General features: G+C 73.4%; 43 protein-coding genes, 1 pseudogene and 1 riboswitch. Of the genes and pseudogenes, 22 read left to right on the top strand and 22 right to left on the bottom strand.

The window, feature by feature from the left end; genetic code table 11:
- A partial coding sequence (locus VGP36_06335) for an MMPL family transporter (protein ID HEV7654341.1) occupies positions 1-917 on the bottom strand: 917 nt, incomplete at its 3' end.
- 195 nt (positions 918-1112) lie between these two features.
- On the opposite strand from VGP36_06335, the gene lipB reads away from it, so the two are divergent.
- Positions 1113-1736, top strand: a complete 624-nt coding sequence (lipB, locus tag VGP36_06340; protein ID HEV7654342.1) for a lipoyl(octanoyl) transferase LipB — start codon at positions 1113-1115, stop codon at positions 1734-1736.
- Here the strand turns inward: lipB and VGP36_06345 are convergent.
- The gene (locus VGP36_06345; GenBank protein HEV7654343.1) at positions 1733-2650 is read right to left on the bottom strand and encodes an LLM class F420-dependent oxidoreductase; all 918 of its coding nucleotides are present in this window, start codon (positions 2648-2650) and stop codon (positions 1733-1735) included. The genes lipB and VGP36_06345 overlap by 4 nt on opposite strands.
- 74 nt (positions 2651-2724) lie before the next feature.
- On the opposite strand from VGP36_06345, the pseudogene lipA reads away from it, so the two are divergent.
- Both lipA and VGP36_06355 read left to right on the top strand, forming a co-directional pair.
- A pseudogene (lipA, locus tag VGP36_06350) lies at positions 2725-3609 on the top strand (lipoyl synthase).
- Positions 3610-3648: 39 nt separating this feature from the next.
- Positions 3649-4410 carry a DUF4191 domain-containing protein gene (locus VGP36_06355; protein HEV7654344.1) on the top strand — a complete coding sequence of 254 codons (762 nt, stop codon included), beginning with the start codon at positions 3649-3651 and terminating at the stop codon, positions 4408-4410.
- On the opposite strand, the gene VGP36_06360 is transcribed toward VGP36_06355, so the two are convergent.
- Complete coding sequence (locus tag VGP36_06360) at positions 4407-4787, bottom strand: RDD family protein (protein ID HEV7654345.1); 381 nt, start codon at positions 4785-4787, stop codon at positions 4407-4409. The genes VGP36_06355 and VGP36_06360 overlap by 4 nt on opposite strands.
- Before the next feature lie 141 nt (positions 4788-4928).
- On the opposite strand from VGP36_06360, the gene glnA (VGP36_06365) reads away from it, so the two are divergent.
- The 3 genes from glnA (VGP36_06365) (at position 4929) to VGP36_06375 (ending at position 7526) form a co-directional block, all read left to right on the top strand.
- Positions 4929-6353, top strand: a complete 1425-nt coding sequence (glnA, locus tag VGP36_06365) for a type I glutamate--ammonia ligase (protein ID HEV7654346.1) — start codon at positions 4929-4931, stop codon at positions 6351-6353.
- 148 nt (positions 6354-6501) lie between these two features.
- Complete coding sequence (locus tag VGP36_06370; GenBank protein HEV7654347.1) at positions 6502-6951, top strand: pyridoxamine 5'-phosphate oxidase family protein; 450 nt, start codon at positions 6502-6504, stop codon at positions 6949-6951.
- Positions 6952-7040: 89 nt separating this feature from the next.
- Entirely contained in the window at positions 7041-7526 is a 486-nt protein-coding gene (locus VGP36_06375) for an AAA family ATPase (GenBank protein ID HEV7654348.1), read from the top strand.
- A 279-nt stretch (positions 7527-7805) separates the two neighbouring features.
- Here the strand turns inward: VGP36_06375 and VGP36_06380 are convergent, their stop codons facing one another.
- On the bottom strand, positions 7806-8651 hold the full coding sequence (locus VGP36_06380) for a Gfo/Idh/MocA family oxidoreductase (GenBank protein HEV7654349.1): 846 nt from the start codon (positions 8649-8651) through the stop codon (positions 7806-7808).
- 89 nt (positions 8652-8740) lie between these two features.
- Between VGP36_06380 and VGP36_06385 the strand changes: the two genes are divergently transcribed.
- Positions 8741-9172, top strand: a complete 432-nt coding sequence (locus tag VGP36_06385) for a GNAT family N-acetyltransferase (protein HEV7654350.1) — start codon at positions 8741-8743, stop codon at positions 9170-9172.
- Between the two features lie 64 nt (positions 9173-9236).
- On the opposite strand, the gene VGP36_06390 is transcribed toward VGP36_06385, so the two are convergent.
- From VGP36_06390 to VGP36_06415, 6 genes are all read right to left on the bottom strand, one after another.
- On the bottom strand, positions 9237-9944 hold the full coding sequence (locus VGP36_06390; protein ID HEV7654351.1) for a transglycosylase family protein: 708 nt from the start codon (positions 9942-9944) through the stop codon (positions 9237-9239).
- A 4-nt stretch (positions 9945-9948) separates the two neighbouring features.
- Positions 9949-10091, bottom strand: a riboswitch (cyclic di-AMP (ydaO/yuaA leader).
- A 210-nt stretch (positions 10092-10301) separates the two neighbouring features.
- The gene (locus VGP36_06395; protein ID HEV7654352.1) at positions 10302-10751 is read right to left on the bottom strand and encodes a hypothetical protein; all 450 of its coding nucleotides are present in this window, start codon (positions 10749-10751) and stop codon (positions 10302-10304) included.
- Between the two features lie 36 nt (positions 10752-10787).
- Positions 10788-11924, bottom strand: a complete 1137-nt coding sequence (locus VGP36_06400; protein ID HEV7654353.1) for a CapA family protein — start codon at positions 11922-11924, stop codon at positions 10788-10790.
- 128 nt (positions 11925-12052) lie between these two features.
- Positions 12053-15013, bottom strand: a complete 2961-nt coding sequence (locus VGP36_06405; GenBank protein HEV7654354.1) for a bifunctional [glutamine synthetase] adenylyltransferase/[glutamine synthetase]-adenylyl-L-tyrosine phosphorylase — start codon at positions 15011-15013, stop codon at positions 12053-12055.
- A 42-nt stretch (positions 15014-15055) separates the two neighbouring features.
- A complete protein-coding gene (locus VGP36_06410; protein ID HEV7654355.1) occupies positions 15056-15808 on the bottom strand; it encodes a type 1 glutamine amidotransferase in 753 nt (250 codons plus the stop codon).
- Positions 15809-15994: 186 nt separating this feature from the next.
- On the bottom strand, positions 15995-17641 hold the full coding sequence (locus tag VGP36_06415; GenBank protein HEV7654356.1) for an amidase: 1647 nt from the start codon (positions 17639-17641) through the stop codon (positions 15995-15997).
- Between the two features lie 258 nt (positions 17642-17899).
- On the opposite strand from VGP36_06415, the gene VGP36_06420 reads away from it, so the two are divergent.
- Complete coding sequence (locus VGP36_06420; GenBank protein HEV7654357.1) at positions 17900-19405, top strand: glycosyltransferase family 39 protein; 1506 nt, start codon at positions 17900-17902, stop codon at positions 19403-19405.
- Between the two features lie 12 nt (positions 19406-19417).
- On the opposite strand, the gene glnA (VGP36_06425) is transcribed toward VGP36_06420, so the two are convergent.
- Both glnA (VGP36_06425) and VGP36_06430 read right to left on the bottom strand, forming a co-directional pair.
- The gene (gene glnA, locus VGP36_06425) at positions 19418-20773 is read right to left on the bottom strand and encodes a type I glutamate--ammonia ligase (GenBank protein ID HEV7654358.1); all 1356 of its coding nucleotides are present in this window, start codon (positions 20771-20773) and stop codon (positions 19418-19420) included.
- A gap of 132 nt (positions 20774-20905) precedes the next feature.
- Positions 20906-22123 (bottom strand): Ig-like domain-containing protein, encoded by a 1218-nt coding sequence (locus VGP36_06430; GenBank protein ID HEV7654359.1) that lies wholly within the window; start codon positions 22121-22123, stop codon positions 20906-20908.
- Between the two features lie 345 nt (positions 22124-22468).
- Between VGP36_06430 and VGP36_06435 the strand changes: the two genes are divergently transcribed.
- From VGP36_06435 to VGP36_06460, 6 genes are all read left to right on the top strand, one after another.
- Positions 22469-23440 carry an alpha/beta hydrolase-fold protein gene (locus tag VGP36_06435; GenBank protein ID HEV7654360.1) on the top strand — a complete coding sequence of 324 codons (972 nt, stop codon included), beginning with the start codon at positions 22469-22471 and terminating at the stop codon, positions 23438-23440.
- Positions 23441-23508: 68 nt separating this feature from the next.
- The gene (locus VGP36_06440) at positions 23509-24255 is read left to right on the top strand and encodes an alpha/beta hydrolase-fold protein (protein HEV7654361.1); all 747 of its coding nucleotides are present in this window, start codon (positions 23509-23511) and stop codon (positions 24253-24255) included.
- Positions 24256-24269: 14 nt separating this feature from the next.
- A complete protein-coding gene (locus VGP36_06445) occupies positions 24270-25511 on the top strand; it encodes a hypothetical protein (GenBank protein HEV7654362.1) in 1242 nt (413 codons plus the stop codon).
- A 125-nt stretch (positions 25512-25636) separates the two neighbouring features.
- Positions 25637-25945: a DUF6247 family protein gene (locus VGP36_06450; protein ID HEV7654363.1), complete on the top strand. Its 309-nt coding sequence runs from the start codon at positions 25637-25639 to the stop codon at positions 25943-25945.
- Positions 25946-25957: 12 nt separating this feature from the next.
- The gene (locus VGP36_06455; GenBank protein ID HEV7654364.1) at positions 25958-26221 is read left to right on the top strand and encodes a hypothetical protein; all 264 of its coding nucleotides are present in this window, start codon (positions 25958-25960) and stop codon (positions 26219-26221) included.
- Positions 26222-26400: 179 nt separating this feature from the next.
- Positions 26401-29712: a glucodextranase DOMON-like domain-containing protein gene (locus tag VGP36_06460; protein HEV7654365.1), complete on the top strand. Its 3312-nt coding sequence runs from the start codon at positions 26401-26403 to the stop codon at positions 29710-29712.
- A gap of 198 nt (positions 29713-29910) precedes the next feature.
- On the opposite strand, the gene VGP36_06465 is transcribed toward VGP36_06460, so the two are convergent.
- A complete protein-coding gene (locus tag VGP36_06465; GenBank protein HEV7654366.1) occupies positions 29911-31089 on the bottom strand; it encodes a hypothetical protein in 1179 nt (392 codons plus the stop codon).
- Positions 31090-31360: 271 nt separating this feature from the next.
- Between VGP36_06465 and VGP36_06470 the strand changes: the two genes are divergently transcribed.
- Positions 31361-32632: an MFS transporter gene (locus tag VGP36_06470; GenBank protein HEV7654367.1), complete on the top strand. Its 1272-nt coding sequence runs from the start codon at positions 31361-31363 to the stop codon at positions 32630-32632.
- 48 nt (positions 32633-32680) lie between these two features.
- Positions 32681-34468, top strand: a complete 1788-nt coding sequence (locus VGP36_06475) for an NAD+ synthase (protein ID HEV7654368.1) — start codon at positions 32681-32683, stop codon at positions 34466-34468.
- Between the two features lie 157 nt (positions 34469-34625).
- On the opposite strand, the gene VGP36_06480 is transcribed toward VGP36_06475, so the two are convergent.
- The gene (locus VGP36_06480) at positions 34626-35261 is read right to left on the bottom strand and encodes a hypothetical protein (GenBank protein ID HEV7654369.1); all 636 of its coding nucleotides are present in this window, start codon (positions 35259-35261) and stop codon (positions 34626-34628) included.
- 85 nt (positions 35262-35346) lie between these two features.
- On the opposite strand from VGP36_06480, the gene panB reads away from it, so the two are divergent.
- Positions 35347-36177 carry a 3-methyl-2-oxobutanoate hydroxymethyltransferase gene (gene panB, locus VGP36_06485; GenBank protein HEV7654370.1) on the top strand — a complete coding sequence of 277 codons (831 nt, stop codon included), beginning with the start codon at positions 35347-35349 and terminating at the stop codon, positions 36175-36177.
- Here panB and VGP36_06490 read toward each other — a convergent pair.
- Together VGP36_06490 and VGP36_06495 are read right to left on the bottom strand one after the other, a co-directional pair.
- Positions 36174-37250 (bottom strand): ImmA/IrrE family metallo-endopeptidase, encoded by a 1077-nt coding sequence (locus VGP36_06490; GenBank protein ID HEV7654371.1) that lies wholly within the window; start codon positions 37248-37250, stop codon positions 36174-36176. The two genes, panB and VGP36_06490, sit on opposite strands and share 4 nt — an antisense overlap.
- A gap of 4 nt (positions 37251-37254) precedes the next feature.
- Positions 37255-37881, bottom strand: coding sequence for a hypothetical protein (locus tag VGP36_06495; protein ID HEV7654372.1), 627 nt, complete (start codon positions 37879-37881; stop codon positions 37255-37257).
- Positions 37882-37944: 63 nt separating this feature from the next.
- On the opposite strand from VGP36_06495, the gene VGP36_06500 reads away from it, so the two are divergent.
- From VGP36_06500 to VGP36_06510, 3 genes are all read left to right on the top strand, one after another.
- The gene (locus VGP36_06500; GenBank protein ID HEV7654373.1) at positions 37945-38697 is read left to right on the top strand and encodes an SDR family oxidoreductase; all 753 of its coding nucleotides are present in this window, start codon (positions 37945-37947) and stop codon (positions 38695-38697) included.
- Between the two features lie 118 nt (positions 38698-38815).
- On the top strand, positions 38816-39442 hold the full coding sequence (locus tag VGP36_06505; GenBank protein HEV7654374.1) for a VOC family protein: 627 nt from the start codon (positions 38816-38818) through the stop codon (positions 39440-39442).
- 174 nt (positions 39443-39616) lie between these two features.
- Positions 39617-40801, top strand: a complete 1185-nt coding sequence (locus VGP36_06510) for an epoxide hydrolase (GenBank protein HEV7654375.1) — start codon at positions 39617-39619, stop codon at positions 40799-40801.
- A 390-nt stretch (positions 40802-41191) separates the two neighbouring features.
- On the opposite strand, the gene VGP36_06515 is transcribed toward VGP36_06510, so the two are convergent.
- Genes VGP36_06515 through VGP36_06535 form a run of 5 tightly spaced genes read right to left on the bottom strand, consistent with a single transcriptional unit; the run spans position 41192 to position 45878 of the window.
- Positions 41192-42208 (bottom strand): tat pathway signal sequence, encoded by a 1017-nt coding sequence (locus VGP36_06515; GenBank protein ID HEV7654376.1) that lies wholly within the window; start codon positions 42206-42208, stop codon positions 41192-41194.
- A gap of 32 nt (positions 42209-42240) precedes the next feature.
- Positions 42241-43014: a helical backbone metal receptor gene (locus VGP36_06520; protein HEV7654377.1), complete on the bottom strand. Its 774-nt coding sequence runs from the start codon at positions 43012-43014 to the stop codon at positions 42241-42243.
- Positions 43007-43681 (bottom strand): NADPH-dependent F420 reductase, encoded by a 675-nt coding sequence (gene npdG / locus VGP36_06525; GenBank protein HEV7654378.1) that lies wholly within the window; start codon positions 43679-43681, stop codon positions 43007-43009. Before npdG ends, VGP36_06520 begins: the two co-directional genes overlap by 8 nt.
- A gap of 33 nt (positions 43682-43714) precedes the next feature.
- On the bottom strand, positions 43715-45127 hold the full coding sequence (locus tag VGP36_06530) for an RNB domain-containing ribonuclease (protein HEV7654379.1): 1413 nt from the start codon (positions 45125-45127) through the stop codon (positions 43715-43717).
- A 13-nt stretch (positions 45128-45140) separates the two neighbouring features.
- Positions 45141-45878, bottom strand: a complete 738-nt coding sequence (locus tag VGP36_06535; protein HEV7654380.1) for a maleylpyruvate isomerase family mycothiol-dependent enzyme — start codon at positions 45876-45878, stop codon at positions 45141-45143.
- Between the two features lie 101 nt (positions 45879-45979).
- Here VGP36_06535 and VGP36_06540 point away from each other — a divergent pair, with 101 nt between their 5' ends.
- Complete coding sequence (locus VGP36_06540; GenBank protein HEV7654381.1) at positions 45980-46327, top strand: helix-turn-helix transcriptional regulator; 348 nt, start codon at positions 45980-45982, stop codon at positions 46325-46327.
- A gap of 50 nt (positions 46328-46377) precedes the next feature.
- Positions 46378-46788 carry a VOC family protein gene (locus tag VGP36_06545; GenBank protein ID HEV7654382.1) on the top strand — a complete coding sequence of 137 codons (411 nt, stop codon included), beginning with the start codon at positions 46378-46380 and terminating at the stop codon, positions 46786-46788.
- 3 nt (positions 46789-46791) lie between these two features.
- On the opposite strand, the gene VGP36_06550 is transcribed toward VGP36_06545, so the two are convergent.
- Positions 46792-47388 carry an HD domain-containing protein gene (locus tag VGP36_06550; GenBank protein ID HEV7654383.1) on the bottom strand — a complete coding sequence of 199 codons (597 nt, stop codon included), beginning with the start codon at positions 47386-47388 and terminating at the stop codon, positions 46792-46794.
- Positions 47389-47475 lie beyond the last annotated feature (87 nt).

A 47475-nucleotide genomic window follows, 5' to 3' on the forward strand; every position in this document is an offset into this window, starting at 1 on the left:
CCGAGCGCGGCGACCGGCCCGAGGCTCTTGTTCGAGGACAGGTCCGAGACCAGCAGGCAGAGCAGGCCGAGGATGACCGTGACGCCGGAGGCGAGGACGGCCGGCCCGGCACCGCGCAGGGCCGCCCCCATCGCCTCGTACCTGTTCTCGTGCCGGCGCAGTTCCTCCCGGAACCGGGAGATGATCAGCAGCGCGTAGTCCGTCCCGGCACCGAAGACGAGCACGGTGAGGATGCCCTGGCTCTGCCCGTTGAGCGTGAGCACGCCGCCGTCGGTCAGCCAGTAGACCAGCCCGGCCGCCAGCGAGTACGCCGCGCCGACCGACAGGATCGGAAAGAACCACAGCACCGGGCTGCGGTAGACCAGCAGCAGGATCACGATCACCACGACGCCGGTGACCAGCAGCAGCGTCGAGTCGATCCCGCCGAAGGCGGCGATGAAGTCGGCCAGCGTGCCGCCCGGCCCGGTCACGTACGCGGAGATCCCGCCGCGGTCCTGGACCTTGCCCCGGACCGCGTCGACCGCGTCGGTCAGCTCCTGGCCGTCGGTGCCGGCGATCTGCACGATCGCCTGCACCGCGGTGCCGTCCCGGGCGGTGATCGGGTCGCTGACCGAGACCACCCGCGGCACGGTCTTGACCTCGGCCAGCTCCTGCCTGATCGAGCTCAGGTCGCCGTCGGTGATGCGGGACTTCCCCTCCCAGACCAGGATCGCGGGCGTCGTGTCCTGGCTGACGAACTGCTCCTGCAGGTCGTTGACCTCGGTCGACTCCGCCGTCTTGGGCAGGAACGCGGCGTTGTCGTTGGTCTCGACGTCGCCGAGCTTCCCGGAGAACGGCCCGGCCACGAAGATCACGATCAGCCAGAGCAGCAGGAGACCGGCGCCGATCCAGCGGCGCCGGGCGCGGGCGGGCGGCATGCGGATCTCCTCCTCCGGGCGGATCCCCCGGAGCGTAGGGCAGTGACCCCTCGGGGGCGGCCCCCGCAACCCCGGGCGCGCGGTGCGGGACCCGGCCCGACCTCTTCCACCGAGCCCGGCCGGAGGCGGAGGACCTCATCACGCCCACTACCCGGAGCGATTCAGGCGTCTCAGGGCCGGGCGTAGGCTCGTTTCGTGGACGTGATCAGGGCCGGTTCGGTGCCGTACGGGCAGGCGCTGGAGCAGCAGCGGACGCTGCACGAGGACGTCGTCGCGGGCGACCGCCCGGACACCGTGCTGCTGCTGGAGCACCCGTCGGTCTACACCGCCGGCAGGCGCACCGAGGACTGGGAGCGCCCCGCCGACGGGACGCCGGTGATCGACGTCGACCGCGGCGGCCGGATCACCTGGCACGGTCCCGGCCAGCTCGTCGGCTACCCGATCGTCAAGCTGGCCGACCCCGTCGACGTGGTCGCGTACGTGCGCCGGCTGGAGCGGGTGCTGATCGGCATCTGCGCCGGCCTCGGAGTGCCGGCGACCCAGGTCGAGGGCCGGTCCGGAGTCTGGCTGCCGGCCGACCGGCAGCAGCCCGAACGCAAGATCGCCTCGATCGGGATCCGTGTCTCCCGCGGCGTCACCATGCACGGCTTCTCGCTCAACTGCGATCCGAGCATGGCCGCCTACCAGCAGATCACCGCGTGCGGCATCCCGGGCGTCGGCGCCACCTCGCTGGCGATCGAGCTGGGCCGGCCGGTGCCGGTCGAGGAGGTCCTCGACCCGGTCGAGGCCGCCCTGCGCAAGGACGGCCTGACCGGCTAGACCTGCGGCGCCACCCCGGCCGCGAGCAGCTCGACCTGGTCGAGGTCGTCCAGGTCCAGCAGCTGCGCGTAGACCCGCGTCGCCCCGGCCGCGCCGAACGCCCCCAGCCGGTCGACGACCTCGGACACCGTGCCGCCGACGGCGTCGGCCCGCAGTTTGTCCGGGTCCCGCCCGATCGCTCCGGCCCGGCGCCGGAACTCGGCCTCGTCCTTGCCGACGCAGACCGTCTGCGCGGCGGAGAAGATCATCGGTGTGGTCCGCCCGGCCGCCGTACCCGCGTCCCGGACCAGCTCGAACAGCTCGCCGACCTCGGCCGCGGACCGGAACGGGACGTTGAACTCGGCCGCGTACCGCGCGGCCAGCACCGGGGTCCGCTTCTGGCCGGCCCCGCCGATGATCACCGGCAGCGGCGACTGGACCGGCTTCGGCAGCGCGGGGGAGTCGGTCAGCGTGTAGTGCGTCCCCTCGTACGAGAACGGGCCGGTCGCCGACCACAGCCCGGTCAGGATCGCGAGCTGCTCCTCCAGCCGGTCGAAGCGCTCCCCCAGCGCCGGGAACGGGATCCCGTACGCCGTGTGCTCCTTCTCGTACCAGCCGGTGCCGAGGCCGAGCTCGACCCGGCCGCCGCTCATCGCGTCCACCTGGGCGACCGTGATCGCCAGCGGGCCCGGCAGCCGGAACGTCGCCGCGGTGACCATCGTCCCGAGCCGGATCCGCGAGGTCTCCCGGGCCAGGCCGGCCAGCGTCACCCAGGCGTCGGTCGGCCCGGGCAGCCCGTCGCCGTCGCCCATGACGCGGTAGTGGTCGCTGCGGAACCACGCGTCGAAGCCGGCGTCCTCGGCCGCCCGGGCCATCCGCAGCTGCTGGTCGTAGCTCGCCCCTTGCTGGGGTTCGGTGAAGATGCGCAGGTCCACGGGCCGGAAGGCTACCCGGGACGGCGCGGCGTAACCTGTCCGGAGTGACCACGCTGCAGCCCGAGGGACGCCGGATGCTCCGGCTGGAGGTCCGCAACTCCGAGACCCCCATCGAGCGGAAGCCGCCGTGGATCAAGACGCGCGCGAAGATGGGCCCGGAGTACACGGAGCTGAAGAACCTGGTCCGCCGGGAGGGGCTGCACACGGTCTGCGAGGAGGCCGGCTGCCCCAACATCTACGAGTGCTGGGAGGACCGCGAGGCCACCTTCCTCATCGGCGGCGAGCAGTGCACCCGGCGGTGTGACTTCTGCCAGATCGACACCGGCAAGCCGGCCGAGCTGGACCGCGACGAGCCGCGCCGGGTGGCCGAGTCCGTCCGGGCCATGGGGTTGCGGTACGCGACGGTCACCGGCGTCGCCCGCGACGACCTGCCCGACCAGGGCGCCTGGCTCTACGCGGAGACCGTCCGGCAGATCCACGCGGTCAACCCCGGCACCGGCGTGGAGAACCTCGTCCCGGACTTCTCCGGCGACCCCGCGCTGCTGGCCGAGGTCTTCGGCTCCAGGCCCGAGGTGCTCGCGCACAACCTGGAGACCGTGCCGCGGATCTTCAAGCGGATCCGCCCCGCCTTCCGGTACGAGCGCTCGCTCGACGTGCTCCGCCAGGCCCGGGCGTACGGGTTGGTGACCAAGTCCAACCTCATCCTCGGCCTGGGCGAGACCCGGGAGGAGGTCAGCGAGGCGATGCGCGACCTGCACGCGGCCGGCTGCGACCTGCTCACGATCACGCAGTACCTGCGGCCCACGCCGCGGCACCACCCGGTCGAGCGCTGGGTCAGGCCGGAGGAGTTCGTGGAGCTCTCGGCCGAGGCCGAGGAGATCGGCTTCGCGGGCGTCCTGTCCGGGCCGTTGGTCCGCTCGTCGTACCGGGCCGGCCGGCTTTATCAACAGGCGGTTGCTGCTCGCCAGCCGAGTGCCTGATCCCGGTATTCTGTGAGCATGGCGAAGGACCCGGCGAAGGCGCCGCCCGGCAAGGCCGACCCGAAGGCCAAGGGCGGCAAGAAGGCCGCCAAGACGAAGGCGCCTCGGGGCGAGCGCTTCAAGCAGATCTACCAGGCCTACAAGCTGACGTACGAGCGGGATCGACAGCTGCCGCTCTGGATGGCGCTCGCGTTCCTCGTCGCCGCCGCGGTGATCTTCCTGGTCACCGTGCTGGTCGGGATCGCGTTGTTCGCGGCCATCCCGATCGCGGTGCTGTTCGGGATCGTCGCGCTGATGTTCGTCTTCGGCCGGCGGGCCCAGAAGGCCGCGTTCAGCCAGGTCGACGGGCAGCCCGGCGCGGCCGGCTGGGTGCTGGGCAACATGCGCGGCGACTGGCGGGTGACCCAGGGCGTGCAGCTGACCTCCCAGCTCGACGCGGTGCACCGGGTGCTCGGCCGGCCCGGCGTGATCCTCGTCGGCGAGGGCGCGCCCAACCGGATCAAGCCGCTGATGGCCCAGGAGAAGAAGCGGGTCGCCCGGATCGCCGGCGACACCCCGATCTACGACGTGATCCTCGGCGACGAGGAGGGCCAGGTCTCGATGCGCAAGCTGAACAACCACCTGGTCAAGCTGCCCCGCAACCTCGACCAGCGGCAGGTCAACGCGCTGGAGAAGCGGATGGCGGCGCTCGGCGGGACCAAGTCCGCGCCGCTGCCGAAGGGACCGATGCCGACCCGGGCCCGGACCTCCGGTCTCGAGCGGACGCTGCGCCGGCGCTAGCGGGTGCGGACGACGGCCGTCGTGGTGAGCCGGTCGTGCAGCGCCTGACCGTCGCCGAAGCGGATCACGGCCGGGATGAGCAAGATCACGCCGACGGTCCGGGCCGCCGCCCGCCAGAGGCCGACCGACGCCACCTTGTCCAGCCTGATCACGCGCAGCCGCAGCAGGCGCATGCCCGGTGTCTGCTGGACCAGTACGGTGAAGCCGAAATACAGCACGGCGAACACCAGCAGACTGCGGTTGCGCGGCAGCTCGGGCGCGGTGAACAGGACCGCGACCAGGCTGGACAGGATCACGTCGACGAGGAATGCACCGAGCCTCGGCCCGGCCGGGGCGACCGAGCCCGGACCGGTCTCGGGCAGTCCGGCGGTCGTCACGCGACGAGCTTAGGCGGCCGATCAGCAGGCCGGCTCAGCACGTACCCACAGGCCGCGTAACCCGGTTGAAACGATCGAGATACGCGCGAGCAACCGTCTGGCCATAGCGTCGCCCGCAACGACAGCCACACCGGAGGATGGATGTTCACCACTGCAGACGAGGTCTTGAGCTACATCCGGGACGAGGGCGTGCAGTTCGTCGACGTCCGCTTCTGCGACCTGCCCGGCGTCATGCAGCACTTCACGGTGCCGGCCGCGACGGTCGACGAGGACTTCTTCGCCGAGGGCCAGATGTTCGACGGCTCGTCGATCCGCGGTTTCCAGGCGATCCACGAGTCCGACATGCAGCTCATCCCGGACCCGACCAGCGCGTTCGTCGACCCGTTCCGGGCGGCGAAGACACTGGCGATGAACTTCTCGATCGTCGACCCGTTCACCAAGGAGCGCTACAGCCGGGACCCGCGCAACGTCGCGGCGAAGGCCGAGGCGTACCTCAAGGAGTCCGGGATCGCGGACACCGTCTACTTCGGGGCCGAGGCCGAGTTCTACGTCTTCGACGACGTCCGCTTCGAGACCAAGCAGAACGCCGGCTACTACTACATCGACTCGATCGAGGCGGCCTGGAACACCGGCCGCACCGAAGAGGGCGGCAACCGCGGCTACAAGACGCGCTACAAGGGCGGTTACTTCCCGGTCCCGCCGGTCGACCATTACGCGGACCTCCGCGACAAGATGGTCCTGGCCATGGACGCCGCCGGCCTGCAGGTCGAGCGGGCGCACCACGAGGTGGGTGCCGCCGGCCAGGCCGAGATCAACTACAAGTTCGACACGCTGACCCACGCCGGCGACTCGCTGATGCTCTTCAAGCACATCGTGAAGAACGTGGCCTGGGCGGCCGGCAAGACCGCGACGTTCATGCCGAAGCCGATCTTCGGCGACAACGGCTCGGGCATGCACTGCCACCAGTCGCTGTGGAAGGACGGCTCGCCGCTGTTCTACGACGAGCTCGGCTACGCCGGCCTGTCGGACATGGCCCGCTGGTACATCGGCGGCCTGCTCAAGCACGCGCCGTCGCTGCTGGCGTTCACCAACCCGACCGTCAACTCGTACCACCGGCTGGTGCCGGGCTTCGAGGCGCCGGTCAACCTGGTCTACTCCCAGCGCAACCGGTCCGCCGCCGTGCGCATCCCGGTCACCGGGACCTCACCGAAGGCGAAGCGGCTGGAGTTCCGGGTGCCGGATCCGTCCTGCAACCCGTACCTGGCCTTCTCGGCGCAGATGATGGCGGGCCTCGACGGCATCCGCACCAAGACCGAGCCGCCGACGCCGATCGACAAGGACCTGTACGAGCTGCCGCCGGACGAGCACGAGAACATCCCGACCGTGCCGGGCTCGCTGCCGGCCGTGCTGGAGGCGCTCGAGGCCGACCACGGCTACCTGCTCGAGGGCGGCGTGTTCACCCCCGACCTGATCGAGACCTGGGTCGAGTACAAGCGGACCAACGAGATCGACCCGATCCGCCTCCGCCCGCACCCGCACGAGTTCGAGCTCTACTACGACCTGTAGACCGCACACGCAGCACGGCGAAGGCCCTGACAGGGGGAACCGGCACTCCCCTGCCAGGGCCTTTCGCCTGCGTGCGCCTCGGCCGCCCGGTGACCCGTCCCCAGCAGCCCGAATCGCATCGACCCCACCTGGTCCGGACACTGGCCGGATGGAGTTCGGGGCGTTCCTGGGTGAGCCGGGGCGGATGGCACAGGTGGCCGCGGTCTCGCCGCGCGGGGTGCCGCTGCTGGGCAGCGTCTGGTTCCTGTACGCCGACGGCCGGTTCTGGTTCAGCAGTCACCCGGGCACTCCGTTCGCGGCGGCCGCTCTCCGGTCCGCCGAGGTCGCGGTGCTCGTGGACCAGTTCGAGCCGCCGGACACGATCCGCCAGGTCAGGGTCCGCGGCCGCAGCCGGGTCGAGGATCCCGACCCGGACCGCGTCCACGCGATCTACGCCCGTTACCTCGGCGCCGACGCCGCCGCCTGGCCGGCCTTCTTCCGCGCCCGCGCCACCGACCCCACCTGGACCCTCTGGTCGGTCCCGCCGGACTTCCGGCGTCGCCACCGTGAACCCCGGCTTCCGCCCGACCGAAACCCGCTGGACCCGCATCGAGGATGAGCCCCTGGGGCCCGGTTCGTGACCCGCTCGCCGGCCGTGTGGGGCGGCCCGGAACCCGCTTCCCCGCGGATCTCCGATTCACTGAGCGCGTGTTGTTCGTGGTGGTGGGGGCGCCGGGGAGTGGGAAGAGCGCGGTGGTGGGGGCGGTGCGGGCGCGGCTGCCGGGTGTGGTCGTGATCGACATGGACGAGTTCCTGGAGCCGGCCGGGGCGCTGGCGGCCGCCGACCTCACCGTGGCTGCCGGGCACTGGCCCGCGTACGACGCGCTCTGCCTGCGGCTGGTCGGAACCGTGGTCGACAGCGGCGTGAACTGCCTGCTGCTCACGCCGATGGACCCGGACCAGGTCGGCGACCGCTTCCGCCAGATCACCTGGGCCGTGCTCGACTGCCCGGACGACACCCGGCGCGAGCGACTGCGGCACCGGCCGATGGGCGCCGCGACGATCGAGGACGCGATCGCGGACGCCCGTGCGCTCCGCCGGCTCGGCCTGCCGACGCTGGAGTCGACCGGAACTCTCGATGACACCGCGACGGCGATCGCCGCCTGGATGCACTCCCGGCGACCCATGCCCTGAGCGGCGCCCGACGCACGTCCAGCGGCCCGCCCGCTGAGCGGCACTACCCGAAAGCGGCGACCACCGCCCGTGGTAATTACTACCGGCAGTAGTACGTCCCGGCGAGCAGACCCCGCCGACGGGCCCCGCCGCCCGAGCGTTGTCCGCGGCGACGGTTCAGCGCGGCATCTGCCCGGGTGGACCTTTACGCCGGGTGGCTTCCGCTCGTTGCGCACCTTGGCGCAGAGCGGAACCCGCCCCGGCGCGCATGTGACCGAGACCGGATACCCCGAGCCGCCGTCACGGTGCCGGGGCGGCCTCGGCGGCGGAGGCGAGGATGGCGACCACGTCGCGGGCGAAGTGCACGTCGCAGGCGGTGTCGCCGGCCTCGAGCGCCGCCAGGGCACGCACCGCGGCGTCCAGGTGGTCTCCGCCGGCCGGCACCGTGGCCCAGCCGGAGTCGCCGTAGAAGGTGACGTCCCAGGCCGTCACCGGAGACGCCAGCGAGAGCGTCATCGTGCTCACCGCACCCGAGGAGTGCACGAGCAGCACGGTCGACGTCCCGTGCGGACCGGCGGCCGCGGTGACCCGGGTGACCGGGCCGAGCACCGGCAGCAGCAGCGACAAAGCGTGTGGGCCGACGTCCCAGAGCCCACCGTGCTCATTCCGCCACGGCGAGGACCCGAACGGACCGCCCGCCACCGACCCCAGCAACACCGCCCGCGCACCGTCCCAGCTGCCGCCGACGGCCCCGGAGAGGAAGTCGACGACCTCGGGCCGGAACCGGCTGGTGAAGAACACCACCGACTTCACGCCGCTGGCGTCGACCGCGGCGACGACGTCGTCGGCGGCCTGGACCGTGAGCGCGAGCGGCTTGTCCAGGAACAGGTGCTTGCCGGCCCGGGCCGCCCGCGCGGCCAGCGGCGCCTGCACGTCCGGCGGCAGCGCGATCGCGACGGCGTCGACCGCGTCGAGCAGCTCGTCGACGTCCTCGTACGCCCGCGCGCCGACCGCACCGGCCAGCAACGCCGCCTTCTCCGGGTCCCGTCCCCACACGCCGGCCAGCGTGGTGTCCGGCGCCGCGGCCAGCGCCGCCGCGTGCGTCTCGCGCGCCCAGTACCCCGTGCCGAGCAGACCGAATCTCATAACCCCTACCCTGCCCTACCGTGGGCGAAGATCCAGTGACGGTCCGGATCGGGGACGAGCAGGATGTCGAACGGGGGGTTCGGATCTGGGTGGCGGCCCACGAGCGACGGCGCGGCAGCAAGCCGGCCGCCGCCCATGAGGCGCGCGTCAAGGCCCGGTTCGGCCGAACCGACGCCTTCTGGGTAGTGGCGCAGCGCGGTGACTCTATGGCGGGCATGGCACTCGCGATGCCGGCGCTCGCCGACGACGGCGCCGGTCCCCCGCTGCCGGGCCGCTGCCACGTCTCGGCCGTGATGGTGAACCCGGCGTACTGGGGTCAGGGCATCGGCGGCCGGATCATCGACACGCTGCTGGAGGAGGCGACCCGGCACGGCTACCTGGCGGCTCAGCTCTGGACCCAGGTCGGCAACGACCGGGCCCTGCGCCTGTACGAGCGGCGCGGCTTCGTGCCGACCGGCCGCACCGACCTTCTCGACGACGAGCACATCCTCCAGCTGCTGCGCGAGCCCGGGCCGCGGTAGCCCGGGCAGGCCGCGACCCCCGGGCCGCTGGGGGCTTGGTCCGGGGGTCGCGGGTCGTGCGGACCTACAGCGAGAGCTTCTCGCCGGGGAAGATCAGGTCCGGGTTCTCGACGGTGTCGCGGTTGGCCGCGAACACGGCGTTCCAGCCGCCGGACACGTGGTTCGCCGCGGCGATCTTGGCCAGCGTGTCGCCGGACTTGACCACGTACGAGCCGTGACCGGTCGGCGCGCTGGTGCGCACCTTGGTCTCGGTCGCCTGGGTGCTCTGGTGCCGGGTGGTGGAGCGCTTGGTGGTGGTGCCGGTGCTCTCGGTGGAGCGGCGCTCGCTGCGGCTGGACCGCTGCGAGGTGGTCGCCGGAGCCGGCGTGGTGTTGCGCGGGGCGGAGGCGGCGCTGGAGCCGGCCCGCTTGCCGCACACCGGCCACGCGCCGATGCCCTGGCCCGCGAGGACCTTCTCCGCGACCGCGATCTGCGCGGAGCGCGAAGCCTGGCTCGCGGTCGGCGCGTACGCGCCGCCGCCGTAGGCCTGCCAGGTGCCCTGGCTGAACTGCAGGCCGCCGGAGTACCCGTTGCCGGTGTTGATCGACCAGTTGCCGCCGGACTCGCAGGCCGCGATGGCGTCCCAGTTGACCGAGTCGGCGTGCGCCGGCGAGACCGCCAGCAGCGGGGTGACCGCGGCGACGCCGGCGACGGCGGTCGCCGTGGCGGCGCGTCGGCGGAGCTTCGAGGCGGTCGTGGGCGCGCGGTGGCGCCCGGTGGAGCGAGTGCTCATCGGGTGATCCCTCCACGCCTGCGGAGTGAGCTGTCGGGTTCGGGCTGAGGTTGCCCGGCCGCGGTCTACGCGGCTTGACCCCAAGGCGCCGTGGCGCCGCGGAACGGTGGGTCCCCCGCTCCTGCCTGGTGTTCGCGTCCCGGGCGGCGGCGGCAGGACTCGGCGTTCCGGCCCGGGTGTCCTCGGTGAAGGACGGCGCCGACCGTAAGCAGCTCTCCGCGATTGTCACAAACGAAGGCGGGGCGAATGTGACGACCGTCACTCATGGCTCGTCCGATATCGACCGATTAGCCGGTTTCGGCTGTCGGTTGCGTCACCCTCCGCTTACGAACACGTCCGTCCGAATCGGTTCAGATTTCAGTTCGTGATCTTGCACAGGGTCTGGGCGCTACGGACAGCAACCTGGGCCTGCCGGCCGGAGAGCTCGATGGCGGTCTCGTTGGCGTCGTTGATCGACTTCACCAGGTCCCGGCCGGCCGCGACGACCGGCTGAAGCTCGCCCCGATCGCCGACCTCGGTGGCCAGCTGGTCGACCGCCGACTTCACCTGCGGGGCGAGCGCGGCCCGCTGGTCGGCGTTGTCGGCGAGCTTGCCGGCGAGGTCGTCGAGGGTCACCAGGGTGCCGCCGCCGGCCTGGCAGGCCTGACGCAGCCCGGCGCTGAGCGAGGAAGCCGAGCTGCGGACGCCGGAGGCGATCGAGGCGGCCGAGCTGCGGGCCTCGTCGATCCCGTTGCCGACATCGGAGGCGCAGCCGCCCAGCACGAGGATCGAACCGGCGGTGGCGAGTACGGCGAGAGCAGCACGCATCCGGTCAGCCTAGGCAGCTGGGCTAACGCCCGGCGCTCAGGACGGGGTCAGGTCGACCACCGGCGCGCCCATCGACTTCAGCACCGCGCTGGTCCGGGCCCGGGAGAACGGCGGGGCCAACTCGACCACGTCCTGGGGCGCCTGAACGAACGTCGGCACGTAGCCCACCCGGCGTACGGCATAGCGGCCGTCCGGACCAGCACCGATCGTCACCTCGACGATGACGCCGTCCCGGTGCGGCGGCGTGGTCCCCTCCCCCGGCATCAGCGCCTGCTGTGCGAGCAGGTTGCCGAGCCCGAAGACGACCCAGCGTCCGTCGGCCCGGCGCTGGATCGGCTGCACGACGTGGGCGTGGTGACCGATGATCAGGTCGACGTCCGGCGACCGCATCACCTCGTCCACCACCTGCCGCTGGTACGCCGAGGGCGTCTGGTCCTTCTCCGTCCCGAAGTGCAGGCTGACCACGACGAACTGGGCGCCCGCGGCCCGGATCCGGGCAGCGTCGGCACGGATGCGGGCCGGGTCGATGAGGTTGACCGACCAGGGCGTCGGAGCCGGGATCCCGTTCAGCCCGTACGCGTAGGCCAAGTGTCCTATTCGGACTCCGCGAACCCTGTAAAGGGTCGGTCTCGCTGCCTCCGCGGCGGATCGGGCGCTGCCGACGTGCCGGATGCCGACCTTGTCGAAGGTGTCCACAGTGGACTTGATGCCGGCCACGCCCTTGTCCGCGGTGTGGTTGGAGGCGGTCGTGCAGGCGTCGTAGCCGGCCGCCTTCTCCGCGGCCGCGAGCTGGTACGGGGCCTCGAACGTCGGGTAGCCGGACAGCGTGCTGTTGTCGGCCGAGATCGGCGTCTCCTGGTGGCAGATCGCCCAGTCGGCGGCGCTGATGATCGGGGCGACCTCCGCCAGCATCGGGGTGAAATCGTAGCCGCTGCCGCCGGCGTCGCGGGCGGCCTGGGCCCGCAGCTCATCGCTGACGAGCATGTCGCCGGAGAACGCCAGCGTCAGCGCCGGCGGCGCGGCGGGCGTCGGGCTCGGCGTGGGAGACGGCGCAGTAGGAGAGGACGACGAGGCCGCAGCGGCCGTCGGCTCCCCCAGCGTCGGCCGCTGACCGCCCGAGCATCCCGCCGCGAGCAGCATGACCGCGATCCCGGCCCCGGCAACCCTCCGCACAGCGGCACACCCTGCCACGCCCACCACACCGACCCCGGAGCAGACACGCCGCCCACCCCCGCCGCCCCCGGACCCGACCACCGCCCGACCCGACCACCGCCCGACCCGACCACCGCCGGGGAGCCGGCTCAGTCGTAGAAGACGCGCTCGACGACGGCCCGCGCCCGGCGGGTCGCCCGCCGGTAGTCGTCCAGGAACTGCCCGGGATCGCGACCCGGCGGGTACCCCGCCACCTGCATCACCCCGTCCAGGTCCTTCCCCCGCCCCGGCAGCTGGTCCGAGGCCCGTCCCCGGACCAGCACGACCGCGTTGCGGGCCCGGGTCGCGATCCGCCACGCCGCCTCCAGCGCCGCGGTGTCGTCCGGGCTCAGCAGCGACGCCTCCCGCGCCGCGGCCAGCGCCGGCAGCGTCCGGGTCGTCCGGAGTCCCGGTACCGACGTCCCGTGCCGCATCTGCAACAGCTGCACCGTCCACTCCACGTCGACCAGCCCGCCGCGGCCGAGCTTGGTGTGGGTGGCCGGGTCGGCGCCGCGCGGCAGCCGCTCGGCGTCCATCCGCGCCTTGAGCCGGCGGATCTCCGTGGTCGCGGCCGCGGTCAGCCCGTCGTCCGGGTACCGCAGCGGGTCGACCAGCCGGATGAACGCCTCCCCGAGCGCGGCGTCCCCGGCCAGCGGGCAGGCCCGCAGCAGCGCCTGCGCCTCCCAGGGCGAGGACCACCGCCGGTAGTAGGCCCGGTACGACGACAGCGTCCGGACCAGCGGCCCGTTGCGCCCCTCCGGCCGCAGGTCGGCGTCCACCTGCAGCGGCGGGTCCGCGGCCGGCAGCGCCAGCAGCCGGCGCAGCTCGGTGACGACCGCGTTGGCCGCGGCCCCGGCGTCCTCCTCGGCCGCCCCCGGCATCGGCTCGTGCACGAACAACACGTCGGCGTCCGAGCCGAAACCGGTCTCGGCCCCGCCGACCCGGCCCATCGCGATCACCGCGATCCGGGTCGGCAGCACCCCGCGCGACACCGCGACCGCGCGCTGGGCCGCGCCCAGCGCCGCCTCCACCGTCGCCGCGACCACGTCCGTCAGCGCCTCCCCGACCTCGGCCACGTCGAGGAGGCCGAGCACGTCGGCGGCGGCGATCCGCAGCAGCTCCTGCCGGCGCAGCTCCCGGGCCGCCCCGACCGCGGCGGCCGCGTCCTCGTGCCGGGCGGCCGCGGACCGGAACGAGGTCCGCAGCGCGGCGGCCGGGCGGGGGGTGAGCTCGGCGTCGTCGCCGAGGATCCGCAGCGCCTCCGGTGCCCGGGCCAGCAGCTCGGCCACGTACCGGCTGGTGCCGAGCAGGTGCGCGAGCCGCTCGGTGACCTGACCCTCGTCCCGCAGGAAGCGCAGGTACCAGGGCGAGTCGCCGAGCGACTCCGACACGGTCCGGTACGCCAGCAGCCCGGCATCGGGGTCCGGCGCGTCGGCGAGCTCGTGCAGTACCACCGGCAGCAGCGTCCGCTGGATCACCGCGCGCCGGGACACCCCGGCGGTGAGCGCGGACAGGTGCCGCAGCGCGCCGTCCGGGTCGGCGAAGCCGAGCGCGGACAGCCGCAGCGCCGCCTGTTCGGGCGACAGCCGGAGCTGGTCGCTCGGCACCCGGGCCACCGCGTGCAGCAGCGGCCGGTAGAACAGCTTCTCGTGCAGTCGGCGGACCTCGCGGGCGTGCAGGGCCCACTCGGCGTCGAAGACCGCGACCGCGTCGCCGCGGACGTCGGGCCGGAAGCCCATCGCCCGGGCCACCCAGCGCCGGCCGTCGTCGTCGTCCGGGACCAGGTGGGTCCGGCGCAGCCGCTGCAGCTGCAGCCGGTGCTCGACCCCGCGCAGCAGGTGGTAGGACGCGGTCAGGGTGAGGGCGTCGTCGCGCCCGACGTACCCGCCGTCGCCGAGCGCCTTGATCGCCGCGACCGTGCCGCCGACGTGCAGCGCGTCGTCGGCCCGGCCGTGCACCAACTGCAGCAGCTGGACCGCGAACTCGACGTCGCGCAGCCCGCCCGGGCCGAGCTTGATCTCCCGCGCGGCCAGGTCCGGCGGCAGCGTGTCCTCGACCCGGCGCCGCATCGCCTGCACGTCCGGCACGAAGTGCTCGCGCTCGGCCGCCGTCCACACCAGCGGCGCCAGGGTGTCCACATAGGACCGGCCGAGCTCCGGGTCGCCCGCGACCGGCCGGGCCTTGAGCAGCGCCTGGAACTCCCAGGTCCGGGCCCACCGGGTGTAGTACGCCTCGTGGCTGGCCAGCGTCCGGACCAGCGGGCCCATCTTCCCCTCGGGCCGCAGCGCCGCGTCGACCGGCCAGGCCACCCGCCCGCAGACCCGCATCAGCTCGGTCGCGAGCGTGGTCGCGGTCTCCAGGGCGCCCTCGGCCACGAAGATCACGTCGACGTCGGAGACGTAGTTGAGCTCCCGGCCGCCGCACTTGCCCATCCCGATGACCGACAGCCGGACGGGGTCGGCGGCCGGGCGCAGCGCGGCCAGCGCGACCGCCAGCCCGGCGGACAGGGTCCGGTCGGCCAGCTCGGCCAGCGTGCTGCCGACCTCGTCGACGCCGACCTCGCCGGCCAGGTCCCGGGCGGCCAGCACCAGCAGGTGCCGCCGGTAGGCCACCCGCAGGTCGGTGACCACGTCGTCGCCGTTGCCCCGGGCGGGCGTGCCCGCGGTCCCGGTCGGCGGGTCGGCCGGATCGGCCCCGACCACGGCGAGCAGGTCGGGCAGCTGCGGGGTGCCGGTCAGCAGCTGCCAGTCCTGCGGGTACGCCGCGAGGTGGTCGCCGAGCGCCGAGCTCGCCCCGAGCACGGCGACCAGCCGGCGCCGCAGCACCGCGTCCGCCCGCAGCGCCGCGAGCAGCTCGGGGTCGGCGAACCGGGAGAGCGCCAGCAGCGCGAGGTCGGGGTCGGCGGCCCGGCCCAGCGCGGAGACGATCGCGGCGGCGCCGTCGTCGATCGCGCCGGGGTCGGCCCAGAGGTCCAGCCCGTCCGGCTTCGGACCGAGCAGCAGCCCGGCCCGCCCGCCGTCGGCGAAGCCGAGCCGGGCCAGCCGCAGCCCGCGCCGGTCGGCCGTCTCCATTGCCTTACCCAATCACGCTCACGGTTCGCCGGGCACCCTGCTTCAGGACCGTGCTGCCTGTGAGGTCGATTGCAGATGCGTACGGACGACGTCGGCGAACCGCCGCGCGAACGGCTGCCAGACCTCCGCGAGGTCCGCGTGCAGCGTGTCCAGGTCCCACCGCTCCAGCAGCGCGTCGACGTCCCGGCCGGCCGCGGTGAGCCGGTCCCGGTCGGACTCGGCCCAGGACCGCACCAGCTCCGGCGTGGTCTCGATGTGGAACTGCAGCCCCCAGGCGTTCACGCCGACCCGGAAGGCCTGGTTCGGGTAGCGCACCGAGGAAGCCAGCAGCGTCGCCCCGGCCGGCAGCGAGACGATCTCGTCGTAGTGCCACTGCAGCACGTCCGGGGTGAACGGCACCGGTCCGAACAGCGCGTCGTCGGCGGCGACGTCCCGCTTGGCCACCAGTCCCGGGCCGATCTCCGGGCCCTCCTCGCCGGGCTCGACCCGGCCGCCGAGCGCGCCCGCCAGCAGCTGGCCGCCGAGGCAGACGCCGAGCACCGGGACCTGCGCCGCGACCGCGTCCCGGAGCAGGTCGCGGAGCGCCGGCAGCCACGGTGCCCGCTCGTCGTCGTACGCGCCCATGTCGCCGCCGAGGACCAGCACGCCGGCGAACCCGCGGATCCGCGGCAGCGCGCTCCCGTCGTACGGGGTCCGGACGTCCAGCAGCAGTCCGGCCTCGGACAGCCAGTCACCGAGCCGGGCGGCCGACTCGGTGGGGCTGTGCTCGATCACCAGGAGCGTGGGCAGTTGCACGCGCTCCAGGCTAGGGCGTGTCTCTCCACTGCCTGGCGGCGCCGGTGGCGTCCACCGCCACGTGAGCGACACACCCCAGGAACCCGCCCGGCCCGCCGGACCGCGGCCGTCCCGCCCGGCCGTCCCGGCGGACGGGACGGACGGGACGGCCGGGATGGCCGGGACGGCCGGACGGGATGCGAGTACCTAGCCGCCGATGGTGGGGATGAACTTCGGCGGCTGCCGGACCTGGGTGCCCTTCTCGAACGCGTACGCCAGCTTGATCAGGTTCGCCTCGCCGAAGCGCGGGCCGATGAACGAGACCCCGACCGGCAGCGGACCGGAGAACCCGCCCGGCACCGTGATGCTCGGGTAGCCCGACACCGCCGCCGGCGACGAGGAGCCGACCGAGAACGCGTCACCCTGGCCGAGCGTGGTGACCCAGGCCGGGCTGTTGGTCGCGGCGATGATCGCGTCCAGGTGCTGCCCGCCGAGCGTCGTGTCGATCGCCTGCCGCTGCAGGCCGGTCAGCCGGGCCCGGTTCGCCTTGTACGCCGGGTCGGTCTCGTCGCCGCTGGTCGCCTGCGACTCGATGAAGATCTCCTGCCCGAAGAACTGCAGCTCCTCGGCCGCGTGCGCCTTGTTGAACGCGATCAGGCCGGCCAGCGTCTTGGGGTGGTTGCCCGGCCGGGCCTTCAGGTACGCGTTGATGTCGTGCTTGAACTCCAGCTCCAGCGCCGGGGTCTCCAGCGCACCGGCCTCGTCCTGGAACGGCAGCGTGACCGTGACGACGGTGCCGCCGAGCCGCTGGATCGCGGCCTTGGCCTGGTTGAGCACGGCCAGCGTCTCCGGGCTGGCGTCGGCGCCGGTGCCGTCGATCCAGAGGCCGATCCGCTTGCCCTGGAGGCCGTTCTTGCTCAGCCCCTTGAGCAGGTCGACGTTCAGGAACGGCTTGGAGTCCCTGGTCGCCGGGTCGGTCGGGTCGACCCCGCGCAGCACCTCGAGGGTCAGCGCGGCGTCCACGACGTGCCGGGCGATCGGGCCGGCCGTGTCCTGCTGGGCCGAGAGCGGCACCACGCCGGACCGGCTGACCAGGCCGAGGGTCGGCTTGATGCCGACGTCCCCGTTCTGGCCGGACGGGCAGACGATCGAGCCGTCGGTCTCGGTGCCGATCGCGACCACGGCCAGGTTGGCCGCGACACCCGCGCCGGAGCCGGAGGAGGAGCCGCAGGGATTGCGATCCAGCACGTACGGGTTGTTGGTCTGGCCGCCGACCCCGGACCAGCCGCTGCTCGAGTTGGTGGACCGGAAGTTGGCCCACTCCGAGAGGTTGGCCTTGCCGATGACGACCGCGCCGGCCTTGCGCAGCTGGGCGGTGAGGAAGGCGTCGGCCGGGGCGACCTTGGTCAGCAGCGCGAACGAGCCGGCCGTGGTCGGCTGCTTGTCGTGCGTCCCGACGTTGTCCTTGAGCAGGATCGGGATGCCCTCCAGGGCGGAGCGGGAGCCGTGCTGGCGGCGCTGCTTGTCGCTGGCGGCCGCGATCTTCAGCGCGTCCGGGTTCACCGCGAGGACCGCGTTGACCTTCGGGTCCAGCGCCCGGATGCGGGCCAGGTAGAACCGCGTCAGCTGGACGGCGGACAGCCGGCCGTGGTCCATGGCCTTCTGGAGGTCGGGGATGGTGGCGGACTCCAGGTCGATGCCGTTGAGCACCGGGCGGATGGCGCCGGGTCCGCTGTTGGCGCTGGCGGGCTTCGCCGGCGCGGCGTCGGCTGGGCTCACCAGCGCGACGGTAGTGGCCGCGGCGATGCCGAGCAGGGCCACGGTGCGGAACACGGACGGTCTGGGCACTCGCACGCTGACCTCCGGACGGGATGGCGGGGATCCGGCTACGCCGGTCGGCGCAAAGAGGTCGCACCGCCCGGCGGTGGTCATCCTGCCCTGACGGGCCGCTTCGGCGCATCCCTCCTTGGGGCAGCAAAACCAGCCGTCGCAAAGCCGCCTCGACCAGGATCACCCGTTCGGCGCAGGGCGTCCCGGGAGCGACGACCGAACGTGACCAGAACGCCGCCCCGGTGCGGCGGAAGAGTCATCGGGAGTGGGTACGGTGCCCGGGTGGCGGTTCCCAGTACGGATGCGGCGGCGGCGCCGGCTCCGGTCAGGCTCGCGCGCCGGCCGCTGCTCGCCATCGCCGGCGCGGTCGCGGTGCTGCTGGTGGCGACCAGCTGGCGCTACGGCTACCACCGCGACGAGCTCTACTTCCTCGTCGCCGGCCAGCACCCGGACTGGGGCTACCCGGACCAGCCGCCGCTGACGCCGGTGCTGACCCGGCTGATGGACCTGATCGGGCCCGGCTCGATCGTGGTGCTGCGGCTGCCCAGCGCGCTGGCGGCCGGGGCGACCGCGCTGCTGGCCGGGATGACGGCCCGCGAGATGGGCGGCCGGACCCGGGCCCAGCTCATCGCCGCGGCGAGCGTGGCGGTGTCCGGGACGACCCTGGTCACCGGCCACTTCGTCAGCACCACGACGTACGACATCCTGTTCTCGGCCGCGCTGTGCTGGCTGCTGGCCCGCTCGGTCCGGACCGGGGAGAACTGGCTGCTGCTGCCGGCCGGGGTGGTGCTCGGCCTCGGGCTGCTGAACAAGTCGCTGATCGGCGTGCTCGCGCTGGCGCTGCTGGCCGGGGTCGCGGTGGCCGGGCCGCGGCGCTGGCTGCGCAGCGGCTGGCTGGTGATCGCCGCGGTGGTCGCCGCGGTGTTCCTGGCGCCGAACCTGGTCTGGCAGGGGCTCAACGGCTGGCCCGAGTTCGACATGGCCGGCTCGATCTCCGGCGGCGACGCGCAGGGCGGCCGGATCGGCTTCATCCCGTTCCAGCTGCTGCTGGTCAGCCCGGTGCTGGTGCCGGTCTGGGTGGCCGGGCTGGTCCGGCTGCTCCGGGCCGGGCCGGGCCGCCCGTTCCGGTTCCTCGGCATCGCGTACGTGCTGCTGGCCGTGGTCTACCTGCTGGCCGGCGGCAAGGCGTACTACCTGGCCGGCATGTATCCGGCGCTGCTCGCGGCCGGTTCGATCGCGGTCGACGGCTGGCTGCGCGACCTGCCCGGCCGGATCCGGCTGCTGGAGGTCGCGCTCGGGCTCTCGCTGGTGGTCGGCGCGGTGGTCGGGCTCGCGGTGCTGCCGGCCCGGGCGCTGCCGCCGGTCCTCGCCGTGAACCCGGATGCGGGCGAACAGGTCGCCTGGCCGCGGTACGTCGACCAGATCGCCGGCGTCTGGAACGGGCTGACCAGCTCGCAGCAGACGACCGGGCTGGTGCTCACGCAGAACTACGGCGAGGCCGGCGCGATCGACCGGTTCGGGCCGAGCCGCGGGCTGCCGAAGGCGTACAGCGGGCACAACGGGTTCGCGGAGTGGGCGATCCCGCTGGGCGAGGCCAACCCCGTCGTGCTGGTCGGGTACGCCGACGACACCACCCGCGGCCGGCTGTTCGGCTCCTGCCAGCAGCAGGCGACCCTGGACAACGGGCTCGGGCTGGACACCCAGGAGCAGGGCGTGCCGGTCTGGGTCTGCGGGGCGCCGCCGAGGGCGTGGGCGGACAGCTGGGACGACATCCGCCACCTGAACTGAGCGCGGCCCGAACTAGAGCGCGGGCAGGTACCGGGCCAGCTCGAACGGCGTGACCTTGGCCCGGTACTCGGCCCACTCGCTGCGCTTGTTGCGCAGGAAGTAGTCGAACACGCCCTCGCCGAGCGTCTCCGCGACCAGCTCCGAGGTCTCCATCGCCCGCAGCGCCTCGGACAGGTTGTGCGGCAGGTCGGTGTAGCCCAGCGCCCGCCGCTCGTCCTCGGTCAGCAGCGAGACGTCGTCCTCGGCCCCCGGCGGCAGCTCGTACTCGTGCTCGATGCCGCGCAGCCCCGCGCTCAGCATCAGCGCGAAGGCCAGGTACGGGTTGCAGGACGGATCCGGCGCGCGCACCTCGACCCGGGTCGAGTTGGCCTTGCCCGGCTTGTACATCGGCACCCGCACCATCGCGGACCGGTTCGCGTGCCCCCAGCACACGTACGCCGGGGCCTCGGCCACCGCGTTCGGCGTCGTCTCCCCGAACAGCCGCTTGTACGAGTTGACCCACTGGTTGGTGACCGCGGTCGTCTCCCGCGCGTGCCGCAGCAGGCCGGCGATGAACGAGCGGGCCGTCTTGGACAGGTTCAGCTCGTCGGAGGGGTCGTGGAAGGCGTTGCGGTCGCCCTCGAAGAGGGACAGGTGGGTGTGCATGCCGGAGCCCGGCTGGTGGGTGAACGGCTTGGGCATGAAGGTCGCGTACACCCCCTCGGCCATCGCGACCTCCTTGACCACGTGCCGGAACGTCATCACGTTGTCGGCGGTGGTCAGCGCGTCCGCGTAGCGCAGGTCGATCTCCTGCTGGCCCGGCGCGACCTCGTGGTGGCTGAACTCGACCGAGATGCCGAGCGCCTCCAGCGCGTCCACGGCCATCCGGCGGAAGTCGTGCGCGACGTCGTGGCTGGTGAGGTCGAAGTAGCCGCCGGTGTCCACCGGGCTCGGCTCCCGCCCGGCCTCGGGCAGGCCCTTGAGCAGGAAGAACTCGATCTCGGGATGGGTGTAGAAGGTGAAGCCCATGTCCTTGGCCTTGGCCAGCGCGCGGCGCAGCACGAACCGCGGGTCGGCCCAGGACGGCGAGCCGTCGGGCATGAGGATGTCGCAGAACATCCGGGCCGAGTCGCCGGCGCCGTTCTTCCACGGCAGCACCTGGAAGGTGGCCGGGTCGGGCTTGGCGATCATGTCGCTCTCCGACGCCCGGGCGAAGCCCTCGATCGCCGAGCCGTCGAATCCGATGCCCTCGGCGAACGCGCCCTCGAGCTCGGCCGGCGCGACCGCGACGGACTTGAGGAACCCGAGCACGTCGGTGAACCAGAGCCGCACGAAGCGGATCTCCCGCTCCTCCAGCGTGCGGAGAACGAACTCCTGCTGCCTGTCCACCGTCGCTCCCCTCCCGGTCCGGGCCCGCTGTCGCGCAGTCTCCGGCGGCGTCATTTCACCGACGTTACCTACGCCACTGAGTTCCGTGTCCGCCAGGGCGGGGCGCGGCCCGCAGACCGCGCCCCCGACCGACTACAGCGCGCTGCCCTTGGTCCAGGTCGCCCAGGACACGCCCCACTCGTTGTAACCCGCGGCGAACGGCAGGTCCTTGCCGGTGTTCTTGATGTCCACCACGTCCCCGTAGGAGAAGCGGCTGTAGAACCAGGCCGCGTTCTCCGGGGACAGGTTCACGCAGCCGTGGGACGTGTTCTGCTTGCCCTGGGCCCAGACCGACCACGGCGCCGAGTGCAGGAACTCGCCGTCCGGGGTGATCCGGATCGCCTTGGAGATGAGCTCGTCGTAGCCGAGCGGGGTGTCCTTGGGCAGCCCGTACGACGCGGAGGTCATCCGCTTCACCGGGTACTTCTCGGCCACGATGTGCGGCCCGCTCTGCGTGGTGAAGAAGATCGTCTGCCCGTCGATCGTGGTCGAGCCGCCGCGGCCCATGCTCACCTTGACGCCGGTCTTGGCGACCTTGCCGTTGATGCGCACGGTGCCCACGTGGGCCTTGTCGTCGATGGTGAAGATCTTGGAGTCGCCGATGGTGAACGCGGAGGCGACGTCCTGCTGGCCGTACACGTCGTCGCCGACGTTGAGGCCGTAGACGGAGGCCTTGACCGAGACCTTGGTGCCGGGCGCCCAGTACGTCTTGGGCCGCCAGTGCACGACCTGGTCGGAGAACCAGTGCCAGGCCCCGGCGACGTGCGGCGAGGTGGTGACCGTCAGCGCCTTCTCGGCGGCGGCCTTGTCGGTGACCGGCTCGTCGAAGCGGACCTGGACCGGCTGGCCGACGCCGACCGTCTTGGGGCCGCCGTCGTTGCCGGGGAACAGGTAGGGCATCGTCAGCGTCCGCGGCGCCACGGTCGAGAACGAGCTGGCGCCCTTGACCGTCCTGCCGTCGGCGTTGGCCCCGACCGCGGACACCGAGTAGGTCTTGTCGTAGCCGAGCGCGTCGGCCGAGGTCCAGGCGGTCTTGGTCGCGTTGAACGTGCCCTTGATCGCCTCGCCGTCGGCGTTGCGCAGGGTGACCGCGCTGACCGTGCCGCCGACCGCCTTGACCGTGACCGGCCTGGCCACGGACTGGGCCGAGGTGCCGTTGCGCGGCGAGATGATCAACCGGGCCGGCTCGGCCGCCGGCGTCGTCGCGGCCGCGGTCGGCGCGGCGGCGCCGCCACCCCCCGCGGTCCCCTGGGCGGCCGTGGTCGTCGTGCCCGCACCGCCGGTGCAGCCCGCGACCAGCGCGAGCAGCACTGCCGCCGTCGCCGTCCCGACCGCGCTGCGGCCCCGTACGCTCCCCCGCGCTGAACCCCGAACCATGCCCTTGCCTCCGAACTCCCCGGCCGCCACGCCACCCCAGCGGTCCTCCGCTGGATCTTGACGTGCAGCAGTCCCCAATTGTTGCTCAGCGCACCCAAATTTCCGGTGACAATCGCGATACGAGTCCTGCGGTGTCGCGGTTCATCACTTGCTCCCGTCGAATCCTAGAGTGGCCCGGTGACATCCCGGCCCCGTACCGCTCCGAGCGGCCCGGTTGCGACCGCCGACGACGTCACATTCCGGTACGCCGACCCCGACCACCGCCTGTCCGGTGTTCGGTTGGCACAGCAGGTCCGGATTCCCGGCGACCAGCTCGACTTCACCCGCACCGCCGCCGGCTGGCGGCTCACGCTGCCCCGGCCCTCGGTCTGGCGGCTGGAGTACCGGCTGGAGCTTCGGCATCCGGACGGCGGCTCGGAGGAGGTCTGCGACCCGGCCAACCCGCTGCGGGCGCCGGGCGCGTTCGGGGACAAGTCGGTGCTGGAGTTCGCCGACTACCGGCGGCCGGCCTGGCTGCGGGCCTCGGTCGAGCCGGGCGAGCAGACCTCGCTGCGGGTGCCCTCGCGCTACCTGCACGCCGAGGTCGAGGTCCGGCTCTGGGCCCCGGCCGACGCCGGCCCGACGGAGCAGCTGCCGCTGCTGGTCGCCCACGACGGCCCCGAGTACGACCAGCTGTCCGCCCTGACCGCGTACGGCGCGGCCATGATCGCGGCCGGCCGGCTGCCGCGGCACCGGATCGCGCTGCTGGCCCCGGGCGAGCGGGACGAGTGGTACAGCGCCAGCGTCAGCTACGCCCGGGCCCTCGCGCTGGCCGTCATGCCGGCCATCCGGCGCCGGGTCGCGGTGACCGGGCCGGTGGTCGGGATGGGCGCCAGCCTGGGCGGGCTGGCCGCGCTGCACGCCCAGCGCCGGCACCCGGACCTGTTCGGCGGCCTGTTCCTGCAGTCGGGCTCGTTCTTCGCGCGCCGGCTCGACCCGCAGGAGCGGAGCTTCGCCCGCTACGGCCGGATCACCCGGTTCGTGGCCGACACCGCCCGCGGCGTACTGGCCGCGCAGCCGGTGCCGGCGACGCTGACCTGCGGCGAGCTGGAGGAGAACCTGTCGAACAACCGCGACATGGCCCAGACGCTGCACGAGCAGGGCTACCAGGTCGGGCTCGTCGAGCTGCCCGACGTACACAACTATGTCGCCTGGCGCGACGCATTCGACCCGCACCTCACGGGGTTGCTGGCCGAGGTCTGGGGCCCCTGATCCCCGCGGCGGCTGATCTTGATCGGCCGCCCCGGGGTCGGGGCCCGCTCCCCGGTAAGTTGCAGGGCATGACCCGCCGCGAGCATGTCGACATCCCCGCGCCGGCGCTCGGCGGGTCCGGCACCGTGGTCGCGTACGGCCACTACGGGCGCCCGTTCCTGGTGTTCCCGTCCGAGCAGGGACGGGCCTGGGACTTCGAGAACAACGGCATGGTCGAGGCGGTCCGCCCGCTGCTGGACGCCGGCCGCTGCAAGCTCTACTGCATCACCTCGCACGACGCGGTGTCCTGGTCCAACCACTCGCTCTCGGTCGAGGACCGGGCCCGCCGGCACTCCGAGTACGAGCAGTGGGTCATCCACTCGGTGCTGCCGTTCGTCTGGGACGACTGCGGGGGCCGGCAGGAGGTCGCCACGATCGGTGCCTCGATGGGGGCGTACCACGCGCTGACGTTCGCGCTGCGCCGCGCCGACCTGTTCCCGCTCTCGATCAGCCTGTCCGGCAACTACGACCCGTCGGCCTGGCACGGCTGGGGCGAGCAGGGCGAGGCGGCGTACTTCGCCAACCCGACCCACTTCGTCCCCGGCATGCACGGCCAGCACCTGGACTGGCTGCGGACGCGGCTGTCGGTGCTGCTGGTGGTCGGGCAGGGCATGTGGGAGGACAGCACCGGTGCGCTGCCCTCCAGCCGGCGGATGGCCGGGCTCCTGCAGGAGAAGGGCATCCGCTGCGAGCTCGACGAATGGGGACACGACGTCCCGCACGACTGGCCGTCCTGGCAACGCCAGCTGGCCCACCACCTGCCCCGGTTCTGCTAGCTGTAGGAGGCCCCGTGACCCGTGGTGACCGCACCGAGCACCTCATCGGCCTGCTGCTCGGCACCGAGGAGGACTGGCCGCGCGCGTTCGAGGAGTTGGTCCGCCGGCTCGGCGCGGTCCGGCACCCGGACGGCACCCCGCACACGCTGCGCACCGAGCGGATCACGATCGAGCCGTTCGACCTGCGCTCCAGCCCGCGCTACGACCTGGTCATCGACCGCCTGGCGTACTGGTACTACCACCCGCGGGAGTGGCTGAAGAAGATCTCGCTGATGGACGACGTGTACCTGCTGAACAGCCCGTTCACGTTCCAGTCGATGGAGAAGCACGCGGCCTACTGCGCGATGCTGCGGCTCGGGCTCAAGGTGCCCGACACCTGGCTGGTGCCGCCGAAGGAGCCGCTGGACAACGCGCGCTGGGCGTACACGTCCTCGAAGTACAACCGGTCCTTCGACCTGGACGCGATCGCGGACCAGGTCGGCTACCCGATGTTCATGAAGCCGTTCGACGGCGGGGCCTGGGTCGGGGTCTCCCGGATCACCGACGCCGCGTCGCTGAACAAGGCGTACGACGAGTCCGGGCACCGGCTGATGCACCTGCAGGCCTCGGTCGAGGGGTACGACTCGTTCGCGCGCTCGCTGACCATCGGGGCCGAGACGATGGTCATGAAGTTCCGCCCCGAGCTGCCCATGCACGACCGGTACGCGGTGTCGCACGACTTCCTCTCGCCCGACGCCGGGCTCGAGGTGCTGGCCATCTCGAAGCTGATCAACGCGTTCTTCCGGTGGGAGTTCAACTCCTGCGAGTCGCTCGTGGTCGGCGACGAGGTGCACCCGATCGACTACGCCAACGCCTGCCCGGACATCGCGATCACCTCGCTGCACTACTACTTCCCGTGGGCGATCTCGGCGCTGCTGAAGTGGTCGGCGTTCTGCGCGGTGACGCAGCGGAAACCGCGGCTGGACACCGACACCCGGGGGTACTTCGACATCGCCGACTCGGACCTGTCCTACGGCGACAGGCTGGCGGCGTACGCGACGCTGGCCGACGAGTACTTCGAAAAGGACCGGTACGAAGAGTTCTGCGCGACCTCGCTGGCCTCGCTGGACGAGATCGTCCGGGACTGGGTCACCTCCCCCGACTTCGACGCCCTGCTCGTCGACACCGTCAAGACCACCTACCCCGGCCACGAACAAGACCGCTTCGTGTCCCACTTCCGCGGCCTGCTCTCCCTCTGGGTCACCGACAACGCCTGACCGGCGCGGCTTCCGAACGCGGCTCCTGAACACGCGGCTTCTGAACACGGTGCCCCGGTCCTCGTCAGCTCCGCGGTACGGCGCCGGTGCGCCGTTACGCTGGGATCGTGACCTACGCTAGGGCTGTGGCCGCCGATTCCCATCGCGCGGATCCGAGCCTCCCGGCCCGGACGCCCGCCGGCGTCCGGGCCGCGCTGTTCGGCGAGGATCGGGCCGAGTTCGAGCGCGACTACCGAGCGGCTCTCGACCGCGCCGCCGCGGAGTTCGACCTCACACCCGTGCAGGACGTCCTCGAGCAGTGGTGGGAGCACGCTGCCCTGGCCTCCGACCGGCCCGCGCACCAGCGCATGCTCGCGGCCGCCGACCGACTCCGCGCCGGCCTCCCGGTCGCCAGCACATCGTGGGCCCAGGTCCGCGCCGAACTCGGCCTGTGACGCCGCTCATCGGTGTACGAGGTCAACCTGCTCGACGAGGCGCGCACGACGCTCGCCGGCCTGGCTCCGGACGCGCTCAAGAGCCTCGCCGAGCTCGTCGACCTGCTGGCGATCCAGCCGTACGCCGGGCGCCTCTACGGTCGTCCCGGCAGTGATCTGAGAACGATCGCGCTCGCCGACGGACGGATTCTGGCGGTGTGGTTGGTCCTCGAGGACCAACAGCGCGTCGAGGTCCTCCGCATCCTCTGGCTGGGCGACATGGACGGTCTGCGCTGACCCGCCGGTCGCGCCGCCCGGGCGTAAGCGGATCGGCGGGCGGCGGCGACGTCGCGACCTCTGATCCGGTCGGAGGCGGAGGCGACCTTCCGGTCGTGCCGCCGCCCCGGATCGACCGGTACGGACGCGCACGGGTTGTGTCCGGGGTCTCACGGTGCTGTGATGCGCCGGTGACCCGGATGCGCACCGTCGTAACGCTCGTCGCCGGTCTGCTCGCGGTGCCGGCGGTCGCCGCCGTCCCCGCCCAGGCGGCGCCACCGGATCCCGCGGCCGGCGCGCCCGGGGCCCTGTCGCACTTCGACCTGGCCCGCAAGGACTGCGTCGGCACGGCCCGCAACACCACGTCGAAGGTCTGGTACACGGTCGCGAACGGCGTGCTGTCCGACGTCTACGCGCCGACCGTGGACAACACGAACGTCGAGACGCTGCAGTACGCGGTGACCGACGGGTCGACGTTCACGGACCTGCAGACGCGGGACATGACGTACACGGCCAAGGCGCTGGACCCGAGCGGGATGTCCTGCCGGGTCACCAGCACGCCCAAGCGCGGCGGCTACACGCTGGTCACCGACTACGTCACCGACCCGGCCCGGAACGCGGTCGTGATGCACACCCGGCTGCGAGGCCCGGCCGGCCTCAAGGTCTTCGTCCGCTACGACGCGACCGTGAACGGCAACGGCGGCGGCGGGCCGGCCAACGGCGGCGCCGACGACGCGACCGTCGACCCGGCCACGACCGCGCTGGTCAGCTCGGACCCGAACACGGTCACCAACGCGGTGAACCGCGACTACGGCGTGCCGCTGTTCGGCGCGCTGCGCGGCGACCGGCCGTTCCGGTCGGCGTCCAGCGGCTACGCCGGGACGGCCAGCGACGGCCTGGCCCAGCTCGACGCGGACCACGCGCTGTCCGGCCCGACCACCGCACTGCAGGGCAACGTCGTGCAGACCGCCGAGGTCGCCCGCGGCGGCGACGGCAGCTTCACCCTGGCGCTCGGCTACGGCCAGACCGCGGCCGCCGCGATCGGCACCGCCGGGGCCAGCGCCCGCGCCCCCTTCCTCGCCACCCTGGCCCGGTACGCGGCCGGCTGGATCGCCTACGACGCCCGCCTGCAGCGCCCGCCGGCGCGGCTGCCGGGGCTGTCGCTCGCGCAGAGCCTGAAGCTGGCCCAGCAGTACTACCTCTCGGTCAACGTGGTGAAGGCCAGCGAGGACAAGACGTTCCCGGGCGCGATCGCGGCCGGCCTCGGCAGCCCCTGGGGCCAGGCCGTCAGCGCCGGTGACCTGCCCGACGGCAAGCCGACGTACTTCGGCTCGTACCGGGAGGTCTTCGCCCGCGACCTGTACGAGGGCTTCACCGGCCTGCTCGTGGCCGGCGACACCGCGACCGCCCAGGCCGCGACCCGGTTCCTGTTCGAGCGGCAGCAACTGGCCGACGGCCGGATGCCGCGCAACTCGCTGCTCAACGGCGCGAAGGCGCCCGACACCGGCGGCGACCAGCTGGACGAGACGTCGTACCCGATCCTGATGGCCTGGCAGTCCGGGCTCGGCAACGACCGCGCGCTCTACCGCGACCACATCAAGAAGGCGGCCGACTTCGTCGTCGCGCACGGGCCGTCGTTCGGCTCGGAGCGGTGGGAGGAGCAGGGCGGCTTCTCGCCGTCCACGATCGCCGCGGAGATCGCCGGCCTGGTCGCGGCCGGCCGGATCGCCGACCAGAACAACGACCGGGCCTCCGCCCGCGTCTACCGGGCCACCGCGGACTTCTTCCAGCGCTCGATCAAGGGCTGGACGGTGACCACCACCGGTCCGTACGGGTCGGGTCGGTACTTCATCCGGCTGTCCAAGAACGGCGACCCGAACGAGGCCCTGGAGTACAACCTCGGCAACGGCGGCCCGAGCGCGGACCAGCGCGCGATCGTCGACGCCGGCTTCCAGGAGCTGACCCGGCTCGGCGAGCTGCCCGCGAACGACCCCGACGTGCTGGCCTCGCTGCCGATCGTGGACCAGACGATCCGGACCCGGACCGACAGCGGCACCGGCTTCTACCGGTACGGCACCTCGACCCCGGGCACCGAGGACGGGTACGGCGACTGCTTCGTGGGCGACCCGACCGAGTGCGCGCCCGACGGCAAGCCCTGGCCGACCGGCAACTCCGGTTCCGGGCACTACTGGCCGGTGCTGTCCGGCGAACGGGCCGAGCAGCAGCTGCAGACCGGTGACCGCACCGGCGCCGCGGCCCTGCTGGTCGGGATGAACGACTCCACCTCCGGTGTCGGCCTGATGCCCGAGCAGGCCTGGGAGAACGCCGACCTGGCCGCCTCGCCGTTCGGCACCGACCCGGCCATCGCGTCGATCGGCTTCGTCAACGGCAAGCCGGCCGGCTCGTCCTCGCCGCTGACCTGGGCCCAGGCCCAGCAGGCCCGGCTGATCCTCGGCCTCGGCGCCGGGCGGCCGCTGGAGCAGCCCTCGATCGTCTCCGACCGGTACGTCAAGCACGGCCCGCCGGCCTCGATCCCGGTCACGCTGACCGCGCCCGCGGACGGCACGACCGTGCAGACGGCCACGGTGACCGTGACCGGGACGACCGCCCGCGGCGCGACCGTGGACATCGCCTCGACCCCGACCGACACCGGCGGCGCCACCACCGTGACCACCGTGCGGGCGTCCAACACCGGCGCGTTCTCGGCCACCGTGCCCTCGCCGTTCGGGACCTCGGTGCTGACCGTGGCCGCGACCACCGGCTCCGGCGCGACCGGGTACGCCCGTCGCACGGTCATCTCCGAGTTCGTCACCGGCACCACCGTGCTCGACGTGACCGACCCGGACGGGGACGACAACGGCCCGGGGACGTACGCGTACCCGACCGCGGCGGACTTCCACGCCGGCGCGTTCGACCTGCAGCGGTTCCAGGTGATCGTGGACGGCGACAACGTGCTGCTGCGGGCCAAGGTCCGGGACCTCTCGCCGACGTTCGGCTCCCCGGTCGGCGCCCAGCTCCTGGACGTGTACGTGCACACGCCGGACGGGGCCACGTCGACCGCGGCCGCGTTCGCGTCCCGCAACTACACGATCGCGCCCGCGTCGGCCTGGTCGCGGCGGATCGAGATCGAGGGCTTCGCCGACCCCGTGTTCGTGGACGCGGCCGGGACCTCGCTCGGCACGGTCTCGGTCCAGGCCAGCCAGGCCTCCGGGTTCATCACCGCGGTGGTGCCGCTGGCCGCGCTCGGGACGCCCGGGCCGGGCTGGCAGTTCAGCGTCGTGCTGCACGGGCAGGACGGGTTCTCCGCCGACCGGGCCCGCGGGTTCCAGCCGACGCCGCAGGACTTCCAGTTCGGGGTGTGCGCGGCCGGCGGGACCAGCCCGATCTGTCGGCTCGACCCGAACACGGTGCCGAAGGCGACGGACGTGCTGACCCCGGCCGGGGTCTCGCAGGCCACCGAGCTCGACCCGACTGCCGGCCCCGTCCAGATCGCCGGCGTCCCGGTCACGTAGCCCCGGTCTCCCAGCTCGGTCACCCGGCCCGGACCGCCTCGTGCAGTCCGGGCCGGGTCACGCCCGGGGCCGGTCCGCTGGTCCAGGCCAGGCCGGGCCGGGCCGGGCCGGTCCGGGTCCGCAGTCGCATCCGGGCCCCAGTCGCATCCGGGCCGGGCCGGGGCCGGATGCGCGGCGGTGGGTCGCGGGGTTGCGGAGTCAGTCGCGGATGACGATGCCGAGGCACATCTCGTCGGTGGTGCCGTCGCCCCAGAGCACGTAGCGCGGCGCCACCCCGGGCAGGACCTGCGGCCGCAGGCTCGCGTCGTGGGTGCAGGTGACCCGCAGCGTGTCGCCGGCGGCCACCGCGACCGGCTTCGGCAGCGCCACGCTGCGCTGGTCGTGGAAGTTCCACGGATTCACGTCCAGCAGCGTGCGGCCGCCGGGACGGCCGGGGTTGAGCTGCACGGTGATCCGGGTGCCGAGCAGGTGCATGTGCCCGGCCAGCGCGTAGATGTGGCCGGGCGTCGACACCTGGTGGTCGCAGCTCTGGGTGGCGCCGGGCCTCGGCCGCCCGCCGCAGATCAGGGTCAGCCCGGCGACGGTCCCGCCGGCCTCGGGCCCGAACCGGCGCATCTCGTCCAGCAGCGCCAGCGTCCGGTCGCAGAGCCCGCTCTGCGAGCCGGACGGGCAGGGCAGCTCCACCGGCGCCGGCAGCAGCGTCGTGTGCAGCGGGGTGAGATCGGCCGAGCCCGCCGTGAGCCGCAGCCGGATGCCGGGCCGGTCGCTCTGCCCGGCGGGCTGGTTGAGCAGGTTGTAGTGCACCTGCATGACCAGCTGGTCGCCCGGCTGCAGCAGGTAGCCGGTGCCGGCCGGGGTCTGGTCCTCGCCGAGGCCGCCCGGGGCCCAGGCCGCGACCCAGTCCTCGCCGCCCAGCTGCCGGCCGGGATCGTCGCCGCCGATGCCGGTACCGCCGAAGCAGGTCCAGCCGTCGGCCGCGGTCTTCGCGTCCAGGGTCCGCGCGGTGGGGACCTCGGCCGCGTCCACCCGGTAGAAGATCGCGTGGTGCACGATCGCCGTGTTGGTCGGCAGGAACGTGCTGCCGGTCAGGTACGTCGGCGCGCGCAGGCCCGGGTCGACCAGGAAGCAGTGGTACTCGTCGGTCCCTCCGCTCGGCGGCTTCGGCGCGTACGGCCGGGCGACCGTGAGCGCGCTGAACCGCTCCCCCGCCCGCAGCGGCGCCGCCGGCGTCGTGGGGGCGCTGTGCCCGTGGGTGGTCGTCGCCGGCGCGGGAGCGGGCGGGGCCGGCGCCGGGGCCGCCGGCCGGGCCGCCGCGCACCCGGCGAGCGCCGCGACCACGACCACCGCCCCGAGCCACCGCAGCCCACGCCGTCCCATATCGCTGACGGTACGGCGTCAGGCCTTCGTGTAGGCCACGAGACCGCGGACGAACCCGATGAGGCCGCCGATGATCGGGGGCGGACGAGACGACGCCGGCGTCCCTGGACCGGCCCGGAGCCGTACGGCGGAGGCGGCTGCGACCCCGGCGTACCGACGTTCGTCACGGCGTACGAACCGGCATCTCGGACACCGCCTAAACCGAAAGGCAAAGAACATTTTGGGTGCACGGCCGAATTGGGCTGGGTAGCCGATAGTCGGGAGGTCCGACATGGCCAGCAGCACCGCCGCCGCCCGCCAGCCCCTGACCGGTGAGCAACGCAACGCGTTCTTCGCCGCTCTGCTCGGCTGGTCCATGGACGCGTTCGACTACTTCATCGTCATCCTCGTCTACGCCGACATCGCCAAGGACTTCGGCGTCTCGCTGACCCGGATGGCGTTCCTGACCACGGTCACGCTGATCATGCGCCCGGTCGGCGCGTTGATCTTCGGGCTGTGGGCGGACCGGGCCGGCCGGCGCCGGCCGCTGATGGTCGACGTCGCGTTCTACTCGATCGTGGGCTTCGCCTGCGCCTTCGCGCCGAACTACACGGTGCTGCTGGTGCTGCGGCTGCTCTACGGGATCGGCATGGGCGGCGAGTGGGGCCTCGGCGCGGCGCTGGCGATGGAGAAGGTGCCGGCCGAGCGGCGCGGCTTCTTCTCCGGCGTCCTCCAGCAGGGGTACGCGATCGGCTACCTCGCGGCCGCGCTGCTCTACCTGCTTCTGCACTCCGCGCTCGGGCTGGACTGGCGCTGGCTGTTCGCGTTCTCGATCGTGCCCGCGCTGGTGAGCCTGTTCATCCGGTCCCGGGTCCAGGAGTCCGAGGTCTGGGAGCAGACGCACAAGCGGGAGCGCTCGACCCGGACCAGCATCGGCGAGGTCCTCCGGAACCCGACGGTGGTGCGCCGGTTCGTCTACCTGGTGCTGCTGATGACGGCGTTCAACTGGATGAGCCATGGCACCCAGGACGTCTACCCGACGTTCCTCAAGGAGGGCATCGGGCTGTCCGCGACGACCGCGACCTGGATCGCGGTGGTCTACAACATCGGCGCGCTGGTCGGCGGCACCATCGCCGGCGGCTTCTCGCAGGGCTTCGGCCGGCGCAAGACGATCATCCTGGCCGCGGTGCTGGGGCTGCCGATCGTGCCGCTGTTCGCGTACTCGTCCACGGTCGGCTGGCTGTGCCTGGGCTCGTTCCTGATGCAGATGATGGTGCAGGGCGCCTGGGGCGTGATCCCGGCCCACCTGACCGAGCTGTCGCCGGACGAGATCCGCGGCTTCTACCCGGGCGTGACGTACCAGCTCGGCAACTGCCTGGCCGCGTTCAACCTGCCGATCCAGGAGCGGCTGGCCGACGCCCACGGGTACCCGTTCGCGCTGACCGTGACGATCATCCCGGTCCTCCTGGCGGTGATCGTGCTCAGCGCGATCGGCAGCGAGGCCCGGCACGTGCGGTTCGGCTCGACCGACAACGCGGTCGCCGGCGCTCGCGCCTCGGCCTGAGTCCCGGGCCACGCCCTGCCCCGTCCGCCCTCGGGGGAGAATGGGGGTATGGCGCAGTTGCGGATCGGCCTGGCTCAGGTGGACACGACCGTCGGCGACCTGGCCGGCAACGCGGAGACGGTGCTGACCTGGTCCCGCCAGGCGGCCGGGTCCGGGGTCGACCTGGTGCTGTTCCCGGAGCTGGCGCTGACCGGCTACCCGCCCGAGGACCTGGTGCTGCGGGAGTCGTTCCGGGCCGCCAGCGTCCGGGCCCGCGACGAGCTGGCCGTCCGGCTGAAGGACGAGGGGCTGGGCGGGCTCGCGGTCATCGTCGGCTACGTCGACTCCGACGGCGGCCCCCGCAACGCCTGCGCGCTGCTGTACGACGGCACGGTCCAGGCGACGTACTTCAAGCACCACCTGCCCAACTACGGCGTCTTCGACGAGGCGCGCTACTTCGTGCCCGGCGACCGGTTCGTCGTGGTCCGGCTGCACGGGGTCGACGTCGCGCTGACGATCTGCGAGGACCTCTGGCAGGACGGCGGCCCGTTCGCGGTCGCCGCGCGGGCCGAGGTCGGCCTGATCAGCTGCATCAACGGCTCCCCGTACGAGCGGAACAAGGACGACGCGCGGCTGCCGCTCGCGGCCCGGCGCGCGGCCGAGGCCGGCAGCGCCATCGCGTACGTGAACATGGTCGGGGCGCAGGACGAGTTGGTCTACGACGGCGACTCGATGATCGTCGGCGCGGACGGGAGCCTGCTGGCCCGGGCCCCGCAGTACCGGGAGCTGCTGTTCGTCCGGGACGTCCAGGTGCCGGGTGAGCGGGGCACGGTGACCGGGCCGGTGCTCGGCATGACCGTGGAGCGGCACCGGGTCTCCGAGGAGCCCGCGCCGGTCCGGCCCGCGATCCCGGGGATCGCGTCGGCCGAGCGGCTGGTCGACGAGGAGGAGGTCTGGGAGGCACTGGTCACCGGCACCCGCGACTACGTCCGCAAGAACGGCTTCCGCACGGTCACGCTCGGGCTGTCCGGCGGCATCGACTCGGCCGTCACCGCGGTCATCGCCGCCGACGCGATCGGGGCGTCGAACGTCTTCGCCGTGTCGATGCCGTCGTCGTACTCGTCCGAGCACTCCAAGGACGACGCGGCCGACCTGGCCCAGCGGATCGGCTGCGGCTACCGGCAGGTGGCGATCGCGCCGATGGTGGAGGCGTACCTGTCCGCGGTGACGCTGACCGGGCTGGCCGAGGAGAACCTGCAGGCGCGCGTCCGCGGCACCCTCCTCATGGGACTGTCCAACCAGGACGGTCACCTGGTGCTGGCCACCGGCAACAAGACCGAGCTCGCGGTCGGCTACTCCACCCTCTACGGCGACAGCGTCGGCGGGTACGCGCCGATCAAGGACGTACCCAAGACGCTGGTCTGGAAGCTCGCCCGGTGGCGCAACGAGGCGGCGTCGAAGCGGGACGAGACCCCGCCGATCCCGGAGAACTCGATCAGCAAGCCGCCGTCGGCCGAGCTGCGGCCGGGGCAGCTGGACACCGACTCGCTGCCGGACTACCCGGTGCTGGACGCGGTGCTGGCCGACTACGTCGACCGGGACCTCGGCTGGGCCGACCTGGTCGCGGCCGGGCACGACCCGACGCTGGTCGAGCAGGTGATCCGGCTGGTGGACCGGGCCGAGTACAAGCGGCGGCAGTACCCGCCGGGTCCGAAGATCTCCCTCAAGGCGTTCGGGCGGGACCGGCGGCTGCCGATCAGCTCCCGCTGGGCCGAGACGGCGCCGCCGGAGACCGTCGGCGAGCACGCTCCCCCGCCGTCCGCCGGCCCCGCCGACCCACCCGAGGGCGTCTCTTAGTCCCCCGCGCCCGTCCCGCCGCCGGTTGCATCCGGGCGGTGCCGGCGCGTCCGGGCGGGGCGGATGCCGGCGCGTCCGGGCGGGGCGGATGCCGGCGCGTCCGGGCGGGTGCCGGCGCGTGCGGGGCGGATGCCGGCGCGTCCAAGCCCGGCTCGGGTCAGATGCGGGGCGTGCAGGCGGTCCAGACGACGTCGGGTTCGCCGCGGGCGACCGGGATCTCGATCAGGGCGACCGACGCGTACCGGGCGTGGAGGCGGGCCTCGAACGCGAGGGCCCGGTTCGCGCTCCAGACCGCGAGCGTGCCGCCCGGCGCGAGCCGGCGGTCCACTGCGGACAGTCCGGGTTCGTCATAGAGGGCCGCGTTGTCCACTGTGACCGTCCACTCCGGACCGTTGTCCACGTCCAGGCAGATCGCATCGTACGTCCCGGGCGCGTGCAGCGCGTCCGCCAGGTCGGCCACGACGAGGGTGACCCGCGGGTCGTCCAGGGCCGCGGCGGTGCCGAGGTGCTCGCGGTTCCAGCGCACCACGGCCGGCTCGATCTCGACCACGGTGACCGCAGCCGGGTCGAGCGTGAGCGCCTCGGCCAGCGAGAAGCCGACGCCGAGCCCACCGATGAGGATCCGCGCGCCCGGCCCGCGGACGGCGGCCCGGACCAGCTCCCGCTCCGACCGCCCGTCCCGCGTGTCCATCAGGAACATCCCGTTGCTGACGATCTCGTGATGCTCGCCGTCGCGCCGCAGCACCAGCTCCCCGCGCGGCGTCTCCAGCCGCTCGACCGTGACGGACACCACGCGGCGAGGGTAGGCCAGCCGTGTCACGCTTTCTGCAGAGCCCGGGGACCTGCGACGGAGCAGGCCTCGAGGAGGGATGGGCACGATGACGGAACCAACCCTGTACGGCGGCCCGGCCGGCAAGCGGGTCCGCACCCACCACCTGGCCGACGCCAAGCGTCGCGGCGAGAAGTGGCCCATGCTCACCGCGTACGAGCAGTACGCGGCGGAGATCTTCGACCGGGCCGGCGTCCCGGTGCTGCTGGTGGGCGATTCCGCGGCCAACAACGTCTACGGCTACGAGTCGACGCTGCGGGTCAGCGTCGACGAGCTGATCCCGCTGGCCAAGGCGGTCGTCCGGGCCACCACGCGGGCGCTGATCGTCGCCGACCTGCCCTTCGGCTCGTACGAGTCGAGCCCGGAGAAGGCGGTCGACACGGCGGTCCGGTTCATGAAGGAGACCGGCGCGCACGCGGTGAAGCTGGAGGGCGGCGCCGCGGTGGCCAGGCACGTGGCCGCGATCGTCGGCGCCGGCGTCCCGGTGATGGCGCACATCGGCTTCACCCCGCAGAAGGAGCACGCGCTCGGCGGCTACCGGGTGCAGGGCCGCGGGGCCGCGGGGGACGAGGTCTTCCACGACGCGGTCGCGCTGCAGGCGGCCGGGGCGTTCGCGGTGGTGCTGGAGATGGTGCCGGCCGACACCGCGAAGCGGGTCACCGGCGAGCTCACGATCCCGACCGTCGGCATCGGCGCCGGTCCGGACTGCGACGCCCAGGTGCTGGTCTGGCAGGACATGGCCGGCCTGCGGGAGGGCCCACTGCCGCGGTTCGTGAAGAAGTACGCCGACCTGCGCGGGGTGCTGCAGGGCGCGGTCGCCGAGTTCGCCGAGGACGTCCGCACCGGCGGCTACCCGGGGCCGGAGCACTCGTACAGCTAGGGAACGACGTGCAGGACCGCGCGGCGCGGAGAGGTCTCCGCGCCGCCGGTCAGCACGGCCGGCACCAGTCCGAACAGGTGCCGGCTCAGCTCGTCCGCGGACAGGCCGAGGTGCGCGGTCAGCTCGCCGACCCCGCCGCGGTCGCGCAGCCCGGCCAGCACCTTGGTCAGCACCTGGGACACCTCCGGCGCCGCCCCGCCGGGCTCGGCCGTGCGGTAGCCGTCGCGGGCCAGCGCCACGCAGGTGGTGCGGTAGTTCCAGTCCGAGAGCAGGTGCAGCTCGTGCAGGCGGTGGGTCAGCGCCATCGCCGAGACGACCCAGGGCCGCTTGGCCACCAGGATCGCCTCGACCGTCGCCTCCCGCAGCCCCTGCGCGAGCACGGCCCGCCGCGGCATCAGGAACGCGGCCGCGAACCGGTTCGCCTCCGCCTCCCGGTCCCGGCCGTGCACCCGGGCCGCGCCAGAGTGCAGCAGCAGGTGGCCGAGCTCGTGCGCGGCGTCGAAGCGCTGCCGTTCCGCGGACCGGTCGGTATTGAGGAAAACGAACGGCCGGTCGTCCCGGATGAGCGAGAACGCGTCGACCTCCCGGCAGTCGTCGGCGAGGGAGAAGACGCGGACTCCGTGCGCCTCCAGCAGGTGCACGGCGCTGGGCAGCGGCCGCTCCCCCAGCCCCCAGCGCCGCCGGACGATCTCCGCCGCGGTCTCCGGCTCGTGCTTCTCCAGCGTGGGCAGGTCCGGCGCCGGCAGCGTGAACCGGCGCTCGACCCAGTCGGCGATCTCGATCGCGATCCGGCCGGCCGCGAGCGCGGCGTCCCGGCGGCCGGCCGTGGTCCGGCTGAGCTTGCGGAAGCTCACCACGTCCGGGTCGAGGAGGTCGACGTCGTCGCCGGCCAGGAAGGCCGCGTCGACGTCGAGCGCCGCGGCCAGCCGGGCGACGGTCGCGGGCGGCGGCGAGTGGTGCGCGTTCTCGTACGCGGACAGGGTCCGCAGCGGCACGCCCGACCTGCGGGCCAGCGCGGTCAGCGTGAGCGCCCGCCGGTGCCGTGCCAGCCGCAGCCGGGACGGGGTCAGCACCGGCTCAGCCCTTGAACTCGACCGGCACGTCCAGGTCGCCGGGTGGGTCGTCCGGGTCGGCCTCCGGCGCCAGCAGCAACGGCGGCAGCGGGATCCGCTCGGCCCAGGAGTCGACGACACCCTCGCGCATGCCGTTGGGCACCGACAGCTCCAGGTCGGCGCGGCCGGGCTCGACCTTGACCAGCAGCACCCAGCACAGCCGGCGGCTGGCCGGGCCGGGCTCCGGGCGCAGGCCGAGCGGGAACTCCTCCTGCACGAAGCCGAGGTTCTCGGTCACCGCCTCCCGCATCAGCGGGCCCTTGGGGTGAGCCGTCCGGACCTCGCCGCGGGGGTCGCCGACCGCTCCCGCCCCGGTGGAGACGATCACCGCGGTCCGGCCGTCCGGGGAGACCGTGCGCTCCTGGCCGCCGGCCCAGTCCGCGCTCCAGCCCCGCTCGTCGGTCAGCAGCCGGAACTCCTCGACCGTGTGCGAGACCAGGTCGGTCCCCTGGGCGTTGCGCGGCGCGAGGTCGGTCCGGGTGGCGCGGGCGGCGATCCCGGCCCGGACCGCGCGGTGCAGCGTCTCCACGTCCAGGCCCAGCTCCGCGAGCCGGTCCGGTTCTCCCAGCTCGAGCTGCAGCGCGGACGTCATGCCGGAAATCCTCCCTCCGATGAGGGGCCGGATCGTGCCGGACACGCCGGGTACGGTCAGCCGGTGACGGGACGAGCGGTGCTGGTGACGGGTGCCTCGCGGGGCGTGGGCCGGGCGGTGGCGATCGCGTTCGCGGCCGCCGGGGACCGGGTGGCGGTGCACCACCGGGACTCGGCCGGGCTGGCCGTGGAGACGGTCGGGATGCTGGCCGGGGACGGGCACGTGGTCGTGGCCGGCGACCTGGCCGACCCCGCGGCGGTGTCCGCGTTCGTCGGCGACGCGGCCACCGGCCTGGGCGGGCTGGACGTGCTGGTGAACAACGCGGCCTCGATCGTGCCGCACCCGCCGGGCGAGGTGACGTACGAGCAGTGGCAGCAGGCCTGGACCCGGACCGTCGGCGTCAACCTGCTCGGAACGGCCAACGTCACGTTCTGCGCGCTGCCGTTCCTGCGCCGCTCCGCCGGCGCCCGGATCGTGAACGTGTCCTCCCGGGGCGCGTTCCGGGGCGAGCCGGAGCAGCCGGCGTACGGGGCCTCGAAGGCGGGGCTGAACGCGCTCGGGCAGTCGCTGGCACTCGCGCTGGCCGGAGACGGGATCGCGGTCTCGACGGTCGCGCCCGGGTTCGTGGAGACGGACATGGGCAACGAGTGGCTGAAGTCGCCGCGCGGGCCGGAGCTCCGGGCGCAGTCGCCGTTCGACCGGGTGGCGCGGCCGGACGAGGTCGCGGCGGCGGTGCTCTACCTGGCCTCGGCCGAGGCGGAGTGGGCCTCCGGCGCCATCCTCGACCTCAACGGCGCCTCCTACCTCCGGACCTAGGTCGCGTTGCAGTGTCTAGGTGTGTCTTCGCCTCCGCCTTGCGCTCTGGCGAAGCGACTGCTTCTAAGTTGGGCGGATGGCCGTTCACATCACCGCACGGGCGTTCCATTCTGAGGGCTTGTCACAGTGGCGCGTCTGCGACGGTGGTGCCAGCGCCTGGTTCGGCGCTCCCGACCTCGCGACCGGACTGACGTTCGCACTCTCCGTCGCGGCCCTCCCCGAGTGCGTGGATCACCCGCCCGATCTCGACGCGCGCAGCACCGGCGTCATGGTGCGCCTGAATACGTTCGGGCCGAGACCGGGCGGGCTCAGCACTCTCGACGTGGCGGCGGCCCGGGCCATCTCCGAGGTGGCGGGCGAGCGCGGCCTCGTCGCCGACCCGTCCCGGATCGGGAACATGGTCCTCAACATCGGGTCGACGGCCCCGGCCGCGATCGTGCCGTTCTGGCGCGCCGTGCTCGGGCTGGACGAGGTCGACGGCGAGCTCAACGACCCGCTGGCCCGGCAGCCTGTGGTGTGCTTCCAGCACCTGGAGACGTCCCGTCCCGGGCACGGCCGGATCCACGTCGACGTCTGGGTGCCGCACGACCAGGCCGAGGCCCGCGTCGTGGCCGCCCTGGCCGCCGGCGGACGGCTGGTCAGCGACGAGCCGGCACCGTCCTGGTGGATCCTGGCCGATCCGGACGGCAACGAAGCCTGCGTTGCGACGTGGATTGGTACTGACGGTCAGGGTTACCCGGAGTGACTCAAGGCGTTGGCCGCAGCGGGTCTGGGCGGTCGAGGGCAGCAACGGCATCGGCCGGCACGTCGCGCAGCGACTGGTCGCCGACGGCGACCGGTATCCACGGTTGACGGCGCGCGGCAGCATCGGCTCGACTGCACCACGGGGGTTCCGACCGCGGCCAATCGAGGAGAGTGCATGTCCGCCATGACCGACGTCCGCGCGTTCCGGGTCGAGATCCCGGAGGAGAAGCTCACCGAGCTGCGCCGCCGCATCGACGCGACGCGCTGGCCGACCAAGGAGCCGGTGTCGGACCGTTCCCAGGGCGTACAGCTGGCGACGATGCAGGCGCTGGTTCGGTACTGGGTGGGCGACTATGACTGGCGCCGGTGCGAGGCGAAGCTGAACGCGCTGCCGCAGTTCAAGACCGAGATCGACGGCGGGGACGTCCACTTCATCCACGTGAAGTCCCCACACCCGAATGCGCTGCCGCTGATCATGACGCACGGCTGGCCCGGCTCGGTCGTCGAGATGGTCGACTCCGTCGGCCCCCTCACCGATCCGCCCGCGCACGGCGGACGCGCCGAGGACGCGTTCGACCTCGTGCTGCCGTCCGTGCCCGGCTACGGCTTCTCGGCCGAGCCGACCGAGACCGGGTGGGACCTCGGACGCATCGGGCGCGCGTGGGCCGAGCTGATGCGCCGCCTCGGCTACACCCGGTACGTCGCCCAGGGCGGCGACGTGGGCGCCGGCGTCACCGACGCAATGGGTCGCCAGGCCCCTGAAGGGCTGGTCGGTATCCACACCAACCTGCTCGCGCCCGCGCTGGGCGCGCCACAGTCGACGGACACCGACGAGGAGCGCGCGGCGGCCGGCCAGCTCGCCGAGTTCAACGCGACCGGCAACGGCTACTTCGTGGAGCAGGCGACCCGGCCGCAGACGATCGGCTACGCGCTGCTGGACTCACCCGTCGCCCTGGCCGCCTGGATGATCGACCACGACACCGACGCCTACTACAAGATCGCCGGTGCGTTCGTCGACGGGAAGCCCAGCGGCAACCTCACCCGGGATCACATCCTCGACAACGTCACGCTCTACTGGCTGACCGGGACGGGCGCCTCGGCGGCGCGATCGTACTGGGACAGCTACGGCGTGGCCGACGCCGAGACCGCGGCGGCCCTGGCGGCCAAACCGGTCACGGTGCCGGCCGGCTACACCACGTTCCCCGGCGAGCTGTTCCGGGCTCCGCGCAGCTGGGTCGAGCACAGCTATCCCACCCTGACGTACTTCCACGAAGCCGAGCGGGGCGGTCACTTCGCCGCCTGGGAGGAGCCGGAGCTGTTCGCCACCGAGCTCCGAGCGGCGTTCGGGTCACTGCGCTAGACCGAATTCGGTGGCTGTGCGCCCGCTCGCGGGCGCGAGCCGAACGCCGCGTTGGAGCGGTTCCTGCCGCGCTGACGGTTGCGGCCGCCGAGGAACGGCGGCCAGGGCGTCCGCGGCGGTGGCCGGGGAAGGGCTCCGGGCGGTGACGCACCAGCAAGGCGTGCTGGACAGCGTCGTCCGCACCCGGGCAACCACCTTGACTGCCTGGGACTCCTCATCGGCGACGGGCCGGCCAGCCACGGACGACGCGCCGGCAGCCGCCTTACCAGCAGTCGACACCCCGACCGCCAAGCGGCCATCCGGAATCTGGCCCGAAGGAGGATGCACGCACCTCGGCAGAGGCGGTCGTTGCGTCCGGACGGTTGGGAGACACGACCTGGCCGCCGGCCGTCAGCGGCCGGTCGACTCGTCGGGGACGGTGACGGTCGCGGGGGTGTGCGCGCCGAAGATCGTGGCGACGACGTCGCTGGTGGCGTGGACCCCGGGGGCCTCGCCCGTGCCCGGCGGGAGGTCGTCCATGACCGCGACGACGTACCGCTCCCCCGGGCCGGCGAAGCCGACCGAGCTGGTGCACCAGTGCTGGACGCCGCCGTCGTACTCGATCGACCAGCCGTCCTTGGCGCCGGCCTGCTGGGCCGCGCCGGCCGCCCAGACGCCCCAGTGCTGGATCGGGCCGGTCGTCCGCATCGCGTTCACCAGGTAGGCCCGGTCGGCCGCGTTCGTCCTCGTCAGCACGTACGTCATGAGCGCGCGCAGGTCGCGGGTGGACAGCTTGATGAAGCCCCAGCGCTGCGGGAAGCCGGGGACGAACGTCGCGCCGGTCATGCCGTACCGGTCGCGGAAGCGGGGCAGCAGGGACGCGCCGCCGTACCGGTCCCAGAGGGCGTCGGCGGCGTCGTCGTCGGAGACGGCGAGCATCGCGGCCAGGTCCTGGCGGGCCTTCGCGTCCAGGGTGATCTCGCCGGCGCGCTGCCGCTCCAGCAGGCTCGCCGCGATGGCGAGCTTCGGGGTCGAGCTGGCCCACATGAGGTGGCTCGCGGTGCCGGCCTCCCAGACCGCACCGGTCCGCCGGTCCAGCACGGTGACGCCGAGCTTGCCCGGCTCGGTCGCGACCAGCTTCGCCGCGGCGTCGAGCCGGTGCTGGACCGTGCAACCCCAGACTCCGCAGGACGGGGTCGGCTCCGGGGTGGTCGTCGCCGGGGCCGGGGTGGTCGGCCGGGTGGCGGCCGGCGCGACCGTTCCCGCGGTCGCGATCGCCGACGGCACCGCGGACGGAGCGGCAACGGGAGTGTCCCGCCGGCTCAGCGCGACCGCGACCCCGGCGCCGAGCACCAGGACCAGCGCCACCGCGAGCGCCGCCAGCAGCGGGCCGCGGGACCGGCGCGACCGGCCGGGACTGGCGTGCACGGCTGCTCCCCTCGGTCGATCGGCGGCCGAGGCTACCCGCTCGTGCGCAGGACCTCGGCCAGCTGGCGTTCGAGCAGGTCCCGGGCCGCCAGCAGGGACGGCCCGTACCAGGTCAGGTGCCGGCCGCTGACCAGCGCGACGTCCAGGCCGGGGAACTCCTCGGGCCCGTCGGCGGCGCTGAACGCATACGGCTCGTCGGGCAGCACGACCAGGTCCGCGCCGGAGCCGCGGATGTCCTCGGCCGTCACCCGCGGGTAGCGCTCCTCGGCCCACTCGTACGCGTTGGCCACCCCGAGGTGCCGCAGCACGTCCCCGGCGAACGTCCGCGGCCCGAGCACCATCCAGGGCCGCCGCCAGATCGGCACCGCGGCGGTCCGGACCGGGGCCGAGCCGTCGTACGTCGAGGACCAGGCCCGGCGGGCCTCCTCGAGCCACGGGACGTCGGCCACACCGCAGGCGGCCAGCATCCGCCGCAGGCTGGTGAACGCCTGGGCCAGCGTGGCCGGGGCGGTCACCCAGACCGGGATCCCGTCCGCCCGCAGCGCCTCGATGTCGTCCCGCTGGTTCTCCTCGGCGTTGGCCAGGACGAGGTCCGGCTTCAGCGCCCTGACTGCCTCCACCGAGGGGTACTTCGAGCCGCCGACCCGGGCGACGTCCAGCCCGGCCGGGTGGGTGCAGTAGTCGGTCGCGCCGACGAGCAGGCCGGGCACGCTCGCCGCGACCGACTCGGTCAGCGACGGCACCAGCGAGACGACCCGGCGCACCGGGCCGAGCACGACCGGCGCTCCGAGATCGTCCTCAGACATCGGTGACGCGGACGCCCGAGTGCGCCTTGTAGCGCCGGTTGATCGCGATCAGGTTGGCCGTGAACGCCTCGATCTGGTGCGCGTTGCGCAGCCGCCCGCCGTAGATCCCGCGCACGCCCGGGATCAGCTCGGCCAGCGCCTGCACGGTGTCGGTCGCCTCCCGGTCCTCGCCCTCCCCCAGGACGAGCACGTCCAGCTCGACCTGCGGCACCGCCAGGTCGTTCAGCAGCGGCGCGCTGACGTGGTGGAAGGCGGCGGTGACCCGGCTGTTCGGCAGCAGCGCGGCGGCCTGCTGGGCGGCCGAACCCTCGTCCACGTGCAGCGGGAACGCGCCCTGCTTGTCGAAGCCGAGCGGGTTGACCGCGTCGACGACGATCTTGCCGGCCAGCACGGCGGCCAGCCCGCGCAGCAGCTCGGCGTGCCCCTCGTACGGCACGGCCACGACGAGGACGTCCGCCTGCCGGGCGACCTCGGCGTTGTCCGAGCCGGTCACGTCCGCGTGCGGCACGTCGGCCAGGATCTCCTGGGCGATCCGGGCGCCCTTGGCGGCGTCCCGGGAGCCGACCACGACGGCCACACCGGCCGCGGCGAACCGCCGGGCCAGGCCGGCGCCGAGCGGACCGGTCCCGCCGAGCACGCCGATGGTGAGCTCCTTGACGTCCGGCACGGCGACTCCCTCACGATCGGTGATCAGCCGAACCTACGCGACGGGCGCCCGCCCGAACCGCACCAGCCTCTTGTCCGGGTCGGCCACCTCCAGCCGGGCGGTGATCGACTCCCCGACCGGCAGGTCGGCACCGCTGCAGGTGGCCCGTACGGCCGGCTCGGCCAGCACGATCGTGCCCTTGTCCCTGCCCGCGTCCAGGACCACGGCCGGGAAGTCGCGACCCTCCTGCCCGGCCAGCAGCCAGGCCTCGGTGGCGTCGACCACGGCCCGCTCCAGCGCGCCGGCCTGCCGGTTGCTCGCCGCCATCAGCGCGTTCAGCTCCGGCAGGGCCGCACGGGCCCAGTCCGGCACCGGTGTCCCGGCCGCCAGCGCCAGGCAGACCTCGCTGCCGAACCGGTCGACCAGCCGCCGGATCGGCGCGGTGACGTGCGCGTACGGCATACCGACGGCGTGGTGCAGCGGGTCGGCCGGCGGCGTCCCCTCGAACGGCGTGTACGCGGCCCCGCGCAGCAGCACCGACGCGTGCTCCAGGAACGCGGCCTGACCGGGGGTGGCGCCGTCCAGCGCGGAGATCACGTCCCCGGGCTCGGCCCCGGCCGGCCACGGCACCCCGAGCGCCGGCGCGAGCTTCCGCAGCGCCGCGACGTCCTCCGGCCGCGGCGCCGGCAGCGTGCGCAGCAGCCCGAGCCCGCCGTCGAGCATGATCGTCGCCGCGCAGGCGCCGGTGAGCAGCGAGACCTGCGCGTTCCAGCGCTCGACCGGCAGCTCGCGGCGGAACTCCGAGGTCCAGCCGCCGCTGGGCGCCGGGACGATCTCCTGCTCCGGCACCTCCAGCTCGGTCGCGTGCCGGGCCCGGGCCAGCGCCAGGCGGAGCTCGCCGACCTGCTGCAGCAGCGCCAGCGGTTCGGGCGGGGTGCCGGCGTCGACCGCGGCCTGCAGGCCCGCGTACTCCAGCTGGGCCCGGCTGCGCACCCGCGCCCGCCGGACGTCCACCGCGGCGACCTCGCCGTCCGGGGAGAGGTCGATCCGCCAGAGCACGGCCGGGCGGATCTGGTCCGGCAGCAGGCTGGCGGCACCCTCGCCGAGGACCGGCGGGTGCAGCGGCGTGCGCAGGTCCGGGCTGTAGAGGGTCTGGCCGCGCGTGCGGGCCTCGAGGTCGACCGCGCCGCCGGGCCGGACGAACGCGGCCACGTCGGCGATCGCGTAGCTGACCCGGAACCCGCCGCCCGCACGGGCCGCGATGTGCACGGCCTGGTCCAGGTCGCGGCTGCCGGGCGGGTCGACCGTGACGAACGGGACGTCGGTCGCGTCGAGCGCCGGCAACGCCGGCTGCGCCGCGGCCGCTTCGGCCAGCACGTCGGCCGGGAACCCGGCCGGCACCTCCAGCTCGGCCCGGACGGCATCGAAGCTCAGCGGCGCCCGGACGGTCAGCCGGCGGGTCGGCACGGTCGCATCCCCCTCACTGGGTCGTGAACCACCCCAGGAACTGCCGGGCGACCTCGGGGTCGCCGGTGACGACGAGGCTGTCCACCGGGCGCCGACCGTACAGCGCGAGGATCAGGTCGCTCGCGCTGCCGCCCAGCACCGCGTTGCCGGTCGCCGGTCCCGGCTCCAGCGTCCCGCCGGCCGGGACGAGGACGACCCGCCGGTCGTCCGCGGGCGCGTCGGTGGCGGTCAGGCCGACGGCGGCCGCCGGATGCGGCCACGTCCCGTTGGTCGGCACCTCGACGGAGAGGAACTCGTCCACCCCGTCGGCGGCGATCTCGGCCGGCAGCGGGCCGGACCGGCCGATCGTGTCCTCGGCGTCCCAGGCGTGCACGCCGGCCTCCTGGAGCTGGTGCCGGGCGACCCGGGCCGCGGTCGTCGGGCCCCACCAGGACCAGACCGGGCGGTCCGGGCCGGCGTCCCGCAACGCGTCCAGCAACGCGCCGGTGGAGCGCTCGGACCAGTCGAGCAGGTCACCGGTCGGCTCCCGCTCGGGCACGTCGTCGTCCTCGGGCGCGATCTCCGGCTTCCCGGCCACCACCGCGACGGCCCAGAACCGCTGCACCTCGCCGAGGTGCGCGATCAGGTCGCGACCGGTCCAGTCGGGGCAGGACGGGACGCGCTCGGCGAGCGCGGCGGCCAGCGCGGAGCGGAGCGCGGCGCTGCGACCCTCGATCAGCTCCAGCATGCGGTCGTACGGGATCTCGGTCATGGCGCCGTTGTAGCGGAGGGCTACGACAGTTCCGGGCCGGCTGGCATGCTGGGCCGGTGGCACCCGAGGACCTCGCCCACCTGCGCCGCGCCCGCGACGCGATGGACCGCGACTTCGCCCGGCCCCTGGACGTCGACGCGCTGGCCCGGGTCGCGCTGATGTCGCCGGCGCACTTCTCCCGCCAGTTCCACAAGGCGTACGGGGAGAGTCCCTACAGCTACCTGATGACCCGGCGGATCGAGCGGGCGAAGGCGCTGCTGCGGCGCGGCGACCTGTCCGTGACCGACGTCTGCATGATGGTCGGCTGTACGTCGCTGGGTTCCTTCAGCGCCCGCTTCACCGAGCTGGTCGGCGAGACCCCGAGTGCGTACCGGGCCCGGGACCACCAGGCGCTGGCCCGGGTGCCGGCCTGCTTCACCAAGCGGATGTCGCGGCCCAGCCGGCACTGAAGCGGTTTTCGAGAAGCGACCACCCGGCGGCCCGCGGCAGGCTCTGCGGCATGAACCTCACCGTGAACCACTGCTTCCTGACCGTCCACGACCAGGACGCCGCGCTGGCCTTCTACACCGGCGTGCTCGGCCTGGAGAAGCGCAACGACGTGTCCTTCGACGGCATGCGCTGGCTGACCGTCGGCGCGCCGGAGCAGGCCGGGCTGGAGATCGGCCTGCTCCTGCCGGGCGCGCCGTTCAGCCCGCCGGAGGACGTGCAGGCGGCGATCGAGCTGGTCGCGAAAGGCCTCACGCCCGGGCTGATCTTCGCGACCGACGACTGCGACGCGGCGTTCGAGGAGCTGCGCGGCAAGGGGGCCGAGGTCATCCAGGAGCCGATCGACCAGCCGTACGGCCGGGACTGCGCGTTCCGCGACCCGTCCGGCAACCACCTGCGGTTCACCCAGACCCCGAAGTCCTGACCGTCAGGCCTCCAGCGGGTTGGCGGCGATGCGGGCGGCGAGACCGCTGCGCATCGCGGCCGCCGCGGAGCTGTCCGGCTTGCGGGCGGCCTGGTCGGCGAAGCAGGCCGTGAACCGCTCGGCCAGGTCCAGCCGCGGGTAGGCCGCGAGCACCTCGGCCCGCAGGTCCGCCGGCCACTGCGCCAGCCGCCGGCCGGAGATGTCCAGGCTGGTCGCCCGCTCCAGCAGGTGCCCCTCCGGGTCGTACCCGGGGTCGACGTCGTCCCACATGTGCCGGACGATCACCTCCGACAGCCGCTCCCGCCGCTCCGGCGGCCAGCCCGCGCCCGCCCCGAACACCCAGCCCAGATGACCGCCCGCGGTCTCGAACGGCAGCCGGTGGCTGTCGAAGGGCTCCTCCAGCCCGAGGTCGTGCAGCAGCGAGGCCACCCGCAGCAGCTCCGGCTCGAACTCCACGTCCGTGCTGAGCCCGTACGCGGCGGCGAACAGGGACGACCGGATCGCGTGGTGGACGAGCGCGGGCGGGGCGTACCGGCGCAGGACCTCCTCGGCCGAGCGGGTCGCCGCGGTGTCCGGGATCGGCAGGTCCGACATACGCATCGCGCCAGTGTCCCTAGGATCGCGACGGCGCCGGGCCACGGGGGTCCGGTCGGACCCGACGAGGTGGACACGCATGGCGGTCAACAC

The organism is Mycobacteriales bacterium, assembly GCA_035995165.1.
Lineage (GTDB): Bacteria > Actinomycetota > Actinomycetes > Mycobacteriales > CADCTP01 > CADCTP01.

Coding starts and splice junctions, on each gene's coding strand:
- VGP36_06355 (HEV7654344.1), top strand. CDS start 3,649: ATGGCGAAGGACCCGGCGAAGGCGCCGCCCGGCAAGGCCGACCCGAAG.
- glnA (HEV7654346.1), top strand. CDS start 4,929: ATGTTCACCACTGCAGACGAGGTCTTGAGCTACATCCGGGACGAGGGC.
- VGP36_06370 (HEV7654347.1), top strand. CDS start 6,502: ATGGAGTTCGGGGCGTTCCTGGGTGAGCCGGGGCGGATGGCACAGGTG.
- VGP36_06380 (HEV7654349.1), bottom strand. CDS start 8,651: ATGAGATTCGGTCTGCTCGGCACGGGGTACTGGGCGCGCGAGACGCAC.
- VGP36_06390 (HEV7654351.1), bottom strand. CDS start 9,944: ATGAGCACTCGCTCCACCGGGCGCCACCGCGCGCCCACGACCGCCTCG.
- VGP36_06395 (HEV7654352.1), bottom strand. CDS start 10,751: ATGCGTGCTGCTCTCGCCGTACTCGCCACCGCCGGTTCGATCCTCGTG.
- VGP36_06405 (HEV7654354.1), bottom strand. CDS start 15,013: ATGGAGACGGCCGACCGGCGCGGGCTGCGGCTGGCCCGGCTCGGCTTC.
- VGP36_06440 (HEV7654361.1), top strand. CDS start 23,509: ATGACCCGCCGCGAGCATGTCGACATCCCCGCGCCGGCGCTCGGCGGG.
- VGP36_06460 (HEV7654365.1), top strand. CDS start 26,401: ATGCGCACCGTCGTAACGCTCGTCGCCGGTCTGCTCGCGGTGCCGGCG.
- VGP36_06465 (HEV7654366.1), bottom strand. CDS start 31,089: ATGGGACGGCGTGGGCTGCGGTGGCTCGGGGCGGTGGTCGTGGTCGCG.
- VGP36_06470 (HEV7654367.1), top strand. CDS start 31,361: ATGGCCAGCAGCACCGCCGCCGCCCGCCAGCCCCTGACCGGTGAGCAA.
- VGP36_06475 (HEV7654368.1), top strand. CDS start 32,681: ATGGCGCAGTTGCGGATCGGCCTGGCTCAGGTGGACACGACCGTCGGC.
- panB (HEV7654370.1), top strand. CDS start 35,347: ATGACGGAACCAACCCTGTACGGCGGCCCGGCCGGCAAGCGGGTCCGC.
- VGP36_06495 (HEV7654372.1), bottom strand. CDS start 37,881: ATGACGTCCGCGCTGCAGCTCGAGCTGGGAGAACCGGACCGGCTCGCG.
- VGP36_06510 (HEV7654375.1), top strand. CDS start 39,617: ATGTCCGCCATGACCGACGTCCGCGCGTTCCGGGTCGAGATCCCGGAG.
- VGP36_06520 (HEV7654377.1), bottom strand. CDS start 43,014: ATGTCTGAGGACGATCTCGGAGCGCCGGTCGTGCTCGGCCCGGTGCGC.
- VGP36_06535 (HEV7654380.1), bottom strand. CDS start 45,878: ATGACCGAGATCCCGTACGACCGCATGCTGGAGCTGATCGAGGGTCGC.
- VGP36_06540 (HEV7654381.1), top strand. CDS start 45,980: ATGGACCGCGACTTCGCCCGGCCCCTGGACGTCGACGCGCTGGCCCGG.
- VGP36_06545 (HEV7654382.1), top strand. CDS start 46,378: ATGAACCTCACCGTGAACCACTGCTTCCTGACCGTCCACGACCAGGAC.
- VGP36_06550 (HEV7654383.1), bottom strand. CDS start 47,388: ATGCGTATGTCGGACCTGCCGATCCCGGACACCGCGGCGACCCGCTCG.